This is a genomic window from Candidatus Enterococcus myersii (assembly GCF_017316025.1).
Lineage (GTDB): Bacteria > Bacillota > Bacilli > Lactobacillales > Enterococcaceae > Enterococcus_C > Enterococcus_C montenegrensis.
The window spans coordinates 1-53,882 of sequence record NZ_JAFLVT010000001.1 but is presented as its reverse complement, the minus strand read 5'-3'; the positions used below and the strand labels follow the sequence as shown (position 1 = coordinate 53,882).

Below are 53,882 nucleotides of genomic sequence, written 5' to 3'. Positions count from 1 at the left end.
GTTTTGTATCCTCATCACTGCTGTCGCTCATGGAGAAAAAGCCGAAGTTTACTGCAGCGATCGCATTTTGAATTTCAGTTTCAGTAAAATCGTCAGAAAAATCATATGAAATTTTAGCTGGGACTGCTTTTAAAGCCGGTAACAAATGATTCACGTGGCTGTATAACCCCATATGAATTAAATCAAAACTTTTTAAATAGGCTTGATCTTCCTTGGTTAAAGTAAGCGGGTGCGTCCGCGTTACGCCACCTTCATTACTGCCTAAAAAAATACGATCTCCCGCTTTAATTTCCACACGTGCACAACCATTTTCGCCTTCAACTACACGAGAATGACTATTATCCAAACCAATTTCATCGACAACTTTTTTGACATGCTGCCCTTCTCTATCTGTTCCAAAGACCCCCATAAAACTGCTTTTTACTCCTAATTTTTGCGCAAATACGGCAAAATTCAGAGAATTCCCTCCTGGATACATCAGCTGATAGTTCACGTACTTATCAACAACATTGTCGCCTAATCCAAGAACCTTCATTGCAACTGCCCCTTTCTTTACAATTTATTTTTACATTTGCAAAAATAACAAATATATTTTATTTTTCAAGAGAAAGACAGTTACGAAGTTTTGGCAACTGTCTTTAAAAAAATATTTTAATAAGCAACTTTTCCCATATAGCGGCGCACGTCTAAATCATGCTGGCGCACGTTAGCTAACGCTAAGCGGTATTCAGCTAAAACGCTATAGAATAAAATTGGATTGAAAAATTCGTTAACTTCTTGTGCAATTAAATCCAACCCTAATTCTTTTGCATCGACATACTCGACATTTTTAGCATATGCTTGTAAGAAAGTTTTTGCCCGCTCATCTAGTGGTCGGCTGCGTCCTTCACTCATTAACATAATGTAATTGCGATCTTGATCTGTCACTTCAAAAGGTCCGTGGAAATATTCGCCTGAGTGGACAGCAGTTGAATCCAACCACTGCATCTCCATTAACGAACAAATTGAAAAACCATAAGCGTGACCATAACTAGGTCCACTGCCCATAATGTAGAACATCGTATCATTTTGATATTTATCAGCAAAAACTTTTACCCGCTCTTGTACTTGGTTAATTGCATTTTTTACGACGGTATCAATAATGCCCATACCTTCTTTAAATTTATCATAGTGAGCATACCCTTCTGTTTGCGCAACGAGTGAAACTGTTAAATCCAAAATAATCGCCATTGGATTGTTTTTCACTTCAGCATCTGCTCCCCAATCATATAAAAAACTGTAATTTGATACCGAAAATAAATCAGCTTCTTTATTATGAGTTAGCCCCACTGTTTGTGCGCCGCGACTTTGTGCCACGTTTCCAGCTGCAACGGTTTCTTTGGTATTACCACCATGGGAGCATAAAATGACAACCGAATTTTCATCTAAAGCTTTCGGTGGCACGTGACAAAACTCATTAGCAGTATACCAACCGGTAAAACATTTGCTTGATTCAGCTTTCATAAAGTACTCTGCCACATACATGTCAACTAAAGAACCCCCACAAGCAACAAAATAAATACCTGAAAGCTGCCCTTCATTTTTAGCCAAAATTTTCTCAACAGTTTTGGTTACGTCCATTTTTTGTCCTCCTAAATTTAAAAAAATTGTTTAAATAGCGTACCTGTTTTTACAGTAAATCATTTTTACATTTATAACGTTATATGACGTTTTACTTTTTTAGTGTAATCGATTTCTATTTATTGGTCAATAGTTTCTTAGAATTTTTTTGCTCTTGAACTTACAATCTAAGTGCACACGTAAAAAATGACTCATACCGAATTCCCAACTAGAAAAGTCTTATCTAAGAAAACTACTAGGAAGAATTCAATTATGAGTCACTATGTCATCTTACCATGTTCGCATAAAAAGAAGTTCTATTATCTTTACAACGACACTAGCGGTTAGCAAACACGCACAACACAGCGTAAAAATGTTTTTTACATGATCTCTAACCGTTTAAACCTTAGGGGATACAAGCCAAAGCAACCAACCAATAGGCTCCTAAATAAAACTTTAGGAGCCTATTTTTAATACTCATACCTACGGGATAAAAAAAATCTCTTAAGGTACTAACAAAATTGGTTAAAAGAGTCTTCGTAAATTTCATACTACGAACATTGAATTTTCTAGCTTAAAGCCTAGCAAGTAATTTTGAAAAGTTTGGAATAGAGGTTTTAGATTGTTTCTGGAACTTAAGCAAAGACTCAATCATTGCCTCAATCTCTCGAAAGTCACCTTCTTGCATTTTCATTATAGGAGTAGCAAATATAAGCTTCATGATACTGTAAGCTACTTTAGCGTTAGAAAATACAGTGCCCAGCATAGGTGGAGTGATCTTAACACCATTGTCTTTTAATATCTGAAAGGCTTCTTTATAACTTAATGAAGCTAAACGCATTAGCTCTTTTTTCTCTTTTTTATTACTAATACCAGCTTGAAGCTTGTCGAAGGTATTTAATACCGTAACCAAAGCAGCATGAGTTTTAAGCCAATCATCTAATTTTTTATCTATTTCCCATGTATAACTCGTATTAGAAAAAATAGCTTCAAGAATAGGTTCAAGCTTAGAGGTATTAACAGATGAATTGATCTTAAGCTTCCCTTTTCCAAACCTTAAGATTGTTATCAGGTCTTCTTTTCTAGTACCGCCTGTTGTTTGGAAACCAAAGGATACATTCTTATTACTTGTTGCAAGACTCATTAATTGGGTTTCAAGATACAAGGTATCCATTTGATTTCCTACAAATATGATATTTTCACTCATGTTGGCAGCTAAAACAGGTAACACACTCTCAAAATCACTATATTTCATAGTAACAAAAATGATGTCATAAAAATCATCTGCGTTAAGTTGTTCAACATACGTTAACGTATCAACTGTACGTTTCTTTTGTAATTGATGATAAAGAACTAAATTATCTGATCGCAATTGAGCTAATCTTTTATTACGAGCCAACATTATGACTTGGTTATGAGAGTTTTGAGCTAAACTATGTGCTAAGTAACTTCCTTGAATACCAGCACCATAAATCAATATTTTCATAATTAAATACCTCCATAATAGACACGTGTTGATTAATCAACATCTGAAAGTTATAGTAAGTTAAAGAAATATTCAAAGCAATCAACAGATTTAGAAATATGTTGATTACTCAACATAAAAGGATGAATGATTATGGATAGAAGGAAACGGAAGACGCAAGCTAATATTGTCAATGCGTTTTATGAAGTTATCGCAAAAGAAAGCTTTGAACAACTCACAGTAAGCAAATTGTGTGAAGTAGCTGATATTAATAGAGGAACATTCTATCTTAATTATCTGGACAAGTATGATTTACTTGAACAAGTAATTAAGGAAGAGATTAGAAGTTTAACTGAATTTTGTGCAGAACATGAAGAAAATGCAGATCACTTAACAAAAACCCTCGAATATATGTTAACTAAAAAAGACATGATTTCCTTATTACTAAAAGCAGATACTCAGGGTTTCTTTACTACTCAATTGAGAGACTTCTTACTGACAGAAAACTATTCTGTCTCAGAGGTGAACGCAATCTTTATCACCAATGGTTTGGTAGGCGTACTGACACACTTGCTTACAACCAACGAGCCTTCTGAAAAGATAATTTCAGACTTTACAAGATTTTTAAGGCAACATCAAAACTTTATTGAACTTACGAAATCATAAATACCAACTTAGACACAAACTACAGGAGCGTTAGCGACAAAAGCTAACGCTCTATTTGTTTACACGCACACCGATGTAGTAATACTCAAACTCTTCATGAATTTACATACACCTAAATCCCTAAACATTTTTTGACAATTCCACAGATAAGATAAAATCCAACTCATTTATCCTTCCAATCACCTAAAAATGACTTAGAAACACCTAAACACCTTCATGGAGATAAGTAGCTAGGACACCCCCAGAAAAATCTTAGTAATTGCTACATTCCCTGATAAAAAGTTAAGCAAACTAAAGCAATATTGTCAGAAACATTCTTTAAGGAATCTTTTGTGCTTCTATCACCTTAGGTACTACTTGATGAGGTAGTAAGTTTTAGACGCTGAGGAACTAACAGCTAATTCAATCTATCGCTTAAAACAATTGCTCGTAAGACTTTTTCAATGAAAAAAGTAGCAATATCATGCCACGATTTGTTATTGAAGTACTATTTTTGATAACCCAAGTTAATCATCATCTTTTTTCACAAAACTAATCGCCGTCCAACCCATTTTATAGCCTGCATTCAAAAAAGCATTAATAGAATCTGTATGTGAAAATTCCGTTCTTGCCACCGGAATCTTCGTATTATTCGTCCCATGCCTAATTTCAGCTGTAAGCTTTTGAATTAACTTTGTCGCCAATCCTTGTTTACGATAATGTGGCAAAATATTCATACCAATTTCGTAACAGTATTCGCCATTTTCATTACAGCCGGCCATCCCGATAATTTCACCATTCATTTGATAGGCAACCCCTATTTTGTCAGGGTCTTCATCGCTATCGGCGAAACATTGATCAAAATTCTTTTGATTTTTAAATTGCTTAATATCTTCTTCATAAAAAATTTTTATGGCCTCATCTTCTTTATTGACTATTTTTTGAGGAAGTAAAAACGTGCCCCACTCATTTAAAGAATAACCATTTTCTGCTAAAATCGCTTGGAAAGTTTGAATATTTTGTAATTCAAAAAACCACTGATTGTTTTTGCCTTGATATTGTTTTTTTAATTGCGCCAGTAAAGGTGCGCTATTTGCCCGTACATAAAGTTTTCCTTGATAAATAAGCGCAACACCGGCAAATCTATGATAGGAAAACATTTCTTTTGTCGGTTGTCCATAACAAAAAACATCTGTAGTTAAGTCAGCTATAGAACAGCCAATATCAAGAGCAAATTGTTCTGTTATTGTATGCATATATTCTCCAATCGTAAAAATAATGTACCTAACTTTCCAATTCATTATAGCTTATAAAGTAAATACTTACCTACCTGGGTTATTTAAACAAATCAAGCTCAGCTTCTTCTACTCCAAATGAAAGGAATAAACATATACCATAGTTTTTTGTAAATTTATTTAGTATAATTATTAAAAAGGGGGAGCTTTATGGTAACAATAAGAGAAATTGCAAAACAGTCAGGCTTCTCATCAGCAACGATTTCACGCCTTTTTAAAGGCGATGAGTCTTTAGCGATAACGCCAAAAACTAAAGAAAAAATCATTACAACCGCTCTTACAATGGGGTATGATCGGTCTAAAATTAAAACTACTTTATACAAAATTGCTGTCTTATTTTGGCTATCTGAATCAGAAGTGCAAGAAGATGTTTTTTTTAGAAATTTAAAAGACGGACTTAAAAAATATGGCAAGATAGCTGGTATGGAACTGGTTTTTATTAGTAGAGAAAAAGGGATTGAATCTATTCCAGAAGATGTTTCAGGCTTCATTGCAATTGGCCCTATTACAAAAGAAGAGTTAACTGTACTGTATGAAAAGGGAATTAAAGGGGTAGTACGTGGGATTAATCCCACCCCAAAACTTTTTGATACCGTTGATTCTAATACCAGAGAGATGACACGTGAAGCTATTGACTTATTTCTAGCTGAAGGATTTACAAAAATTGGCTTTATCGGAGGAAAGTTTTTTAATCCAAGTACAAAAAAAGAAGAGTTAGATAATCGTGAACGAGCTTTTCGTGAACATTTGGCTAATAAAGGGTTATTAAATGAAAAGTACATTTTTACTAAAGGTAAATTTACAATGGAAACTGGGATTGAATTGGCAAAAGAAATGGTAGATTCTTTGAAAGATGATCTACCAGAGGCCTGTTTTATTGCTTCTGATACAATTGCTGTGGGTGCGCTACAAGGCTTTAATGATAAAGGCGTATTTTTACCAAACCAAATGGCACTCATCAGTGTGAATGATTACGAAATGGCAAAATTTGTCACGCCTCCACTTTCCACTTTTCATATTGATATCGAAGAAATGGCAAAATCAACTATCGATTTATTGTCAGATCAGTTGGTCTATCCTCGCGACATCACCAAAACTATATTATTAAGTGCCAATTTAGTTGTACGGAAAAGTTTTATTCCCTTCACAAATTCAAATTAGAAAAAGGCTTCAAAAGATAATTCACCGTTATCTTTTGAAGCCTTTTTTATTCCGCTATATAGCAGAAAGAACAAAATCAATTGCTCCTTTTGGATTGTTGGTCAAACTGATATATTCCGCCCCTTTTGTCGCGACTACTTTTACCCCCAATTTATCTGCGTCTTTTCTTATATCCTCTAAATAGGCGTTAACTTGAGGAGCTAAAATAACTAAATCAAAATTTTTCATAATATCATAATGTGAGCCATATGCGCCTGCTTGTGCCTTTAGCTTAACCCCCGTTTCTTTAGCCCCTTCTTCCAATGCGTTTGCTAACATTGCAGAAGTTCCTGCTCCCGCACATAAGACCAATACTTTTTTTTCTGCGTCAACTGTATCATCCAATTGTGAGATGACAGTTGCTGCCGTAGCTCCAACTGTTTCAACTACGTGGGTTAATTCTTCTTTTACCTCTGCTACTTCGATATTCTTAGCTTCTTCTAATACTAATTCTGCATCATAAGCTTTAATAAAGGGTAAATAAATTACCGTATCAACCAATAATAATACGCCTGCTAAAACAAAGGCTAACGGGGCAAAGCCTGTTCCCATTACTAACCCAATTGGTGCTGGAGTAGCCCACGGTAAAACAGAAATGAAACTATTCATACTGAGCACATCAACAAAGAATTTAAAGATACACACATTCACCATTGGAGCTAGAAGAAATGGCACGAAAAAATAAGGATTCAAGATAACAGGAGCAGCAAATAATAACGGTTCATTTACTGCAAAACAGACTGGAATAAACGATGCTTTACCAACTGCTTTTAGTTGTTTGGATTTCGCAAACAGCATGAATAAAAATGGCACGACCAAAGTAGCTCCTGTTCCTCCCATTGTACCGACAAAATTTCCTAACCCCACAGTTAAAACTTTTGATGCTTGCTCACCGTTTTTGAAAAGTTCAAAGTTCGTTTCAACGTTTGCATATATAATGGCAGCAATTGCTGGCTCTACAATAGATGGACCATGTACACCAACAAACCAGAATAACGCCATTGCTCCCCAGATAATAGCAATACCTACGTAGCCATCAGCCGCAGAAAATAGCGGTTGTAGTAACTCAATAACTGATTCTGCCAAGGAAGCTTCTGTTGCCATTCGTACTAAAACATCTAATATTGCAGCAATAAAAGCCGCAATTGAAAAAGGAATAATATCTCGAAACATCTGGGTAATAGTACCGGGTACTTCTTTTGGCATTTTGATTGTTAAATCACGTTTCACACAAAATTTATATACGTTTACCGTAATAAATGCAGCGATAAAAGCAGCAATTAAACCTTTTGTTCCCATATATCCGGTAGAAATACCCCCATCGATTTGATCGGCACCAAGTAATAAAAAGCTTATAATTGAAGCAAGCATAACGGAAATTTCATTAATTTGTTTGCCAGAATCTGATAGTCTTCGATTCATTGAATTAGCCAAACAACGTGCTGTTGTTCCTGCAACCAATAAGCCCACAAAGCCCATTGAGTATCCATAAACTTTCCATAACCAATTGGCAAATGCTTCTGGTAGTGCAATACCAAACACTTCTGGCACTGCGGCAATCATAATGAAAATACTTGAAAATAAAATCGCAGGCATTGCTGTTAGGAACCCATCTCGAATTGCTCCGAGATAGATATTACGAGATATTTTTTCGAAAAACGGTTTCATTTTTTCAATTTGCTTAATAATAACGTTCATTTTACAACTTCCTTCCTTTCTAATTTCCGTACTTTTCTTGATAAAGAGAAATAAAATCTTGAACAAGTTCACGAAGTAAAATCGTTGTCATTAGATGATCTTGTCCGTGAATAAAAATAAATCCAATTTCCAAATTTGTACCGCTAGCTTCTTCAGCTAATGCCTTTGTTTGTGCATTATGTGCCAATTTCAAATTTTCATCTGCATCTGCTAAAAGAGCTTCATAGCTATCGAAGTTTCCCAATCGAACATCTTGTAATGCTTTTAACAAGCTACTGCGAGCATCCCCTGCATAAGCAACAATTTCAAAGCCTAACATTGCTAACTCTTCCTTATTCATTTTTAATTCCTCCTAATTTATTATGATCGAAGTAAGAAAATACCTCTGCCTTTACATTTTTTAGATAATGGTTTTTGTTTCACTCACAAACTTATACCAATAAGCCGATTCTTTTGGATAACGTTTCTGTGTTTCAAAATCAATGTAAAATAGTCCATACCGCTTGGTGTAACCGTTGACCCATGAGAATACATCCATCAATGACCAGATGAAATATCCAGCTACATTTACACCTTCTTCACACGCATCTGCAATAGAATTAAAATGTTGCCGGACATAGTCAATACGTGCATCATCCATGATAATACCTTCTTCAAATTCATCTTTATACCCCAGACCATTTTCTGTAATAAATATTTTATTGTAATTAGGGTATTCATTTTTGATGCGAATCAACAAATCATATAGCCCCTTAGGATAAATAATCCAATCCCAATCAGTTTTAGGTAAATCCTCTCTTACTATTCGCTCACCAATCCCCTTAATTTGGTATACCTGCGTTCCTTTTTCACCAGTAGTATTGTAATGAAGCTTGCTTTCGCCATCATACGCTTTAACCCAGTGACTTCCATAGTTGTTAATCCCTAAAAAATCATTTCGATTTGATGCTTTTTTCATTTCAATAAAATCTTCTTCATCTATTTCAACAGTTTGACTATTTGCGGCTAATATCTCATTAACCAATTCCATCGTTTCTGGCGAATAATAACCAAAATAAGTTGCATCTAACAAAAATTTGATTGATAAAGCATCATCCAACGCTGCAGCATGTCTATCTTTAAGACTTTCACTAGCTGGATATTTTGTCTCTAACGAGTGTACAACTCCAATTTCACCAGCATAGTTTCCTTCTTTAAATACATTTACTGCTCGGGCATGTGCATACATCATATTGTGTAAGCAAGTCACTGTTTTTGCGATATCAAATTGTACCTCGGGTGGAAACGAACCTAATAAGTATTGATTGGAAGCAACAGGGTAAATTTCGTTAAAAGTACTCCAATAATAAACTTCAGTAAATTCTTCAAAACAAAATTTTGCATAATCAACAAAGTAGTCTATATTCTTTCGATTTAAAAAATCTCCATCATCAAACAATGATTTTGGTGTATCGAAGTGATGCAATGTTACAAAAGGAATCACCCCTTGTTTTTTACATTCTGCAAAAACTTTGTGATAATATTCCACACCTTTATGATTAATTTCGCCATATCCATTTGGAAAAATTCTACTCCAAGAAATAGACATACGAATACTATCAATTTTGAATTTTTTACATAACGCGATATCCACTGCGTATTGATTATAAAAGTCACTAGCCGGATTCGCTGAATATCGACCTTTTTCAACTAAAAATTGATCCCAGGCAACTTGTCCTTTACCATCAACATCTGTAGAACCTTCACATTGATAAGCAGCCGTAGCACCGCCCATAATGAAATCTTTTGGTAATTTTTTTAGCATTGTATTATCTCCTTATCTTCTAAATCCGTTCTAAAACCTGTTAATAAAATAAATATACTTTAATTAGTGAATTTATTTACTAATCGAATGTATCATAATTTCTTTAAATTGTAAACGTTTTTCTAAATTTATTGTCTATTTTTAGTAAATTAATTTATTTAAGTGTAAAAAAATAGGCGTATAGGTAGTTGAACTACCTATACGCCTATTTCAAGCTCTAAATTAACGTAAACGTTCTACGTCACGGGCAATCATTAATTCTTCGTCAGTTGGAATTAGTAATACTTTTACTTTTGATTCTGGTGTAGAGATGTCTAGTTCTTCACCGCGAACTTTATTTTTCTCTGAATCGATTTCGCAACCAAACCAAGTCATGCCTTTAATAACTTCATTACGCACGTGCGCATCATTTTCACCGATACCCGCCGTGAAGACAATTGCATCAACGCCGTTCATTGTTGTTACGTAGCCGCCAATGTATTTGCGAATACGGTCAGTGAAGACATCATACGCAATTTTTACTTCTTCTTTATCATAGTTTGCTTCAAGATCACGCATGTCGCTGGAAAGACCTGTTAGACCAAGTAAACCAGATTTTTTATTTAAAATATCAACCATTTCTTCAATGTTGATGTTTAATTTATCCATTAAGTATGGTAAAACGGCTGGATCAATATCACCAGAACGTGTTCCCATTGTTACACCAGCAAGTGGTGTGAAGCCCATTGAGGTATCAACAGATTTACCACCATCAACAGCTGTGATTGAAGCTCCATTACCTAAATGGCATGTAATAATTTTTAACTCTTCAATTGGTTTACCTAACATTTCAGCAGCACGTTCTGAAACATAGCGATGGCTAGTGCCGTGGAAGCCATATTTACGCACTTTGAAGTCATTATAGTATTCCATTGGCAAGCTATATAGATAGTTGTGTTTTGGCATTGACGCGTGGAATGAAGTATCAAAAACAGCAACACTGATAATTTCTGGTAAGATTTTTTTGAAAGCTTGAATTCCCATTAAGTTAGCTGGATTATGTAATGGTGCAAATTCAGCTAATGCTTGGATGTTTTCCATTACTTCATCGTCGATAACAACAGAATCTTTATATGTTTCGCCGCCGTGAACAACGCGATGACCAACACCGGTAATTTCGTCATAGTTGGCTAAAATTTCTAAATCGATTAATTTATCCAACAACATTTTAACAGCAACTTCATGGTCATGAATATCCACAACCTCATTATATTTTTTATCTTCGCCGTATTTAATTGTGAAGATTGAATCTTTTAAGCCGATTCTTTCCACGATTCCTTTAGCGACAACACTTTCTTCTGGCATTTGATACAATTGCCATTTCAAACTTGAGCTTCCTGCATTGATTGCGATTGTTTTAGACATGTTACTCTCCTTCTAAATAATTAATTAGCTAACTTCCAGTCTTCAAATTGTTTAAAGAATTTAGCAATGACTTTTTCATCTGTTAGTGAAGCCAATTTTGCTAAAAAGACTTCCTTTTGACTTGCATTTTCACCATGATTTTGCACGATTAGAATGCTTTTACGTGATTGTTCGGAACGGAAAAGTTGGTCTGGCAATTGGATTAAACCTTGTAAAAAGACTTTTTCAGCCAACCACTTTTTGAAATATGTCGCTTGTTCAGACTCAAGTAAATTACTTGGTACTAAAAACAAACCATAGCCCGCGTCTTTCACATAATTCATTGCTTGTTCCATCAATAAATGATGTGCGTATGAATGTCCTTGGGTGACACCGGTGATAAAATCTTGCACTTTTTGATCGTTAGGATAGTAGCCAATTGGTAAATCAGAAATTGCCGCATCAGTTGGATCTAATAATAAGTCTTGCAAGCTGTCTTGATGGAAAAGCTGCATATTCCCTTTAGTCCATTCTGCATCTGCCGCTGCGACCGCCAATAACGTATCGTCGATATCGACACCAACACCCTTTGCTTCATAACCAGCAATTTTTAAGTTTAACAGGGCTGTTAATAATAAATTCCCCATTCCCACTGCTGGATCAAAAATAGTTAAGCTTTGTTTTTTGTCAGAATAAAACTGCTCCAATAAATAAACAAACAAAAATCCTAACCCATCTGGTGTTAACTGATGATTGGCTTGCAACTTTTCTGTCTTACTACCTTTTAATAAAAGTAATTGGGATAACTTCCGTAAATCTTCTCCTGCTAAAGGGATTTCCTTTAGCTCTGTGTATAATGCTTCGATTTTCCCAACAGTCTCAGCATTTGGTACACCATCTAAGATTCGTACAGTAAATCCATCCAATTGGTTTTCCACATTCTCGATGTATGCATCCAGAAATGAGGACCCCAAAGCATTTTGCAGCAGTTGGACTGCTTCAAGATTCAATGAAAAAGCTTTTTCGAATTGATCAGGAAACATATGACACCTTCTTTCTGGAGATTATAACACCTTTTGTACCTGTTTAATGATAGCCGATTCCTAAAAAATTATCAATCAAAAATTCATATTTTTGTTTGTGAAACAACGAACATAAGGCTTTTTTGAGAAGGATACCAAAAAGCTGAGAAACACAAATGGTAAGGTTTTCTCAGCAACTGTTATATTCCTAATCCGAAACAGATTTTTTGTTATCTTTAAAACGTTGAGAAAGCTTTGTCAGCTCTGTTTTACTAACCAAAAAATGAAAACTTTGTTTATCCACCCGGATTGTAAGTTTCAGACTGTCCTTTTCTTTGGCAAATTCACACTTTCCTTGTGAAAAGTTCACGACACCTTTTTTACGTTCTTCAATTGGTAGTGTGAAATAGTAAACGAAAAATAATTCTTGCATCGTTTTGGCGCGGTACAACCTTTCTGCTTTTATCGTACCTGTTACAGTAATAAAATGGTGTGTTAAAACCCCATAACTAACCAGGCTCAGCAATGCGACTAATAATAATGCGGAAAGTAAGACACTTGCTTTTGGTTTAGTTTTCCACCCATTTCCCATAACAAACCCTCCCAGATTGAAAGAATACTTTTAACGTCACACTTTTCGTAGTTAAATCTTTTGAAAACCGTAAATGGTAAACATCCATTAAAAGCGGTTGATGCCCTAACTTATCCACTTTTTTTCGAATCATGTTTTGCCCTTTTTCAATCGAGATTGTCTGCCCTTTTTGATCTTTACACTTTAAAATGGCCTCTGTACAAGAAATCATGCTAGTATTTTGTAGCTCATTTTCTAATTGAAACATAAACGTTGCAAACTCCTGCTCTTCTCTACTCATAATATGCTCTTTTAGGCGGATCGTTCGTAAGAAAAGCCCCGTAATCAACAATAAACATAAATTGAAAATTAATAATGCTATCAAACATTCTAAGAGGGTAAATGCTTTAATTTTCAAGTTGCACCTCCATTACCACACCGTCTGTCTCACAATAAAAATGATAAGCTTGCGGATTATAGCGAATATGGTAGCTTTGGTCATCATAAATTAGAGTCTGGGTAAGCTTGCCACCTTGTCGCAGGATAATTTTTGCCTCTTCATACATTATGCGGCTTTGTGTCAATCGTTCTTTGGCGTTGTTGCTTTGCGTTAGTAACTGCTGTTGTTGCTGGATTAAAATTAAGGCACAACCTGTTAAAATGGTAAGTGCCACCACAGCTTCCAGCAAAATAAAAGCTTTAGGTAATGGTTTTGACAAAACGGCCACTTCCCATCTGATACACGTATTCGATCCTTTGATTGCGATTTTCCCACTCGAAGGTTACAGTATCCATCCCAGAATAATTTCCCGTTGTTGCACTTATTGTGATACTATCTGGCATTTTATAAGACAACTCTGTCGGAATTTGCAAATCAGGATAGCTTTTATGTTCGGAAATTTTAAAATGCAGCAACTGTTCCTCCCGATTAATTTCAAGTGTCGTTCCGACTTGTTGGGCAATTGCAGTCTGTTGCAATAATAAAAAATTCTGCTCAAACTGTGCTAGAAATATTTCCACTTTCACTTTTTCTTCAGCCGGACGCAAAATTAACACCGGAATTAATAAAAAAGAAGTAATAACAACGAGTACGACTAAAGATTCTGCGAGAGTAAAGGCAGGCATTTTCTTATGGCATAGGCTTTTTTGGACTATTTTCTTCAGCATGTCTTTCATAGATTTCCCACTGTTCTTTTGTGACATAATTTTTTTCTATCAAATCTTCTCCTGTAGCCTTTTTATCATAATTTAATTCATACAATTCAATTTGTGTCGCAACCGTCTTAACGATGGCAGCTTCACTTCCTTTTTGTGCTTCATCTTTTTGTTGTGATAAATTGGGTACAAAAAGCAGCAATAAAATACTAATAATAAATAACACAACTAACATTTCGATAATCGTAAGTAAATATATTGTTTGGCGCTACCGTTTTGAGTAGGCTTTTTTATGAACCTTTGCTAAAATTTAAATATGAAAAAGTGAAGGCGGGGATCAAATGAAAAAGATGTTATTAGGAGTTTTAGTTTTAGCTGGATTTTTTGTATCAGGTTGCTCAACAACCAAAGAAACAAATTCAAACGAAATAAAATCGCCATCCTCTACTGAATCAACTACCGAGATAAACGCTTCTACTCAAAACAGCAGTGAAAAAGATGCTTTTGAGATGTCTTTTAAAGATAAAACTTTGACCGGCGTTAATTACAAACTAACCATTGATAAAACGCAAGTCGGACATAGCAATCCTACTGATGAAGATGGACTTATCATTTGGTATACAGTAGAAAATAAATCTGAAGATAACCTAGTCCCTAATGACATACTTTCGTTACTAACTTTCAAACAACAAGATGAAACATCTGAATTTGATTTAACCGAAGATGTAGGTAAATTTGATGCAGCAGAAGCTCTATATCCTATGTATAATGATGATGGGAGCACTATTGAAGATGTTGATACTTATAATACGGCGATTTCCGAACAAAATAAATTCTATGAGGAATTTGAAGAAAAAAGCTATGCCGAATTATTACCAGGGAAAAGTGTACAATGCGCAACTGGAATCCTTTTAAATAATACTGTTAAACCTGTTAATGTATCACTTTCAGAAGATATGCCAACAAGCGAGAATGAACCTCTTGTAATTAACTTATCGAAATAAATGATTGCTAATTAAACAAAAAAAATAACCCCGATCTCTTAATTGAGACCGGGGTTTTACTAATTAAACTTTCTTTACATATTCTAAATTAGCTGTCATAAATCCTACTGCTGTTTTGGCCACACGAATGCTACCGTATTTTTGTAATTCTCTAAAATAGATTCTGCTACCTTTCGCAAGCCGAACTCTTCGTTTTGACTTACGACCAACATCATCAAAAAGATATTCATATCCAGCTGATCCAACTTTGATTACCTCATAAGTTCCAGGTTCTGTTGCGTATTTAGCCATTTGAGTACCTCCGTTATAGTATTTTTTAACTTGTTCCACGTAATATGCTTTAACAGCTGCATTCGATTTCCCGTGTAAAGCAAACGAACGGTGCGGACAATCGGTAGAGCTTAATTCACGATGCAAAGGGAAAATAGCAGTTGACGGATTCAATCCCCACTGCTTACATAATTGCGCTGCGCGCTTAAATGCTTTTTGTTCGTTCGCTTTAAATGTTGCTTCATTGCCTAAAGATTGACAAATTTCAATGCCATAGTAATCACGATTTCCAGCTACGTTCGCACAATGCCAAGCGCAATTTCCAGCGTTTTCAGCTTGATAAGTACCGTCAGAGGCAATATATTCGTGTGCAAACCCGAGTTCCGGATTATGGTTTTCCAACCAAGACTTATAAAAAGCGGCAGTAGCCCCCTGACTACCACCGTCATTATGAAGCACAATTCGTGTTGGATTCTTTCCACGTCTGCCTGCGATTCCAGAATAACTTACAACCATTTACGCCACCTCCAAGACTTTGTTGATCGGTACAGATACCATTTGATCTCCAACCATCAATTTGCAAAAGATTTCATTTGAACGAACGACACTAAATGTTCCATCCAAAGCAAAAAAGTCACCAACTGTGAATCCGTCAAAATTTTTGACTTCACCACTTTCAGCAACTTCTGTGAATCCTTGCTTTTCAAATTTTTCTACTGATGGAATGCCACCTTGTAAATATGGATCTAGCTCAACGAATTCCTCGCCGATTGTTTTGACAATGAATTTTCCGTGAATTTTGACTTTTTGACCTGCTTCAAACATTTTCATTTCCCTCCTTCAGCCCTTCACTAACGCCATCTTTCATCGATTTCACTGCAGATTCAATTAGTACGTTTAGTTCGTCTTCTGTGAACGTAATCTTGTTTTTGTTCAAAAAATCAACCAACTTACTTTTAGCACGATTAAACTTCTCCGGACCATCTGCTTCTTTAAACATCTGTTGCGCTGCGGCCACAGCGATTTCGGCATAAGCCCGCTTATTTTCCAACTCAGTTAGAATTCCCTCTTTTTTAAAATATGCCGTAACGCGATTGGCAACGTAGCCAATGACGGCTACGATAATTAATGAAGCAGCTTGAAATAACGCATTTGTGATTTGTTCCATATTATTTTCCACCTTTCAAATTTTCCAATTCAGATACCAACATTTCGTTCTCATCTTCTAATCGCTCGATTTCTTTTTGATAGAAGGCAATTTCTTTTTCATACTTCTCTTGTAAGCTTTCCAATTTGCTTTCCAATCTGTCTACTTTAGACTGTAGTTGTTCGTTCAACATTTTGTACTGCTCAAAGAGCTGCACTGCGTTATCATTATTTGTCTTGGCCAACGTGGTGCTATTTGTCGATCGTGTCGCAAACAGAGTTGCCAATGCACCAATGGCTGCCCCACCGAGAGTGATTGCCCATTGATAATCAGCCATCAGTATCACCCCACAAAGCAAGCAGAAAAATGGCAACGTTTATGCATAATGCCATAATCCAGCTACTATTTTGGAAACCACTAATTGCTCGCCAAGCGTAGGCTAATAGCAAAATCATCCAGACAAATTGATAGAAAACTAGGAGAAAAGAACGATACTGCTTTTTACCAAACAAAAATAAAATGACACCAATAATTCCCGCGACCATAATTGGCACAGAAAATACGGCATCATCTAAAACGTTCATGATAAAAGCGTATGTGGACTTATCTTCCAGCAGGCCAGGATGGATTAAAAAATTTATTCCTATTCCTGCTGTTGTCAAGGCAATTAATATAAACTGCCAATCGTGACGCAATCTCTTTTTTAAATCTGACATACCTCACCAACTTCCCGACTTCCGACTTTATTTAGAATTTGCTGCCGCTAAGCCTTCAAAATCAGCGACAAGTTTGTCTTTAATCATTTTAGAATAGCCGACCAATCCGCCAGTATTTGAATTAAACTCATCCATTGTCAAATTAACTTTCCCAGCAATGTTATTGCCACTTTCAAATTCTGCAGTGAAATTGACTCCTACGTTCATAGGATCAGAATAGTAGTCAAATACCATATTTGTGATTTTAAAATTGTTATTCATATTATTTTTCCTCCTTATTTTCAAATGCTGTTACTAAAACAAAAAATCCTTGAGCGACATTACCAGATACTTCATCGTCAAATTCGATGATAAATTTTTCTAAGTCATTAAGGCGACTAGAGTATTCACCATAGTCAATGACAGCATCTTCTTCTAATAAGTCAGCAATCTCTTTAGACGCTTCTGCATTACCTTTTGTTGATAATTCGTAAGTCCCATCTTCTTTGACGATTGCTTCACCTTTATCATCTTTCTCTGCATAGGCGATTACAATTGACTTACGATCTTCTGCGAATTCTTTTTGTTTCTTTTCCAAGATTTGCAACATACGTGATCGTGCAATACTCTGTTTTCCCTTCATTGTTAGATTTCCAAGAAATTGCTCTACATTGACTAATTCTTTATTTTTGATTTTGATTTTCATCTGTTTACCTCCTAAAAAATTAAAAGAGCACTACAAGTTAGGCTACTTGCAGCACTCTAATTTCGTTTTCTAATATTTCAACTTTTTTCTTGAGCTTGTTAATTTCTTGCTCGTGTTCTGTCAATATAACGTTGTGATACATACTGATGCGATCATAGGCTAATGATTCTACTTGACCATTTTCGTAAATAACAACTTCTGTTAATCCTAAATTATCAAATTCATCAGCGATGAATCCGTAGTATCTTTCCTTTGCTGTCCCATCAGCTAACTCACCTTTATCCCACCAACTTGCCGGACTTAGCTCCAGCACCTTTTTTGCTTTTTTCATGACTTCGTTAGCAACCAGAATATCCGCCTTATATTTTCGAGCGGAAGTCGTTCTACCAATTGTACCTGTATCCATCACAATCATATTAGCAGCACCAGAATATGTCCGTTTGTATACCGCCTCTGAAGCAATTACGCGTCCACCGTTAATGGCAGAGCCATCTTTCCCAATTCTAAAATCAGCGCTACCTGTTCTAGTGCTGTTAAAATAAATATTATCTATTCCAAATTCAACACTGGTCAGGCCTGGACGTTCTGCGTTAATAGAAATAGAATTATAGTTTAATGGCGCGTCAATTCGGCCAGTCCTCAGACCAACATTATTTGGAGCTGCAACATCAATACCACCATTAAAATTAAAACGTTCCCCAAAGAATCCTGTTCCATCAGAATTAATCTTAATTTTAGCTTCAGTATTCCAATTCCCCGAGCCCATCGTAATTGCATTCGCATTAATGTCTATCCGATTCAACAATGTGCCACCCGACGTATATTGTCGCATTTTGAGATAGTCGATGCCATAAAATGTCTCTAAATCATACAAATAACTACCTTTTGTATTATTCACATTCACATTATAGCCTTTTCCTGTATATATGAGGTGTCTGTGTGATAGACGATAGTCACCGACGAACCAGCGATAATTATAAGCCTCACCATAGGCATCACCAAAATCATAAGTACCTCTAATCCCGCGATTATCCGTTGTGACGTTTATCCAATCAGTGACATTTAAGGTTCCAGTATTGGTCGTAATCGCAGACAGAGTATTTGCTACGACTTTTGAAGCATCCAAACTGATAATTTTAGCGCTACTAATTGATGCATTTTGAATTTTGGCATCGTTAATAGCTAGATTTGCAATCTTAGCGTTCGTGACAGCCAGGTCTCCGATTTTTGCGGTCACAATTGCAGCGTCGCCTATTTTCGCTGTGTTTACAGCAAGATTTGCAATTTTACCGTTCGTCACAGCCAAATCTTTAATGTTAGCTGTAGCGATTACCGCATTGTCTATTTTAGTTAATCCACTAATCCAGACTTTCTCGCCGGCTATTAAAATACCCTCAGTGCTGATATTAATCTGGCTAATGACTTCGCCTTTTTGGACTCTCAAATTGATTTGGTCTGAAAGTTGAGTGATTTGAGATGTTGTCAATCCTGTATTAGCATTATATATGCATAGTTCTCTCAGTCTTATTGCCTCTCCTGGTTCAATAAAAATACTAAGTGCCGTCCATTTAGTCACTTTTATTGTGCCTTCTATCCAATTTTTGTTGAGACTAGGATTAACTTTTAGATTTTCTCCTTCAGATGTTCCAATTTCAATTTTCGAAACTTCAACCTCACAATTTGCAAGTAACCGAATATTGTAGGTTTGACCAACAACAAAGCCAATCTGCCAATAAATTCTTGACCTTGTTGTGCCATTATTTTTTACAAACAAGCCATCCTCATCGTAGTTGTAGGTAACACTGCCTTCAGCCGTTGGTTCAGGAACCTTTTTTGCGAATTTAGAATCTGGGAATTTATTAACCAAATCTGATGTATTTTGCACCACACTCGTAATCTGATCTGCCAACTGCGTCACTTGAGATTGATTGGCTTTTGTAGCTACAGTGGTGACTAATCCATCAACTGTAGCTTGTACACTTGTTAGTGCAGTGACAGTTGCCATGTCTTCAGGCGCTGGTGTCCAGTCAGTTGCTTTGTTGCCTATTCTAACTGCAAGGTTAGAAATTTTTATTGCTCCGCCAAGCACCGTTTGATTTAAAACTACCTCAATCTTACTAATATCCGCAGAAGAATAGTCTGTTTTATACCATCTCCAAATGCCAGCATAGCTGCCCTTCTTTGCTTTTGTGAGGACATCTCCACCGTTACCAACAATCATTCCAGACCACTGATCAGCAGCTCCGTTTTTAAATTTCACAACTCTGTTGAGCCTAAACTTACTTGACTCTGTTGCGTCAGGTGCTTCCCAATCAAAAGTGACCATAATTTCTGCATTTGACTCAATATCAAACGCGCCGTTAGACAAGTCATACAGATGTTTTGCATAATTATTTTGCGGTACGATTTTGGTCACACTTGTCATCAATGCATAATTACGTGTTCCTACTTCCAATCCCGCTAGATCAGACTGCACACTACTCAACGTCAAATTAAACTGACCAGCCTGCAACTCCAAAGCACTAATCTTAGTAGATTGACCGTCAGTTTTTGTCACCAGACCAGCAATTTTATCAGACTGCGTCGTCAGCTCTGCAGTATGACTAATCACTGTCTGATCAATTGCGTTAACTTGCGTTTGATTTGCCTTTTGCGTTATCGCTTGAGCATTCGCACTAATCGACGTGCTATGCGTATCGACGGTGCCTTTTAATTGATTGAAAGTTGTTTGGTCAACCTTTACAGATAACTCTCCGTTAATAGCGTCAATGTCAGCAGTAATATTGGTAATCGTTCCCTCTAACTCCGTTACGGTAGTTAACAGCTCATTTGCCTTTACCATAGCCGCTTGGGCATCCGTTACAGCATTAGCTGACTGTTCGATGGCTAACTGTGCTGCCTGGTCAACAGCCTGGACTATCTGACCTAAATTGGTAACACCAGCGACTGCCGTGTTAGCATCTTCTATAGCCTTAGCAGATTCAGTTTTAGCTTCTTCTGCTAATTGTTCTGCAGCCTCTCCTGCTGCCTTGGCTTCTTCAGCTGCAGCTTGGGCGTCTGCAGTCTCCTTAACTAAGTCCTCGATCATATCTAGCAATTCTTGATTTGGCGCAGATGAAATTTGTAATTCCCAATCTTGCACACCATCTGTTTCAACATATTGCCAAATTTCAATGTCTTTACCAACTTTTTTAAACCATAAATCTCCAACCTTGGGATTTCCTGGTTCTGCATCATAATAATTGTGATTCCAATCGTTTGAGCTAAGAATTGATTCAAGCCACTGAACTTTTTGATTTAACGTTCCACGGTATTTCGTGGCATTTCCTGAGACAGAATTAGTAGTTGCCTTTGATTCAGCAGATAAACCACCGTTAAAGTTCATACTGTACGATAAATTAGGAACGGAATATCGTTTACCGTTTCTATCTGTGACATATATCCAGTCGCCGGCTTCCAACGCTGGACACCCCCGCCATTTCAATTCATAAGGAAAATAATTAATGTCCTTAACTAATCTCCAGACTTGGTTTAATAAATCTTGTGTCATTGATTTGTTTTCCAATTCTACCTGAGAGCCTGTGTCGGTGCCTACTTTTAAAACATCTGTCTCTTCTTCACCGACTCGAACTGTAATGCCACCAATTTTGTATGAATTTTCATTTTTAGTGAAACCCTTTAGTAAGTAGCTTTCGGGAGTGACACTAAATTCTGTCGGCCTTAACCGCCGGATTTCCAACTCCCCATCTCGATTGAAGCTGGCAAAGCCACCCTCAAACTGGGCAATCAAGCCAATTGCTTGTCTAAATGTATATCCTTCTGGCTTTTTAATTGCTCCAATACCCAAACTGGCAAAAGAAGCTTGATTGACTTCAACCCCTGCTAAGTTGGCAATTTCTAATGCAACCTCTCGATACGGCTTTGGATAAGTCAATTTCGAATCGTAAACACCTTCGAGATAAGTCATTTTGTCATTAGCAGTAATCGTTGTGACATTCGCATTTCTATCACGGTTAAATTCGGTGATATAAAAATGGCCGAGTTTTGAAAAATGATACTCTCCATCAACTAATATGCCGAGTTCTGGAATAACTTCTTGATCCTCTTTGATGGTTTCGATTATTGACGGAAAGCTCAATATCACTGAATTCATATACGTTGAACCGATTTGATAAACTTCACCAGATATACTGCCGGAATCAAAAGAGAGTGAGGAAACATCCTCACTCCCATACGTTGTTTTATCTACCTTTACACGAATAGATAATTGTCGTGCCGGACTTAGCCATGCCTCTTTTACTGCATCGCTAATTGCAAGCATTCCCTCACCCCCTATTTTTCAATAAAACTCATTGTTAGACCTTCCCATTTGGGGAGTTTATCATTCCAAGAATAGCTTGGAGATGTTCTATCTCCAACATAGCATGTTTTCGTCATCATTCCGCCAGACATCGGGTCTGGATAGGTAACACTAAAAAAGACCCCCATGACCGCATTTAAGATCGTAGAAATCTCGTTATCAGTCAAAGGGCCCCATTCAATATCCATTTTCCGCTTGGTGGTGATATAATCCCGGACCATATCACCATTAGCATTTCGGCCAGAATCTCCATCAACCGCCTGGATTCCGACTGAAAATTTCTTTGGAGTCTTGAGTCTGACTCCATTGACACTTAGATAACCAGCCATCTCTCAACCTCCTTAGATATTCAGCTCGGTATGTCCAAGCTGTTGATGGTATTTGTTGATCTCTTTGACAGCGATGCGACCAAACTCTTTGCCGCCAATGTTGATGACGATATCGCCGTTCGGTGCTTGAGTTGGCGTTGCTCCCATGGCAGAGATAGCATTCATCAACGTGGTTACCATCGCTGATGTGAAGTCTTGCATCCCGCCGCCTTGGTAGTTCATTTGGTCGTTATTGCTGAAGGTACTATTCGATGGTGCAAAGCTTGGCTCTTGGAAAATTTCCGGCAAGGTCAAAGCCGAACCAAACATATCCAAGCCTAGATACTCAATGGCTTGTTGGATCAATTCAGCTGCTCGTTGCGGTTTTTCAAGCGGAATAATCATTTCTTTCTTATTGCCTTCACCCATTCGATATAGGCCGTCTTGCGTTACTAATCCGCCATTTTCATAGCCAACTCCACGATAAGCATTCGCCAGTGAACCATATCGACTTAATGCATATCGCATAGATGCTAAAATATTTGACATTGGATCCCAGATATTTTTATTGTACGGGCTACGAGCATAAGACCTGAATGTCGGATCAATAACTTGCATTAAACCTTTAGAAGGCGTGCCATTGATGGCATTGATATCCCAATTGTTGATTGCGTTGGGATTCCCTCCGGATTCTGTTTTCATTTGGTACAAAGTTCTATTAGCATTAGCAACAGAATAGATACCTAACATTTTTAGAGCTTTGTTTACGGTGCCACGCCATCTTTCTACGCCACTTCCTTGGTTGGCAATTTGTCCGCCTTCCGAACCAATTCCACTGCCTTTTTTGGCAATATCATTTGCACCTAACGATCCGTTAATGTGTAGATGGTCATAGTGGTCATTGTCTGGCCATCTTGTCCAAGTTCCACTAGCTTCAGTACCCGACATCCCTTTTCTATCACGAACTTTACCTTGAGTAATGACGTACGCAACTTGTGAAGGGAATTGTTCGAACGCATAGTTAGCTGGTCCAAAATATGCTCTCGAACCATTCATGCTGGCTGGATAAGCAATATCGATGGCCATATGCTTTCCGTGAGAATATGGATCACCATTCCGTTGACCAGAAGTAATAACCATTCCTGGGAATCGTTTCATCGTTTTTTGAGCAACGTTATAAAGGTATTTGTAAACACCCCATCCGCCCATCGAACCATCATGACTTCCATCGCCACCACTTAAGCTTGCTTGATAGCTTTTATAACCCGCATCAAATTTAGATTTAACCCAATTATATGCGCCTTCAGCAATGGTACCAACAGACCCCTTAGACATAGACGAACTTGGTTCAACAGCGTTTTTTAAATTAACAAATTTTGAAACTGCAGCATTGAGTAATTTCTTAGGATTAGAAGCATACGACCAAACATCAGATGCAATTTTTTTAGCACCATTCCATTTTTCTTTAAACCAATCGCCGATACCACTAGCATATGCAGGAATCCCATACATAGCAGAAGTTTTGGGACCACTTAAAACAGACGTTCCGGCTGGTAAGTTCACCATTAAATTTCTTTGTGCCGGGAAGATGCCAGTGCGACCATCTGGAGTCCGGAATGCTTCACGGTAATTATTGCCTAAGCCATCATTTACCATCGCTAATCCACCAGGATGATACCCAGTTCCCCTTGCGTATTTAGGTATGGTCCATAGCGTCAATTTGCTCTTTCCAGCTCCGACTTTTCCTAAAACCCAGTTTATCCCGTTAATAACACCATTCATCGCTTTACCGACAACGCCAACAATTCCATTACCAATTGATGCCGCGGCATTTTTTATAGATTTCACACCATTTCGTAAACCTTTAGCAATTCGTCCAGGCAAATCCGCTGCCCACGAACCAATTTTTCCAAAAACATCAGAAGCGGTTTTCTTCACGCCTTCAAGCGACGTTGACAAATTAGAACGCAAAGTTCGAAAAGCACTTGAAGCGCGATCACGAGCTTCACCAGATTTAGTAGTAACTTTGTCTTTCACATTGTCCCAAATCGTCTTAGTTTTAGACCATGTTTCGTTCCAACGATCAGAGACGTTGTTCTTCAATTCTCTAATACGACTTGATGCATTATCTTTTGCACTACGCGCTTTATCGGAAACTTTTGAAGAAAAATTATCCCAAGTTTCCCGTGTATTTTTTTTGATATCAGCCCAACTGTTCTTCACATTGTCCCAAATCTCAGAAGCTTTTGTTTTGACGGTGTCTTTCGCACCATTCCAAGTTTTTGAAGTCCATGTAGTGACTTTCGACCATGTGTCCGATACTGTTTTTTTAATTTGATTGAATTTTAATGAGATTAAATCGCCAAGATCAGAAATTGCTTTCTTCGGATTTTTAACGGCATCTGCTACAACACCAAGAATATCGCTTAATTTCTTTAAAACCCGAATAAAGAATTCGAATTGTTCAATAATTAAAAACTTGGCAATTGTGATCAACGGTTGAAGGACTGTGTCCCAGAACCACTTGAAAATTGGTTTCAGAATCTCAATCACTTGATTCAGTACATCTAAAGCTCCAGCAAGTAATTCAAAGAATTTTGGAATGTAATCTTCAATCACAAATCCTGCGAAAGGTAGTAAGACATTCTTATATAGCCACTCTAGCCCATCACCAATATTCTTTGTAATCGGTCGAATAGATTTTAATAGCTTATCAATAGACTTTAATAGCGGTGTAAAATCTAACGTTTTTGCCCAATCAGACGTTGCTTTCGTCATACTATTGATATTCCCTAGTAAATCGTCTACAACATCTAAGATTGTACCGAAGATTGATTCTCCAGTTTTTCCCTCTTTCCAAGCTTTTTTCAATTGACCAGCAAGATTTCCTACCGTGTTAAAGATGTTGGTAAAAATTTCTAAGATATTTGCAGCTATACTTTCTCCACGACCATCGTTCCATGCGTTTCGAAAAGCAACAGCAATTTCATGAAGTAACTCAAGAATTCGATTCCACATATCAAAAATAGATTGAATCAGACGCGTTCCTCGACCATTATCTTCCCATGCACGCTTAAACGCTCCGGCAATATCGCCAATAATGTTTAAAACATCTGCTAGAAGAATGAGTAAGTTCTCAATGAATAACTGTCCTGTTCCGTTTGTCCATACTTCCATAAATGACTTGCCAATTGCTGAAGCTAAACCAATCACTTCGTCTAATGCATATTTCCACGCATCTATTACTTTCTGACCTTGATTTTTCCAAGCATCTTTAAAAGGTTTGAAAAAGTCTTTTAGCAGTCGCTGGATATCTAACATCCATTTTGGTGTTGTGTAGGTACCTGTGGCTTTGCCAAAGTCTATAGCTGGGGTTTTGCTATCAAGTGATGTATCTTTTTTATCGTCATCGCCAGAGTCAAGATTCAGTTTGTTGATCTGGTCAAATCCCATTAACGATTTTTGGAGTTTTTTGACCTTTTCCTTCGCTTTATCCGCCGATGATCCTGTCTCATTCATCGCTTGGACATTATCATACAAACCACTTGCGCCGGCTTTGGCAGCCTCGTAGTTCGTACCGAAGATCCCCGCAATGAACGATGCAAACTGACCTGTTAGTTGTGCCAAACCTGCCATCAGCGCATTTACTGCCGGCAAAATTGCGGTATAAATCGGATAAAACGCAGTCATTAAATTTACTTTAATCTGATTTAACGATGCCGAAAATTGATCGTTTGTTTTTAACGCAGAGAACATACCGCCCGCTAAAGCTCGAATAGCTCCTCCAAGCAATTGGTAAACAACTAATGATGGCAACAAATACCGCATAGACTGTCCAAAAGCATTGGTACTATTCATCATTTGATTATTTCCAGCTGTTACTTTTTTGGATGAATTAGAAAATAGACTTCCGAACTTTCCAATGAACCCAAGAGAAGATTTCAGACCATTTCCAATTCCTCCAAAACCATGAGATACAGCATTGGACATTCGATTAAAGACGCCACCATACTTGGAGACTGCACGCTCGGATTGCTTCAATCCTGTTCCTGTCTGAGCGGCACCATTGGCGGCCGAACCTGTCTGGATAGATGATTGACTCATCGTATTGTTAATCCGAGCTAAAGCCTTTCTAAGCGACGTAGCACGATCTTCTGTTTGGGCGTATTCCTTTTGCAGTCGATCATTGCTACTGATTAATTTTGCCATTTTTGCAGATTGCTTCTCAATTTCAGCTGATGTTTTTAACGATTGTGGCGTATCTTCTGATCCATTAAATCCACTACTAAAACTACCAACAGGTTTTCTTTGTTCTGCATATTCTGCTTTCAAGGTTTTAATTCTTTTTCGCATCGCTTCAATCTGGCCTTCATTTTGAGCCATGGATTTCGTGATAGTATCCAAAGAAGAAGGCACCGCATCAAATTCCCGCTTGATAGTATTGGCCATTCCTTTTGCCTGGTCTTCAAACTTCGACATCTGCGCCTGAGTTCGAGCAATCTGTTCATCATATTTAACCACTTTGCCAGTATCGCCAGCAGAAGACGCTGATTGACGTTGGGATTTCAAATACGCAACTTTCTCTTGCGCAGCTTTAGCTTGCCCCATTTTTGCATTGATTTCATTCACCATTGCATCGATTTCTTTAGTAACTTTTGGACGCGCCTTCCGGATTCCAGATGAAAAGTTATCGCCAACCTGTGTACTTGATTGCTTTGTTGTCTTTTCAAAATTAGCCATTGTTTTTTCTAATGTCTGATTCATTTTATCGAGTTGCTTAGAAAAATTACTTGTACCTCTTTCGATATTCATATTCTTTTCAGTACGATCCATTGAATTGCCTGATATTTGTTGAATGCGATTCATCGCGCTTTCAATTTGTGGCATAAACTTTTCTAAAGATTCTTCGACACAAGCTGTATTAATGTCCAATAGTACTTCAAGAGTTTCCAATTCCATATCTCTCACCTACCTTTCTTCTAGTAGTTTTCTCCGTTTCCGGGTTGCTTTGATGGCTTCTGCCTGAGCCAAAAAGATCTCCTGCTCCCTAGACATAGCTTCCTGTTTCAGCTGTTCTTCTGTCTTATGTTCTTCAACAGCTTCCTTAATCTGATTCAAGAAAGGATAGGCTTCCTCAAATTTTGGAAACTTTTTGGGATCGTTAAAGGCAAATACAGCCAAACGCTGTTGGGAATAATCAAAAAGAGCCTGCTCTCGCAACTCGTTTTCTTTGTTCTTTTTGTTGGCAGAAACTTGAATCATGATTTCTTCTAGTGTCATTTGCCAGTAGTCAATTGCAGGTATGCCTGCTTCTACTGCCTGAGGGTACATGTGCTGCAGCAGTTCCGAAAGCGTGTTAAATGTTACAGCAGACTGTCTGCTTCCGCTGTCGGTTCCTGATCCAAAGATTCCCCATCTGTCGCTTCGCTGTCCGTTTCTTTCTTTCCGAAAAAACCTTGTTCATCCAAAAATTCATTGATATCACCAAATAAATCCATCGTGGTTCTACCTGATTCAATGTATTTTTCAAAAGCTTCAACAATCGTTTTATCGGTAACCCCAGATGTTTTATTTGCACCTTGAAGAATAATCAACAGAGTGTTAGCCGGAGGTAATTTGATTTCACCTTGCTTTTTGACAAATAACCCCATGATACCTTCGTCTAAACGTTTTTCAATATTTAAGATTGCTTTTCCGTCTAGTCGTAATTGAAGTGTTAGATCACCTAATTGAAAAGTTGTTGTGTTCGGCATTTGTACAATTTTATTTTTTGCTGGCATTTGTTTTCCTCCTAGAATAGTAAAAAATAGAGACCAAGAAATATCTTGGTCTCATAGTTTCTTATTTGTTAATCTCCTGATGAAGCCGGTGCCGGTGTCATGGTCGGACCATCACTCACAACGACACCTAAGTTAAATCCAATAGCTTGGTTCACTTCTACGCCATCAAATTTGTAGTAAGGTTCCCCAGTAAATTCTGATTTCAAACCGTCTGGGAAGGTAATTGTCCACTCAATAGACTTACCGGCTTCTACTAACGTATGAATATCGCGGAAGTTATCCCCTTGATAGATAATGGCAAACTCTAAGTTGTCTGTATCTTCAATACCTTTAATATAGGCTTTCTTTTCTGATTCTAAGTGAGTGACATCTACTTTCTCAGGATCAGATCCCAAAGCTGGGATAGATTTAACCGCCGCAACGGTTTTGGTAGTGGCACCGTCTTTATATGTCAGTACAGTACCTTTTGATAATAGACCTGCAAAATCCATAGTTTAATTCCTCCTATTTCTGATATACGTATTTTGTTACATTGTCCACTACAGCTGATACCTCAACGATTACTCGTTTCAAATCAGCTGTATTTGCATCTTTTGTAGTGCCAAAAAAACCAATACCACCAAATGTGTCTAATACACTTCCTGCGATATTGGTTAAGCTTGCTGTTCCATATATTTCAATTGTTACTGTCCATTGCGTCTGTAATTCTTGTCCAAGTGCATCGACTTGATAAGGTTTACTGACAGTTCGATAGATTGCTGTTGGAAAAGTGATCCAATTCGATGGATAATCAGTAGCGATTTTTTTGATTTCCGGTACTGACTTCAGGACATCAACTGTGACTTGTTTCATGTTAATTTTGGTCATAGTTTTTTCAGTCCTTCCCGCACATATTCTTTATACACTTCGGGAGCTTGTTCCATAATTTCTTTTAGAGATGGATACAAGAACGGACGTGCCGGTTGCCCACGAGTCAGATAAAATTCATTGCCCTGAATGATAATTCGCGGAATACCGTACACAGCTTCCAGATCAACGCCCACTTTATCCACCGGAATAAACCACGCAGCTGTTGAATAGACTGGCGTGACGCCTTCCGGAAGATCCTTCTGGCTTTCTTGCCCGACAGGTCCAGTCCCAAACTCACGATACATCGCTTGTTCCTTGTCAGACCAGACTCGGCCAACAATTTTCCCTTGTGCGTTTACAACAACCTCATACTTGATACTTCCGGCCAATTCTCCAGAACTATATTTAGCACTTGATTGTATTCGTAACACTGCAGCTTGCTGGACTAGCTCAGTCAATTCAAAAGTAGCGTCCCACATTGCATCATCAAGAACTTTGGGCATAGCTTTTACTTTTCTACGCAGACTCTCTAGGCCTTTGATTTCAACTCCCATGTTCTGTACCTCGCTTCTTAAGCGTGATATTTAAGTGGGTAGAAAAGGGTTGAATAGCCACAACTTCATAGTCTGGATCCTTGTCCTTTGAAACGTACATACAAATGCAGTCCTTTTCGTTCTGTCCGACTTTTAGCAGGTCACCCTGATACTTACATGTTTTGATGTAAGGAAGGCTCTCGCCGTAAATCTGAGCCATAATCTGACCACCCGCAGATTGTACGTTCATTTCCAATTTGATAGGTTCACTAGGGAATGTGATTACATCATTCCCCTCATCGTCAGAAGTAACTTTTCGATGTTTCAACCAAACTGTTTGAAGCTCACGCTTTCTTAGACGCATAACGTTTGACCACCTTTCCAACACGATAACGCCGCAAACCAGATTGAATATCTGGAGGGATATCGATAATGAATGTTTGAGAAATGCCACCTTCACTACGAGAAGCCTCTCCCTCATTTCCTTCACGATTCCATGTAATCACAGCTAATTGGCGAGCATAATAATAGAGTTGTTCTGGAATATCTTCAGAATCTCTCCCGGTAAAATCGAGGACGAGGATTAAAGCATCCTCGATTAGGCCTTTTAGCTTAGCTTTCTCATTCTCGTCACTAACGCCTAAGCGGATTGCTAAGGAATCAGTCATTTCTTTCAGCTTTTCCTCATCCATCAATTAGACCTCCTTACTCTCCGCCAGTGCCGCCAGGAACTGTCACAACTGGCACATAAAGTTTATGCTTGAACTGTACGATACGAATGTTTTTAGGTTCATAAACCCGTTCCCAGTTTGTCCCCGTTGCTAATTCCACATTCGTAGGTGAAGAACCCGCAACAGATTTATTGGTAAATTTTACGCCGCGAGGGTGCAATAAGAAGTGTTGACGGTTGATTAGGATGTCATCCCCAGCCAAAGCATCACGATCCGTCTCAGTCGGAACTGGTGCAGCACCATTACCCAGACCAATTGCACCTGCACCGAAAATGTAAGAAGTAAAAGTATCGCCAGTAACAGGCATTCCATCATCTACGATTACACGTTTACCCATATAAGTTGGAATCTTACTGTTATCCGATGCTAACAAGAATTCAATTAAATTTTGTTTCCGTAAGCTAGCATATACAGAAGAGTGCACAGCAAGCGCAGTCAATTTTTCTTCGGAATCGCCCAGTTTATATGATGCATCAATGAAAGTTTCGCCAGTAAAGGCTGCAGCATTGCCAGTTTCAGCAGAGATATCTAAAGAGTTTCCAGTCATTTTAGTGGACGCTGCTCCGAACACTCCTTTTAGCGTAGATAGCAAAGTAACTTGTTGGCGACGTGCCCAGTACGCTGCTACCAAATCACCAATAGCACGCATTGGATCATCACCTGATAGCGCCTTTGCTAAATCATTTGCTTTCCAAGCTTTACCACGCATTAGTAATGCAGCTTGGTCTTGGCCAGAAGTAATTTTGTCAGTTTCTAACGGATCAGTATCTGATAACACCTCATCTTCTCCAGTTAAATCTGACCAAAACGGCATATTGATTAATTTACCACCAGCTGTGGCTAAAGCGTCTAATTCTGGATCGGCCACGACAATTCCGGATTGGTACAAAGCTGATAATTCTGCAGTACGTTCAATTACATACTTATTAAAGACTTCTGGGACAATTACATCTTCAATTTTTGTCTTAGCAGCAAAATATTGAAGGTCCATTTTCATTTTTAATTGGGTCATTCACTGTTCCTCTTTTCTCATTATTTTTTGGCTTGTTGCATCAGTAACTTCGCACGTTCCGGATCCTCTGTTAAAATCCGACCTTGCTCAGTTAGGTTGAAAGATTCTTTCGACCAAGGATTGTTGTTGTTAGCCGCAGATTGACCATTCCCCAAAGGTTGATCAGCCGAATTAGCTAGGCGCTTGTTAACCTCTGCTTGCACAGCCTCATCAAATGAGCCAGTAGCTTTTGCAAAGGCATCTTTTACTTTTTGATAGGAATCGTTACATGCATCCGCATCAGAAAAGTTCAATAAATCAGTCAGTTCAGCAGGTAGATTATCTTCGGTCAGTTGGACAGTAACTTGAGCTCGTAATTCTCTTGCAGTGATATCAGCCTCACGCTTCAAAAGAGCATCTTCTCGCTGTTGACGCTCATACTCGGACTTTTGATCTTCATTCATCTGCGCTAGTTTCTCAGCCTCAGTCTTTGCCTGTTGAATTTCCTCGTCTTTTTTCTGAACAATGGCTTCGGTAGCTTTCTTTACCTCTGCAGCGATAATTCCAGCCATTTCAGCACGGGTGAATTTTCTTTCTGGCGGATCCTGTTGTTGATTTTCATCATCAGCACCAGTCTCTTGTTCGTCGTCTTGTTCAGCAAAAAACTGCAAATTCATCGGCAATTTAAATAAGTCTTTCATAGTATTTCCTCCGGCGATTACGTCGCTACTCGAATCTCGCTTTACGTCCGGCGACGAGACAGGTCCTCTTTAACGCCTGGAACAAGAAAAAAGGCAAAATAATAAGCCTATTGGTTGCTAGACTTCTGATTAATAAGGAACACGAATATTTTCTTGTTTTTTGTATACATCCAAATACATTTCATTCTTATCCCCGTTGTTAGTTACTTCAAAATAGAGCCCATCACCAGAGCGACTAGTTGATAAGAGCGCCTTGTTGTTTTGTAACGCTTTTACTAGCCAAACTACGTACAACTCTTCCTCTTTTAGTGGTGGATGTAGCGATCCCTTTCGTTCGTTAAACGCCTTGACGATTGCATTTTTTGCTGCCGTTACAAATTCTTGATCTCCCATTATTTTACCTCCGCTAATGCATAGCCTGCTGTACTGGTATTGTTAAACACTGCTGATCGTTTAACACCTGTCGCAACTCCCAAGTAATCAAAGCTAAACCCTGTGGTCGTTGGTCTAAAATTTTCTATACCTTTGAAGTGATAAGTTTGTCCATTGTTAGTAAATACAATCAATTCCATTTTACAAAGTCCTCTCTTTTTCAAAATAAAAAGCCCTATCGCCAGGACATTACTTCTAGTTTTTCAAAAATATTAAATAGCTTAGGTGTTTGAATAGCAATCCAATCAACTATTTCTTCATCTCTAGCCCACTTTGTGTTGTGATCTAAGCCAGACTCAAAAAGAGTTGCATGAACAATCTCATGACGAATAGTCCTATCTTCATAAACGTGCATATTTTGCATATTCATAGGGTTGCCATCATCCAAGATTGCAATGAAAATTTCTTTAGTGGTAAAATCTGTCACTCCATCATTGTCTCTCATAAACGACTTTTCTTTCTCGCTGACATTGACGAAGATTGTATATTCTGTGCCTAGAATATTGATTTTTGCTTTTTCTTCCGTAATAATCCCCCCTTGATTTTAGGTACAAAAATAGCACTCAATCACATAACCGCGACTGGGTGCTATAATTTTCCTTTACTTATAACCTCTATAACTTCTTTTGGATCAACATCGTAGTCTGTTACAAACTCTTCTGGTCCAACTTGAATATCTATTTGCAAAGAGGTTGGGCTAATATCCGTAATGTCGCCAATACGACCGTCTTTAAGTCTCACAACATCATATAAACTCAATTTCATCACTTAACCTCCTTGATTAAAATAGTACTCATGTGTGTTTTGCCATCTTTTACATTCCAACCTGCAACGACATTTACTGGCTTATTTTGTGTGTCATACATTATCATTTTTTGTTCATAACGAGCACCATGCGAATCGCTATGTTTCAAAGTTACAGGATATTGAAGTGATCGTTTTAGTATCTCCCGCTTGAATTCTGCATAGTTTTCAATAGAATATCCTAGCTTTTTAGTAATCAAACGACCTTTGATTAAACCTTTTTCGTTGGAACCATCAAATAAATATCTAGTAAATTTTCGATTGTCGATAGTTGCATCCTCGGCATTAGGTAACTTCAAATTAGGATTATTCAACAGCCTTTTCCTTCGCTGGTAATCAATTTTGGTCAATTGCCAGTCTCTACTGCCATTATACTTGATTTCTTGGAAAGAATCCAAATTCCTCGGCCAGTTTTCCTTAGGAATAATTGTTTTCATATGCCGATACTGCTCATTGTCTTTCGCCCGATTCAGGATCTTTTCCTTATGATTGATAATCTCCTCATCAGAATACGATTCACGAAGCTTGTTGATCCAGCCCTCGTAGGTGGCTCGCTGTGGTAAATCAAACGTCTTCCCGCTAATTGGGTCATTGGCAATCCTCATTCCCGCTGCGGTTCGTTTGCCAAAATCAGCAATGGCAATCGTTCTACACCATGGATGGAACGGTGGATAGTTTCCTGCTGCCCCATTCACAACGGCTTTAGATACTTTGTATCGCTTGTTCTCTTTCGACTTCGACTGACAAATGCTAGAAGTGCGAAAGTCCAGAACCACTACTAACCGGTAATACTCCACCCCATTATCAACCCAAGATTTCAACTTAGCTTGATTCGCCATATAATTGGCTTCAGTTCGGATCAATCGTTGCGCTATCCCAATGGACGTATTAAATTCTTTAGAAATGGCTCGCACCATCTCTTGCTGACTCATACCGGCGAGTGCTTCAACGGTAAAAAGCTCCTCTAATCGTTTGGCCAGCTTGTCCGTATCATTCCAGATTCTCTTAGAATAATTCGATCCGTGCCAATGGCTCTCTAGGATGTTCCGAGTTTCTTTGGTGGAAAGTTGTTTGAATTCATGCTGGGCATTTTCCCAGTCTGACTGGTTCCAGATTTCTAGCTGTACACCCTTAGCCTCCAACTTTTGAATAGACACATTGGCCTGCTCTCTTTGGTAGGCTTTATGGATGGCGTCCACAAAATAATCAGTAGACTCACTCAGTTGTATGTCAGCGATTTGACGAGTAACAAGATGAGCTTTTGCTTTCAGGTCTTCTGCACGAGAAATACGGTGTTTTATGGCTAACGTATCCAGTCGCTTCTTAGCTGAAGCTTGAATGTTCGGATCGCTGATATCCTTTGCTAACCGTTGAAGCTCGACTAGCTGCTCAACAGGCACAGTTTCATTCAACAGTGTTTTGAGTTCAGCCTCCTCATAGCCCGTCTTCACTTGAGCCCGTTTGAAAAGCTCCTTGGCTTTCTGAGTCAGATACTCCTGGGCTTGACGATAAGCAGAGATGATTGTCTTTTCGACTTGTTTCGCACCGTCATTGATGAGTTTTTCGTCTTCAAGAGCTCTTTTTTGCCAATAGGAAAGCTTTTTATTTCGAGCCATCTAATCAGCTCCAGTCTATTCGTAAACCTTCTGGGTATGTTTCAAATCCACCTGATAATATTATTCTAGGAATCAATTCAACCTCATAATTCTTAGATTCCAGAAGGTTAATCATCATTTCTTTATTTTTTCCAAAGTAGTTCAAATCTCCATCATCATATGACAAATTAAGTTTCAGCTGTTTAGATCCTTCGTCAACTGCTTTTATAATATGTTTAGCAATGGCATCTTCCAATCCCTCTAGTTCTTTTGCTTTTTTCCGCAAGTCATTTGCGTCAGGTATTTTCTCCATCTTCCCCCTCCTCCGGTTCATCGTCCAAATCACTGTGGCTATCATCAGCCTGAGAACCCATGGCCCTTTGCTGAAGAGCTATAGCTTCCTCTTTTTCGAGATTTAGTTGTTCTAGCACTTCATCCACATCTGAGATATCAGGTAACCACGTTAGTAAGAAACGCAAAGGCAAAATACCAGCGTTATATGCTGATACAATCTGATTAATCGTGTCTGAAGTATTAACTGGTAGATTCGGTTTGAGCTTTATTTCAACACCCGTTACATCCACTTTAGGTCCTTTAAGGTTTTGGATATTGGCGAAGATTTCAAGTCGTTGTCGCAGGCCTTTAATCATGTATCGTGATTTCACTGACATCAACTGTAGCAGTCCGAAAAGCTTGTACTTCATAGCCTCACCGCTAACATTGCCAGCAAAGTTTTCATCATTCATGTTTGGAACATAGGTCACTTTATGGAAATCATCCAGAATGGCATCTCTCAGCATGCTGACATTGTTTTCATTCAGTTCCTTGGTCAGATAGCCAGCTGCAGTTTCAGATGGGGTTCCAGTCACTTGGAGCATCCTTTCTTCCATCAAGGCCTTTCCATCTTCCTCATCTAGCATGAAACCTTGAATAAATAGAATGGCATCCACAAAAGCCTCTTTGTCATTCAGACGATCTGATTGAAGAAGGTTATAGGCATCAATCAGACTGATAGCTTGTTCAAAGTCCCCTTGTTTCTCCTCATTGTTCCGATACTCAATCACCGGCACTCGGCCAAAGTAATGCGGTAGAGCCTTAACAAATGTGTATACACTCTGCCCTTCTGTGTCAGATTTAAAGGTGATAATTCGGTTGTCGTTGTAATACTTGTACAGATAGTGGTCAATACCGCCTTCCAAATCGTAGACAGGTTGGACGTGTACCGCAAAGAGTGGATTCTTGTCGATGGTGTCATCTGTCACGAGAAAAATCCCTCGCGGGTCAATGCAGCGGACATCTGTCTCAGTTTCTGTCTCTGATACTTTTCGTAGGTAGATGAGCTCATAGCCGACTCCGAAAGTCGAAAGATCCTTTTCCAACTCGGTATCATGACTAACAATATCGATTCGGTCGTACTCCTCCAAGATAGACGAGATATCATTTCCCTGAGAAGCACTGTAAGCGATAGGGTTTCCCACCATGAACCCGACATTCATATCCACCACGTACTTTGCGTGATTAATTAGAATTTTATTGTTTGGTGCTGAATCATCCTCTTTTGTGCGATTCAAAATTTCCTGCTTGCCATCATAATAGTTCGACAGCTTTTCAAGCCTTGCTTTGTTATTCAGATGCTGTGCCATGCAGTAGTTCAATAATTCTGCTGACGGATTATCCAAATTACCAGCAATTTCTCGATTAATTGCAATTGCCATTTTCTCACCTCTCTTATAAACCTTTGATTTTCTTGCGAACTTTTGCGACTCTTTTGGCCATCTCGTCTTCCATAGAATATCTAGTTGCATCAATCGAGTGGTTGTTGCGATCCGGATACGACCCTTTTAGGTTCCCGTTGGAATCTCGATCGACCTCGTAAGTGGTAAATTCTCTTTTGGTATTGGGGCAGCGATAAGGATCGATGATTATTTCTTCTAAATCTTGAAGCCACTTAATACCATGCTCAATTGAGCCTGGGCCTTTTTTGGCTTTCTTGATTCTCAGTCCTAGGCTTTCAAATTCGCTGTTCGTCCTAGGCTCTGCGCTGTCAGCAGTAACAAAATCATTGCTAGGATTCAGCTTCTGGATAGACTCGACTGCCCTTCTGTTTGAAAGACCGACTTGGTGAACTTCACCGAAGATATACAACCTTAAGCGAGTTTTGTCGTAATAGTTTTTTGTGTAGTGCATAGGATCGCCGGCATAACCATGGTCAAGTCCATGATGGATTTTATCAAACGATGCAATCTCTTCGTCAGTAATTTTTCTAATGGTGATATTCTTGAACACTTCAGCGCCAGTACCAGTCACATCCCCTAAATACTCATGCCGCCATTTGCTCTCATTTGTCCTTCTGAGGTGTTCTGCCTCTTGGATGAATAATTCCCCTAGCCACTCTTTAGGGACGTCTCTGTAATCAGAATGGTGGATAAAAACATCATCACGAACCTTTTGAGATTGAATCTCCAAATTCGTCCAGTTGGTATTCGATTCAGGTGGGTTGAAGGAATAGAAGATCTTAATCCCGGCGCCACCACGACCTAACGATTGAATGATGGTACGAAGTTCAGCCATTGAATTGAACTCATCAACTTCCTCGAACCAGATGAATTTGGCATAACCTCGACGGAATTTAGATGCTTTTACCTTCTTGGGTTTCTCAGCACCTTTAAAAATAATTCGTTGGCCAGTCTTAATTTTAGTAATTCGCAACGGCTTGATTGATGCATGATATTCGTCTGTTAAGCCAAGAATATCTATGGCCCATAACATCTGCTCGTACACCGATTCTCGTAATGTTTCAGCGACTTTACGAAGAACTACAGCATTAGCGTTACCATCCTTTTCAATACCGAGTATGATCTCCACCGAGATTGCTGACGACTTAGTGGAACCCCGACCGCCTTTCAACCAATAAGACGAGTTCAAACCATCTTTCACAGCTTGGTGGAATGGATAAAAAGATGGAGCTAAAACATCAGTAAGCTTCACGTTCTTCTGTGTGATTACCTTAGCCATTTGCTTCACCTTCCTGCGCAGTAATATCATCAATGATATTAATCACTGTGCCACCGTCGTTTTCGTCCCCATCTTTGTTGATTAGTGCTTTGGTTGTCTGGGCTTTGGTGTGGTCTGTCTGAGCTTCAATCAATACTAGACGACGTTTGTTCAATGCGATTTCTTCCAACTGTTTGATGGCTTTCTGAAGTTGACCACTGACCCTGGTCAGTGCATCCTCAATTCTGAGAACATCATCAATCTTCCTGGTCTTGCGCTCCTTGACTTCTGTAAGAACCAATTCAGTATTTCCTTTTTGTTTAGTAGATTCCATGATTGCAGTCCTACCACGAAGCTCTTGCAGATATTCCAGCTCAGATTCATTCAGACCTGCTTCAGCTTTCTGAATTCGTTTCATCATCCTTAGCTGCCGAATTTTCAAAAGTCGGACTTCTTCAGTCATCACAAAAAAAGGATCTTCGCTCATTGTTGAGTAAAGGTCCTTTTCGTCATCGCTCATAGTTTCAAGAAAAATTGATTCATGCTCTCCAGTGGTAACGGCATTCTTGTTGCCAGCTGGGGCAGAAGCTTTCGCATTGCCTTTGTTACCGACAGCATTCTGGTTCCCTACCGGAGCACCACCTTTATTCGAAGTACTCCCTTTGTTTTTCGGAGCACTCCGTTCATTTGATTGGAGTACTCCATTTAAATTATTTTTCCATTTGTCTTTGGATTTCCAAGCAGAGATTGTCTTTTCCGGAACAGATAAAAAAGAGGCAAGCTCACGATTGCTTACCTCTCCGTTACGTTCTATGAAAATTTCCAAAGCTTGATCTCTGCGAGGGTCACGCTGTCTTGACATACATAGGACACCACCTCACTATCAGTTTGTTGAGTTTTGTTTTATATATCAGTAATAGTTTAATTCCTTAGGTAAACATATTTTGCTTTTGTGTCTGGTTCTTTTTTCTTAGTTTTAAGTAATTATCCACGAAATTTTTCTGTTGCCTTGTAGGCCCTCTTACGGTCATATTTTGATATCTCCTTTTTGATAAACAAAAAAAGACACCTGCATTCAGGCATCTTTTTTACAATTATTTTTTAAACCAGTCCAAATATTTTTCTACATTTTTAATATCGAATTGTTCTCCCGTTAATTCATGAATTGCTTTTCCATCTCGAAAGACGATAGTGTCAACTTTTGATGCTGGCAAAACTCCAGGTTCATAGGCAGTAACTTCAATTGTTTTATCACCATCATAATTGGCACTTAAGCTTCTATCGCCAATTGAAAAAAAGGTACCTGTGTGTCCTCCAGTAGTAGCGACATTGATATTATTTTGAATGTCATCAATTGCGAGATCTACAGTTAATTTATTTTTTAACATGGAAAAATATTCTGCCATCTCATCAATAACCTTCTTCATAACTACTAATCTAGATTTTTTAGGCAATTGATTAGAAACGTAATCTTTCAAGTCTTCATATTCCATCTTAAATCACTCCTTATTTTTCTTCTATTTTAGCAAGAATAAAGAAAAATAACTAGTTGTGTAAAGTTCCTCGACAAATTCTAACAATCTCAAAATTTCCCCAGCAAGCTTGATCTAAGAATTGTCCAACCCCTAATCCTTTGGCTCGAATGGCCAACTGAACATCGGTAAAAGCAATAGATAGGCCGTATCCAGCTAAATCAACAATAATTCCTTGATGCACACCAATTGGCAATCCACAAAAGGAATCTTCTACAATCACAGAGACGATATCCCCTGGTAACAATTCATTTTCCATATATCCTCCAACAAAAAAAGCAGCCACCAAAATGATGACTGCTTCGTTTTATTAATTATTTGATAATACTAATTTACCATGAAATTTGACTGCTGTGGTCCGGAAAATGACTGCAAAATGACCGGCAAACGTCTGTGAATGGTCTGCTTACTCAAAAGATTTAGTGATAGGTTCAACTAATCTTTCAGTCTCTTCCTCATAAACTAACAACCCGACTTTATCACAAAATTGGATAAATCCTTTTTGGCTTTCTTCTGATACAAACGATTTCCCAGCATAGATTTGATCACAAATTTCTTTAACGCTGTGGCCATAAACATATCGCAACATAAATAATTGTCGCCGGCGATCAGTAGCATCTTGCCGAAGCGGATTACTAATGGCAAAATATCCTTGACCAAAAATCGAATGAAGTTCACGATATTCTGGCATAAATTGTTCTCGTTCTATCATAAAGCGTTCAGCGTCACCAGAGTATTCGCTACTGGTACTTGCAGGCATTGCGCTAAAAGATTGGGTCATTTTTGGCATCCTGTTTTTACCGACTTTCTCTCGTGCTGCACCGTAAACTGTCATGAACGTTTCAAAGTTTTTTCTGGTGGCTCGCATATCCACCTCAAGAATGTCTGGAGTTTGATACTTAGAAACATCAAAAAGCGCCATGTTAACTGATTCCCCCTGTCGCTGTGTGTTATAATATTTTTGTCAGAAATATTTTTAACAGCTGGAGAAATCCGGCTTTTTTTATTTTTCTTTTCTATCAAGATAATGCCCTAATTCATTAGTAACAATTCCCAAGAAAAACATGATAGTTCCTAACGCAAAATACATTATCACATCAACTCCAAACCAACGTGGATCACTTTTTCTTTTGCTACTTTAAAAGCTTCGATTAATTGTTGACGATTTAGATTGCTACCACCGAGATAAAGCGTACCCTGGAGATATCTAGTCAGTGCAATCCATTCCAGATTTGTTAACTCGTTTTTCATTCAGCTACCTCCTGTTCCAACGTCCAACTATTCTAAAATCCTGTAACAATCATCCCAAATTTCATCTGAAACGCCTGAATAAATTGGACTTTCCCCCGAGACTCCGTACAATTTTCCATTTTTATAGTGTCCGGTTGCCCAACCAATAAAATTTCTCCATTTGATGTACGGACAACATCATGATACCGGATCACTTTGCCATTCTTATCCTTGACTTCATCAACACAATTCTTGTACTTTTCGTAATTATTTTCCATTTTTCCACTTCCTTAATTCGGACATTACTTTTGAAATAGCTTTGAAATCAAAAGTATTTCAAAAGAAAACCTTGCCATTTAAATCTGTCTTTAACCAACTGTGGAGCACTCTTTAATTCACGCGAATGTCACGCAAATATCCGCAGATTAAAACACTGATATATCAATGTTTTCGGGTTATTTCTGCAGTTTTTCTGCAGATTATCACTCGAATAACTTCTATTTATTTTGTTAAAACCTTTACTTGTGACATAATAATTTTAATAGCCCTTACATACCATTTTCACGAGAGGAGCAATCGCTATGAGAAATCAAAGTCAAGACCTCAAAAATAAGAGATTAACCTGGATTGTAATCATTCTATTAGTAATTATCGCTATATTATTAGGCTATTTAGCAATCAGTAGTTTTTATAGTAAAAATGATACTGATAGTTCATCTTTGGCTGAATCGACTGAATCATCGACTAGTATTTCTAACGACATATCTTCAACATCATCAGAAGATTTCATCAAAGAGTCTACTAGCTCTCAAGAAGAATACAAATACGCTGTCACATTTCCAAAAGATCAGATGCAACTAGGATATTATGGTACTTGGGAATTTTTCCTTAGCACACATACCGATGGAGATCATATCATTATATCTTGGAACACACCTGAATATGAACGTGAATACGGTAATTACATGAGTGAAAGATGTACTTTTGTACCACAAACCATTCCAACAACTATAATACGAGTCAATGAGCATTCCAGAATAGTAAAAGATGTTAAAGTCAATACCCAGCTAGTGCCAAGCTCTGATCCTGGTTCAATTAGCTCTGACTTTTTCTATCCGTTTGATGGTGAAAACACCAAGGTATACGCATATTATATGAACAATGGTTATATAGCAGTGATTTTTTCTCCTGGAAAAGGTCTCGATCAGTATCAGCTTATAGAATTTCGCCCAAATTAATAATGATGACCATGATCACTCAACTAAAACATACCTTGTTTCCAATTTTGCTGGCCGGCAACCAAACATGTTTTCCAAAATATCCATTTGATCATCTGTAACTTCAGAAGCCTCAGAATGTTCTAATGTCACACTGACCTTTTTTACATCGCCTTCAAGCTGTACGAATGCCTTTCCTAGCATTGCGATAGAGATACTCTTGCTGTCTAGTAATTTCGTTTCAGTTGCAACGTATTCAGCATCCATAACATCTTCGTATGGATTAACTGCTTCAGTATCGCTAGTTGGCTCACTCAATGGAGCTGCAATTTCTGAATCATAATATCCAAGCCATTCCAAGTATTTTTTTACCGCGCCTAGCGATTGCTTTTTTGAAGCCTCTGGCAAAGTGTCAGCGATTTGTTTTTGAGCCTTCATAACCGTTTCCGGATTAACGACACCACCCGTAATTTCCATAAATTTCGTTAAATGCTTTTGATAAAGTTCCCAGGTCCCTTTTTTGTAGCCTTTATCTTTTAAAAATTCATTGATGAGCAATTTCGTAATTTTATATCCCAATTTTTCTGCCCCCTCTTTCTTAATCAATTCGTTACCGCCATTAGTTGATACGACCAATGTATTCTCCTTTACTAAGACGACGATACCTTGAATAGTACCGCCGCCTAATCGGCAGGAGACGCCTTGAACTCTGTCTCCAATTTTCATCGTGTTCTCCTAACTTGCTTAATATGGATCATCGTCCTCAGAATCGGTATTTTCGTTCTGATTTTCGACTGTTTCGTCCTCAGATTCAGCAATTTCGTTATCAGAATCGTCCGGTGTTTCTTCCAGTTGATTATCTTTAAAAACAACTTCATTCCGCTTTTTATCCCAAGCAGCAGCGTAAGGTGCATAGTACTCACGTGCTCTTTCTAGCTCATTTATCACAGACAGCTCGCTCATTTCATAATCCTTCGCTATTTCTTCAAACGCCTCACCTTGTTCATTTCGAGTAAGTACATCACGTGGATTGATCGATCCAGGGAACTCTAAAGATTTAGCAGCTCGAATGAATTCATCTACAATATCCTTAGTGACTTCAAATGGTCGATCCTCGATATCGATATTTCCATTATCGTCCACCTCAAGCTGAGTCTGTTCCTGTTTAATTAGATCAATTGTGCCATCGTTGTTAACCACGTATTCCTGTGTTGGTGCGTTGGTGCTTTTGTCAAACGGTATGGAAAAACTATAGTATTGCGGGATAACTTGGATTGTCACTGTTTTATTGGCAAATCGTGTTAGTTCTTCAACCTTTCCTTTCAGTTCACCAATTGGTACTTCAAGTAAAATTTTCTTTTTATCGTCATTACCTAAACCTTTGTCACGTAGTGTTGCATCAAATTCTAATGTCATTATTTATTTTCCTCTCCTGTGGTGTTTACGCGCCATTTTTGAATACGAATGTCATCTTCTCGATCTTCACGATTTTCTTTGATCCAGTCTTCGGCTTCTCCAATTGTTGAAAAAACATCTTTGATTTCTTGATCTTCGTAAGAGTAAATTGTATAAACGTACATCATTTCTCTTCCTCCTAAAACCAACGCTTGTGTGCGATGGTCTCTTTTTTAGTTTTTAATCCAACGTGATTTCGATTTTTTTGATATTGTTTTTCTAGCTGAAGACATAAAGAACGAGCCTTCTTTTCGTTGCCAGAAATTGCCGCTTGATACTTGATATTTCCTTCTGCGTCAAGGACTTGAATAGTCCATTCCTTTGTTTCTTCCACTTGATCACCTTTCCGTGTAATTCGTCGCATCTTCCCAGTTGTAGGCAAAATCGCTTGTAATAAACGGCTTCTTTTCATTCAGAGGTTTAGTCACGCCCTGGGTGATAACTTTGAAGTCATTTTTTCTGACAACTACAGCCTCTACTGGATGTCCGAATTTAGCGGCAAATAGTCGAAATCGAATCTTGTTTCCCTGATCAATCCCATATATCCCGTGACTATTTTTTACATCAATCACATGTAGCCATGATCCATCCAAATTTTTAATTATGAAATCTGGCGAATAGGAAATCGATGTGATTTTTCCAGTCCCAATATCAGTTAGAGGTGTAAGTTGAAAACGAGGGTGAACTACGAAAGGCAAGCCACAATCTTTCACAAATCTCAAATAAAATTGAGCTTCTTTTTCCGAATCAAAAGTAAAGCCATCGATATCAACTTTGCTCCCCCGCTTATTTAGTGCTGTTGGTGATTTACTCATTTTTTCAACTCCTTCATCCAAGATTGATTTGATTTCACTGGCTTTGATGGAGCTGGAGGCTTTCGACTTGGGATTAAAACATCAACTACCCAACCGTTAGCTACTTCAGCCGCTACATCTGCCAATGATTCATCTGAAAAGAGCTGCGCTTCAGAAGGCTTACGGACTAAGGTTCCTTCAGGCCCAATATACCTGGTAACTTTTACTGCCTTACCTTTAATCACCGACAGCCCTCCTAATCTTGGCATCTCGCTTTTCAGAAAGTTCGGCGTAAATCTGTTCAAATTCTTTTTGTTCTTCGGCAACAGCTTGACCATCTGCGTTGCAAACTGGACAGGGCTGACATTTAGTAAGACCAGGAGTGATCTCTACCCAAATCACTCGCTGCCCTTCGCATTTATTACACTGCATTTTTTCACCTTCTAGTAAAAAATTTTTGATCTTTTGTCTTTAGTTTGTTCTGTAAATTTAATTATTTTCCCTTCCACGGCGCGGTGAATTCTACTCACTAGTTTTGGGTTATAAATTTCATTCATTTTTTGTGAATTCAAATTAGTAGTGATAATTGTTCTGTTACGAGAATTCAAGATTGCATAAAGAACTCGTTGATTAAATTCGCTTGACTCAGTTGTATCTGATTTCAAGCTTGATTCACTTCCCAAATCATCTAGAACTAACAAATCAGCTCTAGTTAGCAAGCGAACCATGTTCTCTTCAGTGTATTTACTTTCTTTATTGCTAATTGAATCTTTGATTAAGCGAAGTAGTTCCACCGTAGAAATAAATAGACAGCTCATGTAAGGATTTGCTTTTTCGTTTACTTCTTTAACGATGGACATGGCTAAATGAGATTTACCAGCTCCGGGAAGTCCAGTGAATAAAGTGTTAAACTTTTTTTCTGGATTCAAATAGTCAGCAGCCAATATTTTTGACTTAGATAAAGCATCGTTTGTCTCATAATTATCGGGAATATAATTTGAAAAATCAGCGTTCCAAAGTGTCTCATCCCCTACTAATGAATCTTTTGATAAAGTTTCTAAAGTTCTCCTGCGGTGATGACGATCTGAAGCTGCCGTCACAATTGCTTTTTCTTTTCGCTCCATTTCTTCTCTTTGACATGTAGAGCAAAACGGCTTAGAGTTCCCGATACTCACTTTTTTTTGCTGGTGAATTTCACAAAACTCATTTGAATCATGAATATGCTCTAGCACTCTTAATGGGTCCATTAATATACCACCCCCGAATTATTTTGATTTTTAGCTTTTTGCTTGTTTTTTTTCGGACTTTGATTAGCTTTTTCACGCTTCACATCTAAAGCTAGAACGTCATCTAAGGTTTTGACCCCAGATCTTGACCATGCTTTCAAAATTGTTTCAGTATATCCAAACGTTTGAGCATTATTTAGGCCCGAACGTACCAAAGCCTCATTTACAATTTCGGGCGACATGTCTTTAGCCCATTCATTTAATTTTTGGGCAGTTAATGAATTCAACACACCGAATACTTCTTGATAGGTTTGAAAAAAATTCAGTCCCTTATCATCATCAACAACTATATTGTTATCATTGTTTACATTGTTATCATTGTTGTTTGTGTCTTTCTGTGGCACTTCTGTGGCACTTTCGTTGTCAGGTTGGTGGCTTTTTTGGTGGCTTTTTTGCGGTTTATCACTTTGGTAAGAATCGTAATTTATCACGGTTATCACCGTCTTTTTACTGTCACTTTCTCTGGTAAGCATTGTGTCACTTTCAAGTAGGTCTAAGAAGTCCCTAACCTTGGTGCGAGACCAACCCCATCTATCGGCTAATTGGCGAATTGAAGTAACTTTTTGTCCACGTTTCACTTCGAGGAGATGACCATCAAAAACAATTTTATTCGTCTGGTGATTGGCGTCCATTAGGATATCCAACCACGCTTCGTATTTTGAGAAGACCCTTTTTTCTTGATAAAGCCAGTGATCCCGAATGCTACGGTGGAGAGCTATCCATCCTTTGTCAGCCATGCACTCACCACCTATGCGATAAAGACAGGAACACCAGTCAAACGTTGTGTTTCTTCTTTAAATTTTTGTTCGTTAGAATTTGAATCAGATAGATGGAGCAACCAGACTTCCTGCAGTTGATTCGACTTGTTCGTTTTAATAAAGTCTAGAGTTCTCCCAAAATCAAAATGACTTTCCAAAAGTCGTGATTTTCTCTTCAGGTCAAAACCTGTAGTCATATCTTGATCAATGATTTCTTTTGAGTAATTAGCTTCAATCATCATATAAGTGATATTTGGAAATTTATATCGAACATAGTAACTGTCAGTGATAAATACCAAGCGGTCACCAGCTGCACTATCGATTAAAAATCCACAAGGTTCTTTCACATCATGTTCTGTCTCAAATGGTGTCACATACCAAGTACCAATTTTTTTCGTATCTTTATATTTCAAGAAATTGAAACGATAATAATCATTCGCTTGGATATGAAGCATTTGGTCTTCACTCATTCCTTCAAAAGTTCCTTGAGTAGAGTAGAAATCAATGCTGGTTGAATCAATAAACTGAGAGACATATTTACAGTGATCTCGATGCTCATGGCTGATCAAACAACCAGCTACCTTACTAAAATTGAAACGCATTGCTTGTTGAATTTTTTTTAAAGGAATTCCGCATTCAATCATTAATTGTGTTTGGCCATCATCGATCAAGTAGGCATTTCCGTCTGATCCCGATCCAAAACTTTTGATCTTAATCAATACGGATCATCCTCTCCGATTGGTTCAATAGTTCCGTCCGCAACCTTTTCATCAAAGTTTCGTTCGTCAATATCGGCCACTTGCCAAGGTTCGCTAGTGATTTCTCCAGTTTCGGTATTCACAACATTAGTAGTTTGAGTAACTCTTGGTGGATCTAAAACTTCTTGGTTTGCGTTTTGCTCCACCTCTTCGATAATTTCAGCTTCTTTGCGAAGATATTGGCGTTCATTGAAATCATCTTCTGTAGACTCCGCAATAGATTGAACATAAGCATTAGAGAAATCTTTCGGGATTTTCTTCACGATACGGTTACGCATTTTACGAATTAACATGGTTTCTTGAGACTGCGGATCCTTCCATGCTGGACTAATCAAACCAAATTCATTTATTTCTGGATCTTCTAAAATTTTATCAAGCGTTAAATCAGATATACGTTTTTTCATTTCATCTTTTTTTGCTGCAATTTTCTTTTTCTCATCAAAAGTTGCATTATATGTGTCATTGGTAATTCCCATGCCGTTGTACATCGAGTTATTAATGATATGGGCAATCAGATTGGCTTTTACATCTTCTCGTTCGGCAATGAAATACTCAACTTGACCATCGTTATATTCAATTGGATACACTACCCGAACTACTTTTCCGGTTCCTTTTGGCTCCCATGTTGGTGGAGTTACTTCAATACCTGAGTAACCTGGATAAGTGAAATCATCATCTTCACGAACTTCCCAGTGTCTGTGTACAGTTTTTACATTACGTCCGAACCGGGACAAAATTGCGTCATTTCCATCACCTTCAATCCCCATCTCAATTACTTTTGCTTTTGGAGCTGATTTGCCTTTACCTCGAGGTTGGTTACGAGTAATGAAATATACTTCTCTTGGTGTAGCCATAGCATTCAATTGTAAAGCAGCCACATTCATCAGTGTTTGAGTAACATTACTTTGATCAATTTCACCAATATTAAGTCCTTCTTTTGATAACAGCTCATTAATCGCTGAAATTGCGTTGATTGTGACAGTCCGTTGATACTCAGTCATATTAATTCCATTGCCACGAAGTTGCGATTCAATCTGCGGCATATAAGTATCATTAATTTTTGCAAGCTGTGATTTAAAAACAGTTGGTGTTTGATTGGTCATTTGATTGACCCCTTTCTTTGATATACTGGGTTGATAAAGCGAGGTGAAAACTATGCTGACAAACGAGCAAAGAGCTCATGATTATGCGCTTGCAGTTCTTCCAATTGCTATTGAAAAAGCTAAAGAAGAACGGCAACAATTAAGAGATGAATCGGAAGTTGAACTAGATCTACCCAAAATCGATTCTTTTGAAATTTATCTGTCGATTTATGAAAAATCTTTAGAACGATTAGAAAATCAATAATCCACTTCGTCATCGACCTTTCCGGATTTATTCTGGGAAGGTTCTTTTTTTGCCCATAACATTCGATATGGTTCACCTTTAGTTCCCATCATGTAAATTGGATGTGCCCCAATCCAATCATCATGACCAAGCTCAATCAATTTAGATTCCACTTCGTCATAGATTGTTTCAATTGAACTGAACGTTCCAACAAAAACCCGTTCATTATTAATCTTTGCAAAAACAAAAGTATTCATTCCTATACCTCAACTTTCAATGTTTTATTGCGACCAACTTTTAGTTCGACCACTTGCGTATCAATAGAAATCAGTTGATTAACAGATTCCGTATTATCAACAAATATCGGCATTTTGATACCTAATTCTTTGGAAAGTGTGTTGACAATATCTAAATCACAATTGATACGAGCGCCCGTGTTTAGACTAGTTCCGTATTCAATTCCGTTATAAGTTGCCTCACACACTTCAGCTAAAGCACCATTTTTTTGGATATTGAACAATTTCCAGCGAACCAACTCAAATTTTTCGTTAATGGAGCTTTCTAATGCAGCTACTTTCTTACGAGTGAATTCATCCAGAAGCCACAATTTTCTTTCAACATCCTGGTTCTGATCCTTGAGACGTTTGTCTTCGTTTTTTAATTCTTCGATACGTATGTCAAATGTTGATAATTGACTAAACGAAGATAACTTGGCTTGTAAATCAGCAATATCAGCACGCTTACTATCAATGCTTTGCTTGATTTCATCTTTCTGATTGCTAGAAATATCGGTATCATCATCTGCAGCTGCAATCATCTCAATTTTGGAAGTGATTGATTGATAAACTGCAGTCTCTTCAAAAGTTTTAATTTCAGCTTTAACGTTGTTTAACTCGTCATTCAGTCGATTAAGTAATTCTTCGGCTGATTTATAGCCCAAATCGATTGAATCCAAATTTACTTCAAGCTTTCCTTTTTCAGCTGCTAACTCATTAATCGATGCTTTCAGAGCTTTCCCTTTTTCAGCGTCAGTTTCTAACCAATTTGATTTTCGTTGGTTAAAGTCCGCAACCAATTTCTCAATCTGATCAACTGGTAAATCTTGGCCACAAGTCGGACAGATTTTTTTATGATCATCAAACTCAACGTCCTTAAATTTATTTCGTTCTGCCTTCATCTGTGATAGTTGATCATTGCCAGATTGAATTTTATTGGTTAAATCGTGCAATTTTGATTCTGTGTCTGATTTTTCTCGGCGCAGACGATTAACTTCTGACTGCTGCGTCATAACATCATTTTGCAAGGATTGCGTTTGAAGATTAGAATCCGTTAAATATTGGGTACGAGCTTGCTCTAATTCCAGTTTTAACTTTGCAATTTCTGATTGCTTCACCTGATTGCTATCCGTACTTTTTAAAGTTTCTAGCTTAAGTTGCAAGTCAGAAATATCAGCTTCACGATCCATAATGTCAGCTTTAATTTCTTCTTGAGTTAAATCACCCAAATCAGCAATCAATTTTGCTTTCATGTCAGTGACTTCTTGAATACGTGCTGGAACTCCATCAATGGCCAATTTAATTTCTTTTTTCTGTCCAGCTAACACTTTTCGCATGTCGTCAACAGAATGATTGCCTAAAATTTCTGGCAGTTCTTTTAAATCCTCGTCACCAGCGATAATAGAGTTGTCTGTGACATCAGTCATACTGACAAGTATTTCTCGGCGCTTTTTCCAGTCAAGACGCATGAAGAATCCCGAATCGGCTAAAATCTGTAAAATGCTTTCGTCACCCAAAGCGGCTAGATAGTCTTTCCACTCTTTTTGCTTAACAGGAACTGTATCGATAAAATACTTAGTGGTGTCAGCGCCACGTGTTTTTTCTAATTCCCCACGTTTTGACGTCCAAGTTTCTTGTTGCACGCGTTTTAAAATGGTCACTTTTCCATCAATGATCATTTCGGCTTCAACTTCAGGAGATAGTCCCAAGACCTCATTGTTGACGTTGTCCAAGGGTTTAGGATTAATAGATGCACCTTTGCTATCTTTGCCAAACAGCAACCAAAGAAGACCATCAGCTAACGTGGTTTTCCCAGACCCATTTTGACCGGTTACGGTAGCATTATTCCCCATCAAATCAAGATCAAAATTTTCTATCCCTTTAAAATGCCGATATTTAATCCAATTAATTTTGATCATTGTCACGATTACCACCTCCAAAAATTCGTTGCAAGATATCATCAATGTTTGGATCTTCATTCATCATGTCAACAATGTGGATTTGTGGTCTTTTCGTTTTTTTGTTCTGCGACTTCTCTCTCTTCAACAATTTTTTTGCTTGTTGGCAACCTGGACAATCACACTGTTTAGCCTCAATCAAATCACAGATAGTATCGGCCGCGACTAAATTTATGAGTGCCATTTCGTCGGTACGGCCTACAAACTCCATGTGTTCCAATTCGTGATTTTTTGATATACCCACAACAAGAGATGATCCATCATCACTGCAGGCTTGAGCTAATGCTGAAAATAGTGCTTCAATTTTAGTCATTCGATTTCTCCTCCTGCTCATGCTAAAATGAGCTTGTATTATTTCTTTTGACTGACTTAGAGCTTCCCGGCCGAGTCAGTCTTTTTAATTTCCTGAGCTTGCACATATTCACCCAGTAAAAACGAACAAGCAATTACTACGAATGCAACAATGACGATTAATGTGATTGTCAGATTTATACTTCCCATGTAAGCAAAAGCTACGAATAATAAACTAAATATCACGATGACAATCATTGCTGTTAAGCTGTCATTAATTCGTTTTAAAAATTTCATGTTTTAGCTCTCCTTTTATTTTTATCTTTGTTAAAGACTTCCAAAAAAATTTGGAAAATTGATTCCGTTAATTCTTCAGAAAGGTTTATACTGTTCAAGTCTGAAATTAAGTCTCCATTACAATCAAAATTGATAACCTCCATATTTTTTTCTCCTTTATTTTTCAATAGATTTCAAATTATCGCTAAAAGCGATAGTATCGCCAAAAAAAATTCCATTTACTGGATATCGATATAAATTTGAAAACACAAACATATATTTTGCTGGCATATCGGACGAGTCCTTTTCCCATCGCATAATAGTCTCGCGAGTCACACCAACCTGTTCGGCGACTTGTTGTTGCGTCATTTGCATTCGTTTGCGTAGCGCACCTAATGTCATCATCTGTTCCTGTGGCATATCATCTCCTCCTTTCGTTGACTTAATCTTAAATCGCTTTAAGCGATATGTCAACACTTAAAGCGATAAAGAACCGACAGTAAGTTAAAAAAATATCGCTTTAGGCTATGCAAAGATCGCTTTAAGTGATATACTCTTTTCAAGACATTAAGTAGAAGGAGAAATTATTTATGGTAGATGATTTAAAAGATATTATTGCTCATAATTTGGAAAGATTACGAAAGTTAAATAACAAAAGCATGAGTGAAATTGCAGAATCCATCGGTGTCTCTCAATCAACTGTATCAGATTGGGCAAATGGGAAAAAGATGCCACGATCTGGCTCTATTCAAAAATTAGCTGATTACTTTGGTGTTCCTAAAACTGAATTGTTAATGGATACTGAGAAACAGATATCTAATATTTCTATATCTGCAGGAGTAACTAAAATTCCTATCTTAGGAACTATAACTTGTGGCGAGCCAATTTTAGCAGTTCAAAATCTTGAAGGCTATCGGACTGAAATGAGTGAGGGGCTTCCGCAAGGAGAATTATTTTATTTAAAAACAAGGGGAGATTCAATGGAACCAACGATCCCCTCTGGAAGCTTTGCGTTGATTAGAAAACAACCTGATGTTGAAGACGGAGAAATTGCAGCAGTTGTCGTTAATGGCGATGATGAAGCTACTTTGAAGCGAGTGAAACATCAAAATGGATATGTTATGTTGTTGGCTGATAATCCAAAATATGCACCCATTATCATTACCTCCGACACTCCGGCAAGAATAATTGGAAAAGCTATGAAGGTAAGTTTTGATTTATAGAAAAAGGTGTGAGTTTTGAAAGTTTATGAAGAATTAACAGTTGAAGAAAAAAATGAAGTCGAAAGAAAGATTGCGATAGCAATCGAATCTACAAAATTGTATAGCGAGACATCTTTAACCAATCACGATAAAAATGTTTTGGAAAATCTATTAAGAGAGAATCTATATTTGTTAGAACGTATAGAAAAATAAAAAAGCCGCTCTCCTCGACCAAAATTTGAGCGGCTTAGCAAAAAATAACCTAAGGCATAGGCTTTTTTTCTATGCCTATTTTATCAAAAAATAGGAGTGATTACCATGAGAACCGCAATTTATGTGCGAGTTTCAACGCTTGAACAAGCTCAAGAAGGATATTCTATTGATGAACAAATTGACAAATTAAAAAAATATTGTGCTGCTAAGGATTGGAATGTTTATCAAATCTATAAAGATCCTGGTTTTACCGGTTCAAACACTAACCGACCTGGTTTAAACGCTCTAATTTCTGCAGCAAAACGCAACTTGTTCGACACTGTTTTAGTGTACAAGCTTGACCGTTTATCTCGTTCTCAAAAAGATACTCTATATCTTATTGAAGATGTGTTTGGTAAGATGGGAATTTCTTTTGTTTCATTGAACGAAAACTTTGATACTTCTACCCCATTTGGAAAGGCTATGATAGGAATCCTCGCTGTTTTTGCTCAATTAGAAAGAGAACAAATAAAAGAGAGAATGTCAATGGGGAAATTAGGTCGGGCTAAATCAGGAAAGGCTATGGCATGGAACAAATCCCCTTTTGGTTATCGATACGAAAATGGTAACTATGTCATCGAGCCAATTGAAGCACAAATAGTAAAAAGAATATTTGATGAGTATCTTTCAGGAACATCAATCACAAAAATACGAGATCATCTGAATGAAGAAGGACATATTGGCAAAAAAGCTGAGTGGCCATATAGATCAATACGTTCCATCTTGGACAACGCAACGTATGCTGGATTTAGTAAGTTTAAGGAAGAACTTTTTGAGGGAAACCATGAGGCTATTGTTACGAAAGAAGCATATTTTACAACACAAAAAGAATTAGAAATTCGACAAAAAGAAGCATATAAAAAAAATAATAATCCTCGACCATTTCAAGCAAAGTACATGTTATCCGGACTGATGCGTTGTGGTATTTGCGGTTCTACCTTTGAAGTGAATTTGAGGAATGTAAGAAAAGATGGAACAAGATTAAAAAAATATAGATGTGCAAGTCACTCTTCAAAAAGACATAACTATACAATCAAGAGAAACCCTAATGGTTGTACTTCGCCAACATATGACATGGAAGAATTAGAGAATGCTATTTTAGCCCAAATTGAAAAACTAAGAATAAATACTGATATCATTCAAGAAAAATCTCTCACGCAATCCGATGTTGATACAAATAGTTATGAAATCAAGCTAAAACAATTGAACTCTCAGTTAGAAAAATTGATTGATCTCTATCTCGATATGGAGATACCAAAGAAGACTTTAGAAATCAGAAAAAAATCAATTATCCACGAGATTGATTCAATCGAAACTAAATTGGAAAGTTTAAAAGAAAATAATAATAATCAAGTAAGCGTCAAGGAATTGATGAGGGAGTTAAGCAATATAAAAAGTTCAGTATACACGTTGCCTTACGATCAACAAAAAAATTTGGTTCGTAAATTAATAAAAAATATCGTTGTATATCCTGAAAGAATGGAAGTTCACTGGGTATTTGAAAAATAAACAGATTTACTATCTATGATTTCGAT

General features: G+C 37.8%; 72 protein-coding genes (1 of these 72 running past the window's edge). 8 read left to right on the top strand and 64 right to left on the bottom strand.

The features are described 5' to 3' along the window. The 3 genes from JZO76_RS00360 to JZO76_RS00350 all read right to left on the bottom strand — a co-directional run. Positions 1-535 carry the 5' portion of a fructoselysine 6-kinase gene (locus JZO76_RS00360; RefSeq protein WP_206902191.1) on the bottom strand. Its footprint begins 278 nt before the window's first position, so the window shows 535 of its 813 coding nt (coding positions 1-535); its start codon is at positions 533-535; its stop codon lies off the left edge, out of view. A gap of 116 nt (positions 536-651) precedes the next feature. Continuing rightward, positions 652-1,620, bottom strand: coding sequence for an SIS domain-containing protein (locus tag JZO76_RS00355; RefSeq protein WP_206902190.1), 969 nt, complete (start codon positions 1,618-1,620; stop codon positions 652-654). A 553-nt stretch (positions 1,621-2,173) separates the two neighbouring features. Next, positions 2,174-3,085: a ketopantoate reductase family protein gene (locus tag JZO76_RS00350; protein WP_206902189.1), complete on the bottom strand. Its 912-nt coding sequence runs from the start codon at positions 3,083-3,085 to the stop codon at positions 2,174-2,176. 132 nt (positions 3,086-3,217) lie between these two features. Between JZO76_RS00350 and JZO76_RS00345 the strand changes: the two genes are divergently transcribed. Then, positions 3,218-3,730, top strand: coding sequence for a TetR/AcrR family transcriptional regulator (locus JZO76_RS00345; RefSeq protein WP_206902188.1), 513 nt, complete (start codon positions 3,218-3,220; stop codon positions 3,728-3,730). A 506-nt stretch (positions 3,731-4,236) separates the two neighbouring features. Here the strand turns inward: JZO76_RS00345 and JZO76_RS00340 are convergent. After that, on the bottom strand, positions 4,237-5,010 hold the full coding sequence (locus JZO76_RS00340) for a GNAT family N-acetyltransferase (protein ID WP_242595709.1): 774 nt from the start codon (positions 5,008-5,010) through the stop codon (positions 4,237-4,239). Positions 5,011-5,154: 144 nt separating this feature from the next. Here JZO76_RS00340 and JZO76_RS00335 point away from each other — a divergent pair, with 144 nt between their 5' ends. Continuing rightward, positions 5,155-6,165, top strand: a complete 1,011-nt coding sequence (locus JZO76_RS00335) for a LacI family DNA-binding transcriptional regulator (protein WP_206902187.1) — start codon at positions 5,155-5,157, stop codon at positions 6,163-6,165. Between the two features lie 54 nt (positions 6,166-6,219). Here JZO76_RS00335 and JZO76_RS00330 read toward each other — a convergent pair whose 3' ends face one another. The 10 genes from JZO76_RS00330 to comGC all read right to left on the bottom strand — a co-directional run bounded on the left by JZO76_RS00330 (position 6,220) and on the right by comGC (position 14,072). Then, complete coding sequence (locus JZO76_RS00330; protein WP_206902186.1) at positions 6,220-7,902, bottom strand: PTS lactose transporter subunit IIBC; 1,683 nt, start codon at positions 7,900-7,902, stop codon at positions 6,220-6,222. A 19-nt stretch (positions 7,903-7,921) separates the two neighbouring features. Next, complete coding sequence (locus JZO76_RS00325) at positions 7,922-8,242, bottom strand: PTS lactose/cellobiose transporter subunit IIA (RefSeq protein ID WP_206902185.1); 321 nt, start codon at positions 8,240-8,242, stop codon at positions 7,922-7,924. A 60-nt stretch (positions 8,243-8,302) separates the two neighbouring features. Next, entirely contained in the window at positions 8,303-9,706 is a 1,404-nt protein-coding gene (gene lacG / locus JZO76_RS00320; RefSeq protein ID WP_206902184.1) for a 6-phospho-beta-galactosidase, read from the bottom strand. A gap of 222 nt (positions 9,707-9,928) precedes the next feature. Then, positions 9,929-11,110, bottom strand: coding sequence for an acetate/propionate family kinase (locus JZO76_RS00315; RefSeq protein ID WP_206902183.1), 1,182 nt, complete (start codon positions 11,108-11,110; stop codon positions 9,929-9,931). 20 nt (positions 11,111-11,130) lie between these two features. After that, positions 11,131-12,132, bottom strand: a complete 1,002-nt coding sequence (locus JZO76_RS00310; RefSeq protein WP_206902182.1) for a class I SAM-dependent methyltransferase — start codon at positions 12,130-12,132, stop codon at positions 11,131-11,133. Between the two features lie 187 nt (positions 12,133-12,319). After that, complete coding sequence (gene comGG / locus JZO76_RS00305; RefSeq protein WP_206902181.1) at positions 12,320-12,703, bottom strand: competence type IV pilus minor pilin ComGG; 384 nt, start codon at positions 12,701-12,703, stop codon at positions 12,320-12,322. Beyond that, positions 12,681-13,100, bottom strand: coding sequence for a competence type IV pilus minor pilin ComGF (gene comGF / locus JZO76_RS00300; RefSeq protein ID WP_206902180.1), 420 nt, complete (start codon positions 13,098-13,100; stop codon positions 12,681-12,683). The genes comGG and comGF overlap by 23 nt, the downstream gene beginning before the upstream one ends. Beyond that, complete coding sequence (locus JZO76_RS00295) at positions 13,090-13,410, bottom strand: hypothetical protein (protein ID WP_303753751.1); 321 nt, start codon at positions 13,408-13,410, stop codon at positions 13,090-13,092. Before JZO76_RS00295 ends, comGF begins: the two co-directional genes overlap by 11 nt. Then, positions 13,382-13,807: a competence type IV pilus minor pilin ComGD gene (comGD, locus tag JZO76_RS00290; RefSeq protein ID WP_206902178.1), complete on the bottom strand. Its 426-nt coding sequence runs from the start codon at positions 13,805-13,807 to the stop codon at positions 13,382-13,384. The genes JZO76_RS00295 and comGD overlap by 29 nt, the downstream gene beginning before the upstream one ends. Before the next feature lie 4 nt (positions 13,808-13,811). Beyond that, positions 13,812-14,072, bottom strand: coding sequence for a competence type IV pilus major pilin ComGC (gene comGC, locus JZO76_RS00285; protein WP_206902177.1), 261 nt, complete (start codon positions 14,070-14,072; stop codon positions 13,812-13,814). Positions 14,073-14,178: 106 nt separating this feature from the next. Between comGC and JZO76_RS00280 the strand changes: the two genes are divergently transcribed. Then, positions 14,179-14,841 carry a DUF5067 domain-containing protein gene (locus JZO76_RS00280; RefSeq protein WP_206902176.1) on the top strand — a complete coding sequence of 221 codons (663 nt, stop codon included), beginning with the start codon at positions 14,179-14,181 and terminating at the stop codon, positions 14,839-14,841. A 63-nt stretch (positions 14,842-14,904) separates the two neighbouring features. On the opposite strand, the gene JZO76_RS00275 is transcribed toward JZO76_RS00280, so the two are convergent. The 33 genes from JZO76_RS00275 to JZO76_RS00115 all read right to left on the bottom strand — a co-directional run bounded on the left by JZO76_RS00275 (position 14,905) and on the right by JZO76_RS00115 (position 40,777). Beyond that, the gene (locus tag JZO76_RS00275) at positions 14,905-15,627 is read right to left on the bottom strand and encodes a peptidoglycan recognition protein family protein (RefSeq protein WP_206902175.1); all 723 of its coding nucleotides are present in this window, start codon (positions 15,625-15,627) and stop codon (positions 14,905-14,907) included. Beyond that, the gene (locus JZO76_RS00270; RefSeq protein WP_206902174.1) at positions 15,628-15,936 is read right to left on the bottom strand and encodes a hypothetical protein; all 309 of its coding nucleotides are present in this window, start codon (positions 15,934-15,936) and stop codon (positions 15,628-15,630) included. It abuts the gene before it with no gap. Continuing rightward, positions 15,929-16,279: a phage holin gene (locus JZO76_RS00265; protein WP_206902173.1), complete on the bottom strand. Its 351-nt coding sequence runs from the start codon at positions 16,277-16,279 to the stop codon at positions 15,929-15,931. Before JZO76_RS00265 ends, JZO76_RS00270 begins: the two co-directional genes overlap by 8 nt. A 1-nt stretch (position 16,280) precedes the next feature. Then, positions 16,281-16,595, bottom strand: a complete 315-nt coding sequence (locus JZO76_RS00260; protein ID WP_206902172.1) for a hypothetical protein — start codon at positions 16,593-16,595, stop codon at positions 16,281-16,283. After that, positions 16,588-16,974, bottom strand: a complete 387-nt coding sequence (locus JZO76_RS00255; RefSeq protein ID WP_206902171.1) for a hypothetical protein — start codon at positions 16,972-16,974, stop codon at positions 16,588-16,590. The genes JZO76_RS00260 and JZO76_RS00255 overlap by 8 nt, the downstream gene beginning before the upstream one ends. Before the next feature lie 27 nt (positions 16,975-17,001). Then, positions 17,002-17,235 (bottom strand): hypothetical protein, encoded by a 234-nt coding sequence (locus JZO76_RS00250; protein ID WP_206902170.1) that lies wholly within the window; start codon positions 17,233-17,235, stop codon positions 17,002-17,004. 1 nt (position 17,236) lies between these two features. Beyond that, entirely contained in the window at positions 17,237-17,659 is a 423-nt protein-coding gene (locus tag JZO76_RS00245; protein WP_206902169.1) for a DUF1617 family protein, read from the bottom strand. A 37-nt stretch (positions 17,660-17,696) separates the two neighbouring features. Then, the gene (locus JZO76_RS00240; RefSeq protein WP_206902168.1) at positions 17,697-21,812 is read right to left on the bottom strand and encodes a hypothetical protein; all 4,116 of its coding nucleotides are present in this window, start codon (positions 21,810-21,812) and stop codon (positions 17,697-17,699) included. A gap of 179 nt (positions 21,813-21,991) precedes the next feature. Then, positions 21,992-22,348: a DUF6711 family protein gene (locus tag JZO76_RS00235; RefSeq protein ID WP_206902167.1), complete on the bottom strand. Its 357-nt coding sequence runs from the start codon at positions 22,346-22,348 to the stop codon at positions 21,992-21,994. 12 nt (positions 22,349-22,360) lie between these two features. Continuing rightward, complete coding sequence (locus JZO76_RS00230) at positions 22,361-27,286, bottom strand: transglycosylase SLT domain-containing protein (RefSeq protein WP_206902166.1); 4,926 nt, start codon at positions 27,284-27,286, stop codon at positions 22,361-22,363. A gap of 9 nt (positions 27,287-27,295) precedes the next feature. Then, positions 27,296-27,670 (bottom strand): hypothetical protein, encoded by a 375-nt coding sequence (locus JZO76_RS00225; RefSeq protein ID WP_206902404.1) that lies wholly within the window; start codon positions 27,668-27,670, stop codon positions 27,296-27,298. A 20-nt stretch (positions 27,671-27,690) separates the two neighbouring features. After that, entirely contained in the window at positions 27,691-28,107 is a 417-nt protein-coding gene (locus JZO76_RS00220; protein WP_206902165.1) for a DUF6096 family protein, read from the bottom strand. Between the two features lie 68 nt (positions 28,108-28,175). Continuing rightward, complete coding sequence (locus tag JZO76_RS00215) at positions 28,176-28,598, bottom strand: phage tail tube protein (protein ID WP_206902164.1); 423 nt, start codon at positions 28,596-28,598, stop codon at positions 28,176-28,178. Between the two features lie 13 nt (positions 28,599-28,611). Beyond that, positions 28,612-28,974 (bottom strand): hypothetical protein, encoded by a 363-nt coding sequence (locus JZO76_RS00210; protein ID WP_206902163.1) that lies wholly within the window; start codon positions 28,972-28,974, stop codon positions 28,612-28,614. After that, entirely contained in the window at positions 28,971-29,510 is a 540-nt protein-coding gene (locus JZO76_RS00205) for an HK97 gp10 family phage protein (RefSeq protein ID WP_206902162.1), read from the bottom strand. Before JZO76_RS00205 ends, JZO76_RS00210 begins: the two co-directional genes overlap by 4 nt. Continuing rightward, the gene (locus tag JZO76_RS00200) at positions 29,500-29,853 is read right to left on the bottom strand and encodes a hypothetical protein (protein WP_206902161.1); all 354 of its coding nucleotides are present in this window, start codon (positions 29,851-29,853) and stop codon (positions 29,500-29,502) included. The genes JZO76_RS00205 and JZO76_RS00200 overlap by 11 nt, the downstream gene beginning before the upstream one ends. Continuing rightward, a complete protein-coding gene (locus tag JZO76_RS00195; RefSeq protein ID WP_206902160.1) occupies positions 29,834-30,181 on the bottom strand; it encodes a phage head-tail connector protein in 348 nt (115 codons plus the stop codon). The genes JZO76_RS00200 and JZO76_RS00195 overlap by 20 nt, the downstream gene beginning before the upstream one ends. Positions 30,182-30,194: 13 nt before the next feature. Further along, a complete protein-coding gene (locus tag JZO76_RS00190; RefSeq protein ID WP_206902159.1) occupies positions 30,195-31,232 on the bottom strand; it encodes a major capsid protein in 1,038 nt (345 codons plus the stop codon). A 20-nt stretch (positions 31,233-31,252) separates the two neighbouring features. Continuing rightward, complete coding sequence (locus tag JZO76_RS00185) at positions 31,253-31,912, bottom strand: DUF4355 domain-containing protein (protein ID WP_206902158.1); 660 nt, start codon at positions 31,910-31,912, stop codon at positions 31,253-31,255. A gap of 129 nt (positions 31,913-32,041) precedes the next feature. Beyond that, complete coding sequence (locus JZO76_RS00180; protein ID WP_195493233.1) at positions 32,042-32,305, bottom strand: DUF6275 family protein; 264 nt, start codon at positions 32,303-32,305, stop codon at positions 32,042-32,044. Next, positions 32,305-32,484 carry a hypothetical protein gene (locus JZO76_RS00175; protein WP_206902157.1) on the bottom strand — a complete coding sequence of 60 codons (180 nt, stop codon included), beginning with the start codon at positions 32,482-32,484 and terminating at the stop codon, positions 32,305-32,307. Before JZO76_RS00175 ends, JZO76_RS00180 begins: the two co-directional genes overlap by 1 nt. Before the next feature lie 35 nt (positions 32,485-32,519). Next, positions 32,520-32,789, bottom strand: a complete 270-nt coding sequence (locus JZO76_RS00170) for a hypothetical protein (protein ID WP_242595708.1) — start codon at positions 32,787-32,789, stop codon at positions 32,520-32,522. Positions 32,790-32,932: 143 nt separating this feature from the next. Next, the gene (locus JZO76_RS00165) at positions 32,933-33,109 is read right to left on the bottom strand and encodes a hypothetical protein (RefSeq protein ID WP_206902156.1); all 177 of its coding nucleotides are present in this window, start codon (positions 33,107-33,109) and stop codon (positions 32,933-32,935) included. After that, on the bottom strand, positions 33,109-34,764 hold the full coding sequence (locus JZO76_RS00160; protein ID WP_206902155.1) for a minor capsid protein: 1,656 nt from the start codon (positions 34,762-34,764) through the stop codon (positions 33,109-33,111). The genes JZO76_RS00165 and JZO76_RS00160 overlap by 1 nt, the downstream gene beginning before the upstream one ends. A 4-nt stretch (positions 34,765-34,768) precedes the next feature. Then, positions 34,769-35,056 carry a hypothetical protein gene (locus JZO76_RS00155; RefSeq protein ID WP_206902154.1) on the bottom strand — a complete coding sequence of 96 codons (288 nt, stop codon included), beginning with the start codon at positions 35,054-35,056 and terminating at the stop codon, positions 34,769-34,771. Beyond that, positions 35,040-36,458, bottom strand: a complete 1,419-nt coding sequence (locus JZO76_RS00150) for a phage portal protein (protein ID WP_206902153.1) — start codon at positions 36,456-36,458, stop codon at positions 35,040-35,042. The genes JZO76_RS00155 and JZO76_RS00150 overlap by 17 nt, the downstream gene beginning before the upstream one ends. 13 nt (positions 36,459-36,471) lie before the next feature. Then, positions 36,472-37,758: a PBSX family phage terminase large subunit gene (locus tag JZO76_RS00145; RefSeq protein ID WP_206902152.1), complete on the bottom strand. Its 1,287-nt coding sequence runs from the start codon at positions 37,756-37,758 to the stop codon at positions 36,472-36,474. Then, positions 37,751-38,599, bottom strand: coding sequence for a phage terminase small subunit (terS, locus tag JZO76_RS00140; protein WP_206902151.1), 849 nt, complete (start codon positions 38,597-38,599; stop codon positions 37,751-37,753). The genes JZO76_RS00145 and terS overlap by 8 nt, the downstream gene beginning before the upstream one ends. Positions 38,600-38,831: 232 nt before the next feature. After that, entirely contained in the window at positions 38,832-39,230 is a 399-nt protein-coding gene (locus JZO76_RS00135) for a hypothetical protein (RefSeq protein ID WP_206902150.1), read from the bottom strand. 52 nt (positions 39,231-39,282) lie between these two features. Next, a complete protein-coding gene (locus JZO76_RS00130) occupies positions 39,283-39,528 on the bottom strand; it encodes a hypothetical protein (protein ID WP_206902149.1) in 246 nt (81 codons plus the stop codon). A 147-nt stretch (positions 39,529-39,675) separates the two neighbouring features. Then, the gene (locus JZO76_RS00125; protein WP_206902148.1) at positions 39,676-40,191 is read right to left on the bottom strand and encodes an ArpU family transcriptional regulator; all 516 of its coding nucleotides are present in this window, start codon (positions 40,189-40,191) and stop codon (positions 39,676-39,678) included. A gap of 170 nt (positions 40,192-40,361) precedes the next feature. Continuing rightward, positions 40,362-40,520, bottom strand: coding sequence for a hypothetical protein (locus JZO76_RS00120; RefSeq protein WP_206902147.1), 159 nt, complete (start codon positions 40,518-40,520; stop codon positions 40,362-40,364). Between the two features lie 32 nt (positions 40,521-40,552). Next, positions 40,553-40,777 carry a hypothetical protein gene (locus JZO76_RS00115; protein WP_206902421.1) on the bottom strand — a complete coding sequence of 75 codons (225 nt, stop codon included), beginning with the start codon at positions 40,775-40,777 and terminating at the stop codon, positions 40,553-40,555. Between the two features lie 303 nt (positions 40,778-41,080). Between JZO76_RS00115 and JZO76_RS00110 the strand changes: the two genes are divergently transcribed. Then, complete coding sequence (locus JZO76_RS00110) at positions 41,081-41,737, top strand: hypothetical protein (RefSeq protein ID WP_206902146.1); 657 nt, start codon at positions 41,081-41,083, stop codon at positions 41,735-41,737. Between the two features lie 15 nt (positions 41,738-41,752). On the opposite strand, the gene JZO76_RS00105 is transcribed toward JZO76_RS00110, so the two are convergent. Genes JZO76_RS00105 through JZO76_RS00055 form a run of 11 tightly spaced genes read right to left on the bottom strand, consistent with a single transcriptional unit; the run spans position 41,753 to position 47,870 of the window. Further along, positions 41,753-42,442 carry a hypothetical protein gene (locus JZO76_RS00105; RefSeq protein WP_206902145.1) on the bottom strand — a complete coding sequence of 230 codons (690 nt, stop codon included), beginning with the start codon at positions 42,440-42,442 and terminating at the stop codon, positions 41,753-41,755. 18 nt (positions 42,443-42,460) lie between these two features. Then, the gene (locus JZO76_RS00100; protein ID WP_206902144.1) at positions 42,461-43,132 is read right to left on the bottom strand and encodes a hypothetical protein; all 672 of its coding nucleotides are present in this window, start codon (positions 43,130-43,132) and stop codon (positions 42,461-42,463) included. Next, positions 43,132-43,299 (bottom strand): hypothetical protein, encoded by a 168-nt coding sequence (locus JZO76_RS00095; protein WP_206902143.1) that lies wholly within the window; start codon positions 43,297-43,299, stop codon positions 43,132-43,134. Before JZO76_RS00095 ends, JZO76_RS00100 begins: the two co-directional genes overlap by 1 nt. A gap of 11 nt (positions 43,300-43,310) precedes the next feature. Next, positions 43,311-43,535 (bottom strand): hypothetical protein, encoded by a 225-nt coding sequence (locus JZO76_RS00090; RefSeq protein ID WP_206902142.1) that lies wholly within the window; start codon positions 43,533-43,535, stop codon positions 43,311-43,313. Continuing rightward, positions 43,510-43,986: a DUF1064 domain-containing protein gene (locus JZO76_RS00085; protein ID WP_206902141.1), complete on the bottom strand. Its 477-nt coding sequence runs from the start codon at positions 43,984-43,986 to the stop codon at positions 43,510-43,512. The genes JZO76_RS00090 and JZO76_RS00085 overlap by 26 nt, the downstream gene beginning before the upstream one ends. Beyond that, positions 43,983-44,210: a hypothetical protein gene (locus JZO76_RS00080; RefSeq protein WP_206902140.1), complete on the bottom strand. Its 228-nt coding sequence runs from the start codon at positions 44,208-44,210 to the stop codon at positions 43,983-43,985. Before JZO76_RS00080 ends, JZO76_RS00085 begins: the two co-directional genes overlap by 4 nt. Then, on the bottom strand, positions 44,203-44,397 hold the full coding sequence (locus JZO76_RS00075; RefSeq protein ID WP_206902139.1) for a hypothetical protein: 195 nt from the start codon (positions 44,395-44,397) through the stop codon (positions 44,203-44,205). Before JZO76_RS00075 ends, JZO76_RS00080 begins: the two co-directional genes overlap by 8 nt. A gap of 11 nt (positions 44,398-44,408) precedes the next feature. Further along, positions 44,409-45,212, bottom strand: coding sequence for an ATP-binding protein (locus tag JZO76_RS00070; protein ID WP_206902138.1), 804 nt, complete (start codon positions 45,210-45,212; stop codon positions 44,409-44,411). After that, entirely contained in the window at positions 45,212-45,988 is a 777-nt protein-coding gene (locus tag JZO76_RS00065; RefSeq protein WP_206902137.1) for a DnaD domain protein, read from the bottom strand. Before JZO76_RS00065 ends, JZO76_RS00070 begins: the two co-directional genes overlap by 1 nt. 11 nt (positions 45,989-45,999) lie before the next feature. Further along, a complete protein-coding gene (locus JZO76_RS00060; RefSeq protein ID WP_206902136.1) occupies positions 46,000-46,728 on the bottom strand; it encodes an MBL fold metallo-hydrolase in 729 nt (242 codons plus the stop codon). Further along, the gene (locus JZO76_RS00055; protein ID WP_206902135.1) at positions 46,725-47,870 is read right to left on the bottom strand and encodes a hypothetical protein; all 1,146 of its coding nucleotides are present in this window, start codon (positions 47,868-47,870) and stop codon (positions 46,725-46,727) included. Before JZO76_RS00055 ends, JZO76_RS00060 begins: the two co-directional genes overlap by 4 nt. Before the next feature lie 52 nt (positions 47,871-47,922). Between JZO76_RS00055 and JZO76_RS00050 the strand changes: the two genes are divergently transcribed. Continuing rightward, positions 47,923-48,114, top strand: a complete 192-nt coding sequence (locus JZO76_RS00050) for a hypothetical protein (RefSeq protein ID WP_206902134.1) — start codon at positions 47,923-47,925, stop codon at positions 48,112-48,114. Here the strand turns inward: JZO76_RS00050 and JZO76_RS00045 are convergent. The 6 genes from JZO76_RS00045 to JZO76_RS00020 are packed head-to-tail and all read right to left on the bottom strand — an operon-like array spanning position 48,108 to position 51,313. Continuing rightward, positions 48,108-48,350, bottom strand: coding sequence for a hypothetical protein (locus JZO76_RS00045; RefSeq protein WP_206902133.1), 243 nt, complete (start codon positions 48,348-48,350; stop codon positions 48,108-48,110). The genes JZO76_RS00050 and JZO76_RS00045 overlap by 7 nt on opposite strands. Before the next feature lie 2 nt (positions 48,351-48,352). Then, positions 48,353-50,287: an ATP-binding protein gene (locus JZO76_RS00040; protein ID WP_242595718.1), complete on the bottom strand. Its 1,935-nt coding sequence runs from the start codon at positions 50,285-50,287 to the stop codon at positions 48,353-48,355. Next, the gene (locus tag JZO76_RS00035; RefSeq protein WP_206902131.1) at positions 50,274-50,639 is read right to left on the bottom strand and encodes a hypothetical protein; all 366 of its coding nucleotides are present in this window, start codon (positions 50,637-50,639) and stop codon (positions 50,274-50,276) included. Before JZO76_RS00035 ends, JZO76_RS00040 begins: the two co-directional genes overlap by 14 nt. 56 nt (positions 50,640-50,695) lie before the next feature. After that, positions 50,696-50,914, bottom strand: coding sequence for a hypothetical protein (locus tag JZO76_RS00030; protein WP_206902130.1), 219 nt, complete (start codon positions 50,912-50,914; stop codon positions 50,696-50,698). Continuing rightward, positions 50,911-51,057 carry a hypothetical protein gene (locus tag JZO76_RS00025; protein ID WP_206902129.1) on the bottom strand — a complete coding sequence of 49 codons (147 nt, stop codon included), beginning with the start codon at positions 51,055-51,057 and terminating at the stop codon, positions 50,911-50,913. The genes JZO76_RS00030 and JZO76_RS00025 overlap by 4 nt, the downstream gene beginning before the upstream one ends. Positions 51,058-51,070: 13 nt before the next feature. Then, the gene (locus JZO76_RS00020; RefSeq protein ID WP_206902128.1) at positions 51,071-51,313 is read right to left on the bottom strand and encodes a helix-turn-helix transcriptional regulator; all 243 of its coding nucleotides are present in this window, start codon (positions 51,311-51,313) and stop codon (positions 51,071-51,073) included. Positions 51,314-51,483: 170 nt separating this feature from the next. Between JZO76_RS00020 and JZO76_RS00015 the strand changes: the two genes are divergently transcribed. The 3 genes from JZO76_RS00015 (at position 51,484) to JZO76_RS00005 (ending at position 53,856) form a co-directional block, all read left to right on the top strand. Further along, positions 51,484-52,116 (top strand): LexA family protein, encoded by a 633-nt coding sequence (locus JZO76_RS00015; protein ID WP_206902127.1) that lies wholly within the window; start codon positions 51,484-51,486, stop codon positions 52,114-52,116. 15 nt (positions 52,117-52,131) lie between these two features. Further along, positions 52,132-52,308, top strand: a complete 177-nt coding sequence (locus tag JZO76_RS00010) for a hypothetical protein (protein WP_206902126.1) — start codon at positions 52,132-52,134, stop codon at positions 52,306-52,308. Between the two features lie 105 nt (positions 52,309-52,413). Then, entirely contained in the window at positions 52,414-53,856 is a 1,443-nt protein-coding gene (locus JZO76_RS00005; RefSeq protein WP_206902125.1) for a recombinase family protein, read from the top strand. The last annotated feature ends 26 nt before the right edge of the window (positions 53,857-53,882 follow it).

What these genes read in the sequence shown, in the direction of transcription:
- JZO76_RS00155 (WP_206902154.1), bottom strand. Translation starts at nt 35,056, where the DNA reads ATGGAGAAAATACCTGACGCAAATGACTTGCGGAAAAAAGCAAAAGAA.
- JZO76_RS00030 (WP_206902130.1), bottom strand. Translation starts at nt 50,914, where the DNA reads ATGAAATTTTTAAAACGAATTAATGACAGCTTAACAGCAATGATTGTC.
- JZO76_RS00120 (WP_206902147.1), bottom strand. Translation starts at nt 40,520, where the DNA reads ATGAAAAACGAGTTAACAAATCTGGAATGGATTGCACTGACTAGATAT.
- JZO76_RS00055 (WP_206902135.1), bottom strand. Translation starts at nt 47,870, where the DNA reads ATGACCAATCAAACACCAACTGTTTTTAAATCACAGCTTGCAAAAATT.
- comGD (WP_206902178.1), bottom strand. Translation starts at nt 13,807, where the DNA reads ATGCCTGCCTTTACTCTCGCAGAATCTTTAGTCGTACTCGTTGTTATT.
- JZO76_RS00020 (WP_206902128.1), bottom strand. Translation starts at nt 51,313, where the DNA reads ATGCCACAGGAACAGATGATGACATTAGGTGCGCTACGCAAACGAATG.
- JZO76_RS00175 (WP_206902157.1), bottom strand. Translation starts at nt 32,484, where the DNA reads ATGGAATTGATTGTATTTACTAACAATGGACAAACTTATCACTTCAAA.
- JZO76_RS00200 (WP_206902161.1), bottom strand. Translation starts at nt 29,853, where the DNA reads ATGCGTCTAAGAAAGCGTGAGCTTCAAACAGTTTGGTTGAAACATCGA.
- JZO76_RS00340 (WP_242595709.1), bottom strand. Translation starts at nt 5,010, where the DNA reads ATGAATTGGAAAGTTAGGTACATTATTTTTACGATTGGAGAATATATG.
- JZO76_RS00220 (WP_206902165.1), bottom strand. Translation starts at nt 28,107, where the DNA reads ATGCCAGCAAAAAATAAAATTGTACAAATGCCGAACACAACAACTTTT.
- JZO76_RS00310 (WP_206902182.1), bottom strand. Translation starts at nt 12,132, where the DNA reads ATGTTTCCTGATCAATTCGAAAAAGCTTTTTCATTGAATCTTGAAGCA.
- terS (WP_206902151.1), bottom strand. Translation starts at nt 38,599, where the DNA reads ATGTCAAGACAGCGTGACCCTCGCAGAGATCAAGCTTTGGAAATTTTC.
- JZO76_RS00185 (WP_206902158.1), bottom strand. Translation starts at nt 31,912, where the DNA reads ATGAAAGACTTATTTAAATTGCCGATGAATTTGCAGTTTTTTGCTGAA.
- JZO76_RS00125 (WP_206902148.1), bottom strand. Translation starts at nt 40,191, where the DNA reads ATGGCGCTTTTTGATGTTTCTAAGTATCAAACTCCAGACATTCTTGAG.
- JZO76_RS00070 (WP_206902138.1), bottom strand. Translation starts at nt 45,212, where the DNA reads ATGGACCCATTAAGAGTGCTAGAGCATATTCATGATTCAAATGAGTTT.
- JZO76_RS00075 (WP_206902139.1), bottom strand. Translation starts at nt 44,397, where the DNA reads ATGCAGTGTAATAAATGCGAAGGGCAGCGAGTGATTTGGGTAGAGATC.
- JZO76_RS00015 (WP_206902127.1), top strand. Translation starts at nt 51,484, where the DNA reads ATGGTAGATGATTTAAAAGATATTATTGCTCATAATTTGGAAAGATTA.
- JZO76_RS00130 (WP_206902149.1), bottom strand. Translation starts at nt 39,528, where the DNA reads ATGGAAAATGAATTGTTACCAGGGGATATCGTCTCTGTGATTGTAGAA.
- JZO76_RS00240 (WP_206902168.1), bottom strand. Translation starts at nt 21,812, where the DNA reads ATGAATTCAGTGATATTGAGCTTTCCGTCAATAATCGAAACCATCAAA.
- JZO76_RS00335 (WP_206902187.1), top strand. Translation starts at nt 5,155, where the DNA reads ATGGTAACAATAAGAGAAATTGCAAAACAGTCAGGCTTCTCATCAGCA.
- JZO76_RS00235 (WP_206902167.1), bottom strand. Translation starts at nt 22,348, where the DNA reads ATGGCTGGTTATCTAAGTGTCAATGGAGTCAGACTCAAGACTCCAAAG.
- JZO76_RS00005 (WP_206902125.1), top strand. Translation starts at nt 52,414, where the DNA reads ATGAGAACCGCAATTTATGTGCGAGTTTCAACGCTTGAACAAGCTCAA.
- JZO76_RS00350 (WP_206902189.1), bottom strand. Translation starts at nt 3,085, where the DNA reads ATGAAAATATTGATTTATGGTGCTGGTATTCAAGGAAGTTACTTAGCA.
- JZO76_RS00170 (WP_242595708.1), bottom strand. Translation starts at nt 32,789, where the DNA reads ATGAGAGACAATGATGGAGTGACAGATTTTACCACTAAAGAAATTTTC.
- JZO76_RS00115 (WP_206902421.1), bottom strand. Translation starts at nt 40,777, where the DNA reads ATGGAAAATAATTACGAAAAGTACAAGAATTGTGTTGATGAAGTCAAG.
- JZO76_RS00040 (WP_242595718.1), bottom strand. Translation starts at nt 50,287, where the DNA reads ATGATCAAAATTAATTGGATTAAATATCGGCATTTTAAAGGGATAGAA.
- JZO76_RS00250 (WP_206902170.1), bottom strand. Translation starts at nt 17,235, where the DNA reads ATGAATAACAATTTTAAAATCACAAATATGGTATTTGACTACTATTCT.
- JZO76_RS00265 (WP_206902173.1), bottom strand. Translation starts at nt 16,279, where the DNA reads ATGGAACAAATCACAAATGCGTTATTTCAAGCTGCTTCATTAATTATC.
- JZO76_RS00110 (WP_206902146.1), top strand. Translation starts at nt 41,081, where the DNA reads ATGAGAAATCAAAGTCAAGACCTCAAAAATAAGAGATTAACCTGGATT.
- JZO76_RS00105 (WP_206902145.1), bottom strand. Translation starts at nt 42,442, where the DNA reads ATGAAAATTGGAGACAGAGTTCAAGGCGTCTCCTGCCGATTAGGCGGC.
- JZO76_RS00145 (WP_206902152.1), bottom strand. Translation starts at nt 37,758, where the DNA reads ATGGCTAAGGTAATCACACAGAAGAACGTGAAGCTTACTGATGTTTTA.
- JZO76_RS00255 (WP_206902171.1), bottom strand. Translation starts at nt 16,974, where the DNA reads ATGTCAGATTTAAAAAAGAGATTGCGTCACGATTGGCAGTTTATATTA.
- JZO76_RS00025 (WP_206902129.1), bottom strand. Translation starts at nt 51,057, where the DNA reads ATGGAGGTTATCAATTTTGATTGTAATGGAGACTTAATTTCAGACTTG.
- JZO76_RS00085 (WP_206902141.1), bottom strand. Translation starts at nt 43,986, where the DNA reads ATGAGTAAATCACCAACAGCACTAAATAAGCGGGGGAGCAAAGTTGAT.
- JZO76_RS00045 (WP_206902133.1), bottom strand. Translation starts at nt 48,350, where the DNA reads ATGAATACTTTTGTTTTTGCAAAGATTAATAATGAACGGGTTTTTGTT.
- JZO76_RS00345 (WP_206902188.1), top strand. Translation starts at nt 3,218, where the DNA reads ATGGATAGAAGGAAACGGAAGACGCAAGCTAATATTGTCAATGCGTTT.
- JZO76_RS00315 (WP_206902183.1), bottom strand. Translation starts at nt 11,110, where the DNA reads ATGTCTAAAACAATCGCAATCAATGCAGGAAGCTCAAGTTTGAAATGG.
- JZO76_RS00180 (WP_195493233.1), bottom strand. Translation starts at nt 32,305, where the DNA reads ATGGGAGATCAAGAATTTGTAACGGCAGCAAAAAATGCAATCGTCAAG.
- JZO76_RS00135 (WP_206902150.1), bottom strand. Translation starts at nt 39,230, where the DNA reads ATGGAATATGAAGACTTGAAAGATTACGTTTCTAATCAATTGCCTAAA.
- comGG (WP_206902181.1), bottom strand. Translation starts at nt 12,703, where the DNA reads ATGGGAAATGGGTGGAAAACTAAACCAAAAGCAAGTGTCTTACTTTCC.
- lacG (WP_206902184.1), bottom strand. Translation starts at nt 9,706, where the DNA reads ATGCTAAAAAAATTACCAAAAGATTTCATTATGGGCGGTGCTACGGCT.
- JZO76_RS00210 (WP_206902163.1), bottom strand. Translation starts at nt 28,974, where the DNA reads ATGACCAAAATTAACATGAAACAAGTCACAGTTGATGTCCTGAAGTCA.
- JZO76_RS00205 (WP_206902162.1), bottom strand. Translation starts at nt 29,510, where the DNA reads ATGGGAGTTGAAATCAAAGGCCTAGAGAGTCTGCGTAGAAAAGTAAAA.
- JZO76_RS00050 (WP_206902134.1), top strand. Translation starts at nt 47,923, where the DNA reads ATGCTGACAAACGAGCAAAGAGCTCATGATTATGCGCTTGCAGTTCTT.
- JZO76_RS00245 (WP_206902169.1), bottom strand. Translation starts at nt 17,659, where the DNA reads ATGAAAATCAAAATCAAAAATAAAGAATTAGTCAATGTAGAGCAATTT.
- JZO76_RS00150 (WP_206902153.1), bottom strand. Translation starts at nt 36,458, where the DNA reads ATGGCAATTGCAATTAATCGAGAAATTGCTGGTAATTTGGATAATCCG.
- JZO76_RS00160 (WP_206902155.1), bottom strand. Translation starts at nt 34,764, where the DNA reads ATGGCTCGAAATAAAAAGCTTTCCTATTGGCAAAAAAGAGCTCTTGAA.
- JZO76_RS00275 (WP_206902175.1), bottom strand. Translation starts at nt 15,627, where the DNA reads ATGGTTGTAAGTTATTCTGGAATCGCAGGCAGACGTGGAAAGAATCCA.
- JZO76_RS00165 (WP_206902156.1), bottom strand. Translation starts at nt 33,109, where the DNA reads ATGAAATTGAGTTTATATGATGTTGTGAGACTTAAAGACGGTCGTATT.
- JZO76_RS00355 (WP_206902190.1), bottom strand. Translation starts at nt 1,620, where the DNA reads ATGGACGTAACCAAAACTGTTGAGAAAATTTTGGCTAAAAATGAAGGG.
- JZO76_RS00230 (WP_206902166.1), bottom strand. Translation starts at nt 27,286, where the DNA reads ATGGAATTGGAAACTCTTGAAGTACTATTGGACATTAATACAGCTTGT.
- JZO76_RS00065 (WP_206902137.1), bottom strand. Translation starts at nt 45,988, where the DNA reads ATGGCTGACAAAGGATGGATAGCTCTCCACCGTAGCATTCGGGATCAC.
- JZO76_RS00270 (WP_206902174.1), bottom strand. Translation starts at nt 15,936, where the DNA reads ATGTTTGAAGCAGGTCAAAAAGTCAAAATTCACGGAAAATTCATTGTC.
- JZO76_RS00325 (WP_206902185.1), bottom strand. Translation starts at nt 8,242, where the DNA reads ATGAATAAGGAAGAGTTAGCAATGTTAGGCTTTGAAATTGTTGCTTAT.
- JZO76_RS00260 (WP_206902172.1), bottom strand. Translation starts at nt 16,595, where the DNA reads ATGGCTGATTATCAATGGGCAATCACTCTCGGTGGGGCAGCCATTGGT.
- JZO76_RS00330 (WP_206902186.1), bottom strand. Translation starts at nt 7,902, where the DNA reads ATGAACGTTATTATTAAGCAAATTGAAAAAATGAAACCGTTTTTCGAA.
- comGC (WP_206902177.1), bottom strand. Translation starts at nt 14,072, where the DNA reads ATGTTAGTTGTGTTATTTATTATTAGTATTTTATTGCTGCTTTTTGTA.
- JZO76_RS00100 (WP_206902144.1), bottom strand. Translation starts at nt 43,132, where the DNA reads ATGACATTAGAATTTGATGCAACACTACGTGACAAAGGTTTAGGTAAT.
- JZO76_RS00035 (WP_206902131.1), bottom strand. Translation starts at nt 50,639, where the DNA reads ATGACTAAAATTGAAGCACTATTTTCAGCATTAGCTCAAGCCTGCAGT.
- JZO76_RS00095 (WP_206902143.1), bottom strand. Translation starts at nt 43,299, where the DNA reads ATGATGTACGTTTATACAATTTACTCTTACGAAGATCAAGAAATCAAA.
- JZO76_RS00090 (WP_206902142.1), bottom strand. Translation starts at nt 43,535, where the DNA reads ATGCGACGAATTACACGGAAAGGTGATCAAGTGGAAGAAACAAAGGAA.
- JZO76_RS00190 (WP_206902159.1), bottom strand. Translation starts at nt 31,232, where the DNA reads ATGACCCAATTAAAAATGAAAATGGACCTTCAATATTTTGCTGCTAAG.
- JZO76_RS00280 (WP_206902176.1), top strand. Translation starts at nt 14,179, where the DNA reads ATGAAAAAGATGTTATTAGGAGTTTTAGTTTTAGCTGGATTTTTTGTA.
- JZO76_RS00195 (WP_206902160.1), bottom strand. Translation starts at nt 30,181, where the DNA reads ATGGATGAGGAAAAGCTGAAAGAAATGACTGATTCCTTAGCAATCCGC.
- JZO76_RS00215 (WP_206902164.1), bottom strand. Translation starts at nt 28,598, where the DNA reads ATGGATTTTGCAGGTCTATTATCAAAAGGTACTGTACTGACATATAAA.